Annotated in this window: 44 protein-coding genes and 1 pseudogene (2 of these 45 only partly in view); 23 read left to right on the forward strand and 22 right to left on the reverse strand. The window is 72.3% G+C overall.

Features of this window, described 5'->3' with window-relative positions:
* Nucleotides 1-489 (reverse strand): annotated as a pseudogene (locus tag ACIOMQ_RS23390) (GlxA family transcriptional regulator); its annotated part reaches 281 nt to the left of the window's first position; the annotation flags it as partial.
* A gap of 21 nt (nucleotides 490-510) precedes the next feature.
* Here ACIOMQ_RS23390 and ACIOMQ_RS23395 point away from each other — a divergent pair.
* Nucleotides 511-669 carry a hypothetical protein gene (locus tag ACIOMQ_RS23395; RefSeq protein ID WP_402190163.1) on the forward strand — a complete coding sequence of 53 codons (159 nt, stop codon included), beginning with the start codon at nucleotides 511-513 and terminating at the stop codon, nucleotides 667-669.
* 59 nt (nucleotides 670-728) lie between these two features.
* A complete protein-coding gene (locus ACIOMQ_RS23400; RefSeq protein ID WP_402190165.1) occupies nucleotides 729-2,216 on the forward strand; it encodes a membrane-associated oxidoreductase in 1,488 nt (495 codons plus the stop codon).
* A gap of 18 nt (nucleotides 2,217-2,234) precedes the next feature.
* On the opposite strand, the gene ACIOMQ_RS23405 is transcribed toward ACIOMQ_RS23400, so the two are convergent.
* The 3 genes from ACIOMQ_RS23405 to ACIOMQ_RS23415 form a co-directional block, all read right to left on the reverse strand.
* Complete coding sequence (locus ACIOMQ_RS23405) at nucleotides 2,235-3,044, reverse strand: SAM-dependent methyltransferase (RefSeq protein ID WP_362196359.1); 810 nt, start codon at nucleotides 3,042-3,044, stop codon at nucleotides 2,235-2,237.
* Between the two features lie 134 nt (nucleotides 3,045-3,178).
* The gene (locus ACIOMQ_RS23410; protein ID WP_362196362.1) at nucleotides 3,179-3,415 is read right to left on the reverse strand and encodes a DUF397 domain-containing protein; all 237 of its coding nucleotides are present in this window, start codon (nucleotides 3,413-3,415) and stop codon (nucleotides 3,179-3,181) included.
* A complete protein-coding gene (locus ACIOMQ_RS23415) occupies nucleotides 3,415-4,275 on the reverse strand; it encodes a helix-turn-helix transcriptional regulator (RefSeq protein WP_362196365.1) in 861 nt (286 codons plus the stop codon). The genes ACIOMQ_RS23410 and ACIOMQ_RS23415 overlap by 1 nt, the downstream gene beginning before the upstream one ends.
* A 207-nt stretch (nucleotides 4,276-4,482) precedes the next feature.
* Here ACIOMQ_RS23415 and ACIOMQ_RS23420 point away from each other — a divergent pair, with 207 nt between their 5' ends.
* From ACIOMQ_RS23420 to ACIOMQ_RS23450, 7 genes are all read left to right on the forward strand, one after another.
* Nucleotides 4,483-4,935, forward strand: a complete 453-nt coding sequence (locus ACIOMQ_RS23420; RefSeq protein WP_362196368.1) for an ATP-binding protein — start codon at nucleotides 4,483-4,485, stop codon at nucleotides 4,933-4,935.
* Nucleotides 4,935-5,372: a hypothetical protein gene (locus ACIOMQ_RS23425; RefSeq protein WP_362196371.1), complete on the forward strand. Its 438-nt coding sequence runs from the start codon at nucleotides 4,935-4,937 to the stop codon at nucleotides 5,370-5,372. Before ACIOMQ_RS23420 ends, ACIOMQ_RS23425 begins: the two co-directional genes overlap by 1 nt.
* A gap of 559 nt (nucleotides 5,373-5,931) precedes the next feature.
* On the forward strand, nucleotides 5,932-9,564 hold the full coding sequence (locus ACIOMQ_RS23430; protein WP_362196374.1) for a DUF4132 domain-containing protein: 3,633 nt from the start codon (nucleotides 5,932-5,934) through the stop codon (nucleotides 9,562-9,564).
* Nucleotides 9,561-10,697, forward strand: a complete 1,137-nt coding sequence (locus tag ACIOMQ_RS23435) for an AAA family ATPase (protein ID WP_401756297.1) — start codon at nucleotides 9,561-9,563, stop codon at nucleotides 10,695-10,697. Before ACIOMQ_RS23430 ends, ACIOMQ_RS23435 begins: the two co-directional genes overlap by 4 nt.
* Nucleotides 10,697-13,045 (forward strand): DUF5682 family protein, encoded by a 2,349-nt coding sequence (locus ACIOMQ_RS23440; RefSeq protein ID WP_402190168.1) that lies wholly within the window; start codon nucleotides 10,697-10,699, stop codon nucleotides 13,043-13,045. Before ACIOMQ_RS23435 ends, ACIOMQ_RS23440 begins: the two co-directional genes overlap by 1 nt.
* Entirely contained in the window at nucleotides 13,042-14,247 is a 1,206-nt protein-coding gene (locus ACIOMQ_RS23445) for a VWA domain-containing protein (RefSeq protein ID WP_362196383.1), read from the forward strand. Before ACIOMQ_RS23440 ends, ACIOMQ_RS23445 begins: the two co-directional genes overlap by 4 nt.
* A complete protein-coding gene (locus ACIOMQ_RS23450) occupies nucleotides 14,244-16,295 on the forward strand; it encodes a hypothetical protein (protein WP_402190171.1) in 2,052 nt (683 codons plus the stop codon). The genes ACIOMQ_RS23445 and ACIOMQ_RS23450 overlap by 4 nt, the downstream gene beginning before the upstream one ends.
* Here the strand turns inward: ACIOMQ_RS23450 and ACIOMQ_RS23455 are convergent.
* From ACIOMQ_RS23455 to ACIOMQ_RS23495, 9 genes are all read right to left on the reverse strand, one after another.
* Nucleotides 16,292-17,638, reverse strand: coding sequence for a 6-phospho-beta-glucosidase (locus ACIOMQ_RS23455; protein ID WP_402190173.1), 1,347 nt, complete (start codon nucleotides 17,636-17,638; stop codon nucleotides 16,292-16,294). The genes ACIOMQ_RS23450 and ACIOMQ_RS23455 overlap by 4 nt on opposite strands.
* Nucleotides 17,639-17,805: 167 nt before the next feature.
* Nucleotides 17,806-19,404 carry a cytochrome P450 gene (locus tag ACIOMQ_RS23460; protein ID WP_402190176.1) on the reverse strand — a complete coding sequence of 533 codons (1,599 nt, stop codon included), beginning with the start codon at nucleotides 19,402-19,404 and terminating at the stop codon, nucleotides 17,806-17,808.
* A 65-nt stretch (nucleotides 19,405-19,469) separates the two neighbouring features.
* The gene (locus tag ACIOMQ_RS23465; protein ID WP_362196395.1) at nucleotides 19,470-20,084 is read right to left on the reverse strand and encodes an ATP/GTP-binding protein; all 615 of its coding nucleotides are present in this window, start codon (nucleotides 20,082-20,084) and stop codon (nucleotides 19,470-19,472) included.
* Nucleotides 20,065-20,436 carry a DUF742 domain-containing protein gene (locus ACIOMQ_RS23470; RefSeq protein WP_362196398.1) on the reverse strand — a complete coding sequence of 124 codons (372 nt, stop codon included), beginning with the start codon at nucleotides 20,434-20,436 and terminating at the stop codon, nucleotides 20,065-20,067. Before ACIOMQ_RS23470 ends, ACIOMQ_RS23465 begins: the two co-directional genes overlap by 20 nt.
* Complete coding sequence (locus ACIOMQ_RS23475; protein WP_362196401.1) at nucleotides 20,433-20,840, reverse strand: roadblock/LC7 domain-containing protein; 408 nt, start codon at nucleotides 20,838-20,840, stop codon at nucleotides 20,433-20,435. Before ACIOMQ_RS23475 ends, ACIOMQ_RS23470 begins: the two co-directional genes overlap by 4 nt.
* Complete coding sequence (locus ACIOMQ_RS23480; protein WP_362196404.1) at nucleotides 20,837-22,462, reverse strand: ATP-binding protein; 1,626 nt, start codon at nucleotides 22,460-22,462, stop codon at nucleotides 20,837-20,839. Before ACIOMQ_RS23480 ends, ACIOMQ_RS23475 begins: the two co-directional genes overlap by 4 nt.
* A gap of 561 nt (nucleotides 22,463-23,023) precedes the next feature.
* The gene (gene thrS / locus ACIOMQ_RS23485; protein ID WP_402190178.1) at nucleotides 23,024-24,238 is read right to left on the reverse strand and encodes a threonine--tRNA ligase; all 1,215 of its coding nucleotides are present in this window, start codon (nucleotides 24,236-24,238) and stop codon (nucleotides 23,024-23,026) included.
* 207 nt (nucleotides 24,239-24,445) lie between these two features.
* On the reverse strand, nucleotides 24,446-24,952 hold the full coding sequence (locus ACIOMQ_RS23490; protein WP_362196410.1) for a MarR family transcriptional regulator: 507 nt from the start codon (nucleotides 24,950-24,952) through the stop codon (nucleotides 24,446-24,448).
* On the reverse strand, nucleotides 24,949-26,697 hold the full coding sequence (locus ACIOMQ_RS23495) for an FUSC family protein (protein WP_402190181.1): 1,749 nt from the start codon (nucleotides 26,695-26,697) through the stop codon (nucleotides 24,949-24,951). Before ACIOMQ_RS23495 ends, ACIOMQ_RS23490 begins: the two co-directional genes overlap by 4 nt.
* Before the next feature lie 170 nt (nucleotides 26,698-26,867).
* On the opposite strand from ACIOMQ_RS23495, the gene ACIOMQ_RS23500 reads away from it, so the two are divergent.
* Together ACIOMQ_RS23500 and pcaB are read left to right on the forward strand one after the other, a co-directional pair.
* Nucleotides 26,868-27,635 (forward strand): VOC family protein, encoded by a 768-nt coding sequence (locus ACIOMQ_RS23500; protein WP_401265662.1) that lies wholly within the window; start codon nucleotides 26,868-26,870, stop codon nucleotides 27,633-27,635.
* Between the two features lie 212 nt (nucleotides 27,636-27,847).
* A complete protein-coding gene (pcaB, locus tag ACIOMQ_RS23505; protein WP_362196419.1) occupies nucleotides 27,848-29,230 on the forward strand; it encodes a 3-carboxy-cis,cis-muconate cycloisomerase in 1,383 nt (460 codons plus the stop codon).
* A 58-nt stretch (nucleotides 29,231-29,288) separates the two neighbouring features.
* On the opposite strand, the gene ACIOMQ_RS23510 is transcribed toward pcaB, so the two are convergent.
* Entirely contained in the window at nucleotides 29,289-29,897 is a 609-nt protein-coding gene (locus tag ACIOMQ_RS23510; protein WP_362196423.1) for a GNAT family N-acetyltransferase, read from the reverse strand.
* A 187-nt stretch (nucleotides 29,898-30,084) separates the two neighbouring features.
* Between ACIOMQ_RS23510 and ACIOMQ_RS23515 the strand changes: the two genes are divergently transcribed.
* The 4 genes from ACIOMQ_RS23515 to ACIOMQ_RS23530 all read left to right on the forward strand — a co-directional run bounded on the left by ACIOMQ_RS23515 (nucleotide 30,085) and on the right by ACIOMQ_RS23530 (nucleotide 33,371).
* Complete coding sequence (locus tag ACIOMQ_RS23515) at nucleotides 30,085-30,513, forward strand: hypothetical protein (protein WP_362196426.1); 429 nt, start codon at nucleotides 30,085-30,087, stop codon at nucleotides 30,511-30,513.
* Nucleotides 30,514-30,599: 86 nt separating this feature from the next.
* Nucleotides 30,600-31,250: a DUF3105 domain-containing protein gene (locus ACIOMQ_RS23520; protein ID WP_362196429.1), complete on the forward strand. Its 651-nt coding sequence runs from the start codon at nucleotides 30,600-30,602 to the stop codon at nucleotides 31,248-31,250.
* Nucleotides 31,247-31,900, forward strand: coding sequence for a DUF305 domain-containing protein (locus tag ACIOMQ_RS23525; RefSeq protein ID WP_401756272.1), 654 nt, complete (start codon nucleotides 31,247-31,249; stop codon nucleotides 31,898-31,900). Before ACIOMQ_RS23520 ends, ACIOMQ_RS23525 begins: the two co-directional genes overlap by 4 nt.
* 217 nt (nucleotides 31,901-32,117) lie before the next feature.
* The gene (locus ACIOMQ_RS23530) at nucleotides 32,118-33,371 is read left to right on the forward strand and encodes an ROK family protein (protein WP_402128139.1); all 1,254 of its coding nucleotides are present in this window, start codon (nucleotides 32,118-32,120) and stop codon (nucleotides 33,369-33,371) included.
* An 84-nt stretch (nucleotides 33,372-33,455) separates the two neighbouring features.
* Here ACIOMQ_RS23530 and xylA read toward each other — a convergent pair whose 3' ends face one another.
* A complete protein-coding gene (xylA, locus tag ACIOMQ_RS23535) occupies nucleotides 33,456-34,625 on the reverse strand; it encodes a xylose isomerase (RefSeq protein WP_362196438.1) in 1,170 nt (389 codons plus the stop codon).
* Between the two features lie 302 nt (nucleotides 34,626-34,927).
* On the opposite strand from xylA, the gene xylB reads away from it, so the two are divergent.
* The 5 genes from xylB to ACIOMQ_RS23560 all read left to right on the forward strand — a co-directional run bounded on the left by xylB (nucleotide 34,928) and on the right by ACIOMQ_RS23560 (nucleotide 41,174).
* Nucleotides 34,928-36,409, forward strand: coding sequence for a xylulokinase (gene xylB, locus ACIOMQ_RS23540; RefSeq protein WP_402190184.1), 1,482 nt, complete (start codon nucleotides 34,928-34,930; stop codon nucleotides 36,407-36,409).
* Between the two features lie 144 nt (nucleotides 36,410-36,553).
* The gene (locus ACIOMQ_RS23545; protein ID WP_362196444.1) at nucleotides 36,554-37,831 is read left to right on the forward strand and encodes a VWA domain-containing protein; all 1,278 of its coding nucleotides are present in this window, start codon (nucleotides 36,554-36,556) and stop codon (nucleotides 37,829-37,831) included.
* Nucleotides 37,831-38,679, forward strand: coding sequence for a hypothetical protein (locus tag ACIOMQ_RS23550; protein WP_402190187.1), 849 nt, complete (start codon nucleotides 37,831-37,833; stop codon nucleotides 38,677-38,679). The genes ACIOMQ_RS23545 and ACIOMQ_RS23550 overlap by 1 nt, the downstream gene beginning before the upstream one ends.
* Nucleotides 38,680-38,952: 273 nt before the next feature.
* Nucleotides 38,953-40,329 (forward strand): cytochrome P450, encoded by a 1,377-nt coding sequence (locus tag ACIOMQ_RS23555; protein WP_362196450.1) that lies wholly within the window; start codon nucleotides 38,953-38,955, stop codon nucleotides 40,327-40,329.
* Between the two features lie 305 nt (nucleotides 40,330-40,634).
* Entirely contained in the window at nucleotides 40,635-41,174 is a 540-nt protein-coding gene (locus ACIOMQ_RS23560; RefSeq protein ID WP_401942590.1) for a DUF4232 domain-containing protein, read from the forward strand.
* Nucleotides 41,175-41,371: 197 nt separating this feature from the next.
* Here ACIOMQ_RS23560 and ACIOMQ_RS23565 read toward each other — a convergent pair whose 3' ends face one another.
* From ACIOMQ_RS23565 to ACIOMQ_RS23575, 3 genes are all read right to left on the reverse strand, one after another.
* Nucleotides 41,372-43,429 (reverse strand): phosphocholine-specific phospholipase C, encoded by a 2,058-nt coding sequence (locus ACIOMQ_RS23565; protein ID WP_402190190.1) that lies wholly within the window; start codon nucleotides 43,427-43,429, stop codon nucleotides 41,372-41,374.
* Nucleotides 43,430-43,687: 258 nt separating this feature from the next.
* Entirely contained in the window at nucleotides 43,688-44,950 is a 1,263-nt protein-coding gene (locus ACIOMQ_RS23570) for a cytochrome P450 (protein ID WP_362196459.1), read from the reverse strand.
* Nucleotides 44,947-46,209: a cytochrome P450 gene (locus ACIOMQ_RS23575; protein ID WP_362196462.1), complete on the reverse strand. Its 1,263-nt coding sequence runs from the start codon at nucleotides 46,207-46,209 to the stop codon at nucleotides 44,947-44,949. The genes ACIOMQ_RS23570 and ACIOMQ_RS23575 overlap by 4 nt, the downstream gene beginning before the upstream one ends.
* 326 nt (nucleotides 46,210-46,535) lie before the next feature.
* On the opposite strand from ACIOMQ_RS23575, the gene ACIOMQ_RS23580 reads away from it, so the two are divergent.
* From ACIOMQ_RS23580 to ACIOMQ_RS23590, 3 genes are all read left to right on the forward strand, one after another.
* Complete coding sequence (locus tag ACIOMQ_RS23580) at nucleotides 46,536-49,262, forward strand: TIM-barrel domain-containing protein (RefSeq protein ID WP_402190193.1); 2,727 nt, start codon at nucleotides 46,536-46,538, stop codon at nucleotides 49,260-49,262.
* Between the two features lie 219 nt (nucleotides 49,263-49,481).
* Nucleotides 49,482-49,961 carry a hypothetical protein gene (locus ACIOMQ_RS23585; protein WP_362196468.1) on the forward strand — a complete coding sequence of 160 codons (480 nt, stop codon included), beginning with the start codon at nucleotides 49,482-49,484 and terminating at the stop codon, nucleotides 49,959-49,961.
* 83 nt (nucleotides 49,962-50,044) lie between these two features.
* Nucleotides 50,045-51,925 carry a hypothetical protein gene (locus ACIOMQ_RS23590; protein ID WP_402190195.1) on the forward strand — a complete coding sequence of 627 codons (1,881 nt, stop codon included), beginning with the start codon at nucleotides 50,045-50,047 and terminating at the stop codon, nucleotides 51,923-51,925.
* Here ACIOMQ_RS23590 and ACIOMQ_RS23595 read toward each other — a convergent pair.
* From ACIOMQ_RS23595 to ACIOMQ_RS23610, 4 genes are all read right to left on the reverse strand, one after another.
* The gene (locus tag ACIOMQ_RS23595) at nucleotides 51,915-54,053 is read right to left on the reverse strand and encodes a tetratricopeptide repeat protein (RefSeq protein WP_402190198.1); all 2,139 of its coding nucleotides are present in this window, start codon (nucleotides 54,051-54,053) and stop codon (nucleotides 51,915-51,917) included. The two genes, ACIOMQ_RS23590 and ACIOMQ_RS23595, sit on opposite strands and share 11 nt — an antisense overlap.
* A gap of 222 nt (nucleotides 54,054-54,275) precedes the next feature.
* Nucleotides 54,276-55,094, reverse strand: a complete 819-nt coding sequence (locus ACIOMQ_RS23600) for a maleylpyruvate isomerase family mycothiol-dependent enzyme (RefSeq protein WP_401756254.1) — start codon at nucleotides 55,092-55,094, stop codon at nucleotides 54,276-54,278.
* Nucleotides 55,095-55,522: 428 nt separating this feature from the next.
* Nucleotides 55,523-57,142 carry a hypothetical protein gene (locus tag ACIOMQ_RS23605; protein WP_362197120.1) on the reverse strand — a complete coding sequence of 540 codons (1,620 nt, stop codon included), beginning with the start codon at nucleotides 57,140-57,142 and terminating at the stop codon, nucleotides 55,523-55,525.
* Between the two features lie 184 nt (nucleotides 57,143-57,326).
* A protein-coding gene (locus ACIOMQ_RS23610) for a regulator (protein ID WP_402190200.1) crosses the window boundary here: on the reverse strand, nucleotides 57,327-57,671 show its 3' portion. It continues 1,809 nt past the right edge of the window; 345 of the gene's 2,154 nt are visible here — the last part of the coding sequence; its start codon lies off the right edge, out of view — the gene reads right to left on this strand; it ends in the stop codon at nucleotides 57,327-57,329.

The following is a 57,671-nucleotide window of genomic DNA, read 5'->3' on the forward strand; positions in this document are numbered from 1 at the left end:
CGGCCCAGGCGAGGAGCGGGCCGAGCGAGGTGCCGGCGGCGTCGGACGGGGGGTGCTCGACGAACTGGCTCCGGCCGCCGTCGCGATGGGCCGCGAAGACGAGGCGGCGGCTCACCGCGGCGGCGATCCCCGCGCCGTGGTCAAAGCGGATGATGTGGAGCCCGGTGTCCAGGGCGGCGGCACTGCCGGCGGCGGTGATCACCGTCCGTCCTCCACGAACAGCACGTCGGGATCGAGCTGGACCCGCGGATGGCGGGCGGCGAAGGCATCGGCCCGGCGCCAGTGGGTGGTGGCCCGTCGTCCGTCCAGCACGCCGGCCGCGGCCGGCGTGAACGTCCCCGTACAGAAGCTGACCAGCCTCGCTCCCCGGGCGTCCGCGCGCCTGATCGCGTCGAGGACGGCCGGATCGGGTTCGCTCTCCGGGTCGGGGCGGTTCGGCACGACGACGGTGTCGGCCCGGTCGACGGCGCCGAGCCCGGCGACCCCGGACCGTCACCCCCGCCAGGGGGGGTGTTCGTCGTACCGCGCGGGACCTGGCACAAGCCGTCCGCCGCCGACGGGGCATCGGTCCTGTTCTTCGAGCCGTCCGGTACGCCGTCGGTGGGCGACAGGCACAACGAGAGCCCCGGGCATGTGGACGCGGCGACCGGTCACGAGCTGGGCAGCTGAACGCGCCTGGAGCCCAACGGGGTTGACACCGCGGCGGACCGCGGGTCAGAGTCCCGCCGATGGAGATCACCGAGCTGACCCCCGCCGAACGCCGTGTATGGGATGCCTTCCCGCGCGGTGTTCCCGTCGACTTCCGTACCGGTGTGGCGGCCGAGGACGCCCCGGACACAGGAGCCGGCTGGGGGCCGGAGCGCACGGTGCGCGGCGAGGTGCTGCGGGCCCTGCTGATCGGTGGCCGGCGGGAGGACGGTGAGGTGGCGGCGCTGCGTGTGACGGGGGCGCGGATCTCGGGCTCCCTGAACGTGCGGTACGCGACGGCCGAGTACGCGGTGCTGCTGGCCGGCTGTCACTTCGAGCAGGCACCGAATCTGTACGGGGCGCAGCTGCGCCAGCTCAACCTCAGCGATTCGGTGCTGCCGGGGCTGACCGCCGCCACCCTCCGGATCGACGGGGTGCTGAGGCTCACCGGCTGCCGGGTCTCCGGCCCGGTCCGGCTCGGCGGTTCGAGGATCACCCAGGCGTTGTTCTTCGACCGTGCCCGGATCGGGGTGAACGCCGACGGGTCGACGGCGGACAGCGGCGAGGCGGTTCTCCAGCTCAATCATGTGATCGCCGGGGACGACCTCTGGATGCCGGGGCTCGTCGTGCACGGTGAGTCCCGGCTCGACGGCGCCGCCGTCAACGGGCAGATCCTGTTGAACGACGCCGAGCTGCGCAATCCCGGGGCGACCGCCCTCCAGGCGGAGACGCTGACGGTCGGCTCCGATGTGCACGCGATGCGCATCCGGGTCGAGGGGCGGACCAACGTGCGGGGCAGCCGGATACCGGGGCAGCTCAACTTCGCGCACGCGCGGCTGTCGAACCCCGGCGGGGTGGCCGTGCGCGCCAGCAGCTGCACCGTCGGCGAGCTCTGGCTCCGGGAGGCCGCGCCGATCGAGGGAGAGGTGAATCTGCGCCGCGCGCAGATCGATCTCCTCCACGCCGACCCGGCGATCTGGCCGCGCGAGGTCCGGGTGGACGGGCTGACGTACACCGTGCTGCTCCCCCATCTGCCCGCCGAGCAGCGGCTGCCGCTGCTCGAACGCGAGGAGGAGGGCTACGTTCCGTACGCGTACGAGCAGTTGACGGCGGCGTACCGGCGGATCGGCGACGACGACGCGGCACGCACCGTGCTGCTGGCCAGGCAGCGCGCCCATCGCGCGACCCTGCCGGGGTACGCGCGGGCGTGGGGACATCTGCAGGACGTCACCGTGGGGTACGGCTTCCGGCCGGTGCGGGCGGGCGCCTGGCTCCTGTCGCTGCTGCTGATCGGGGCGCTGGCGTTCGGACTGCACCGTCCGGCGCCGCTGAAGGCCGGTGAGGCCCCGCCGTTCAACGCTTTCTTCTACACCCTGGATCTGCTGCTGCCGATCATCGACTTCGGGCAGGAGAGGGCGTTCAATCCGCAGGGCTGGTACCAGTGGCTGTCGTATCTGCTGATCGCGGCCGGGTGGCTGCTCGCCACCACGATCGCCGCGGGCATCACCCGGTCGGTCAGCCGCCAGTGACCGGCCGGTGCCGGATGGTCAGGCCTTGCGGGCCACGCCCGCGTAGCCCGGGATCGGCCCGTCGCCGGGGACGTCGACGGCCTCGCCGAGCTCCGGGTGCCAGTCCGCGGAGAGCGAGACGCCCGGCTCGACGAGTTCGAGCCCGTGGAAGAACGTGGTGAATTCTGCCTGGGACCGGAGGCGCAGCGTCATCCCGCGCGCCTTGTACATGGCGGACGCCTTCGCCGCGCCCTCCGGGTCGAAGTCGCCGGTGGTCTGCGAGAGCACCAGGTAGCTGCCGGAGGGGAGCCGCTCGACCAGGCGGTCGACGAGTTCGGCCGCGCCGTCCTCGTCGTCCAGGAAGTGCAGCAGGGCCAGCAGCGAGAGTGCGATCGGCTTGCCGAAGTCGAGGACCCGGCCGGCCTGCTCGAGGATGACCTCCGGTTTGCGGGCATCGGCCTGGATGTACTCGGTGGCGCCCTGCGGGGTGGAACGCAGCAGGGCCGCAGCGTGCGCGAGGACGATCGGGTCGTTGTCGCAGTAGACGATGCGCGCGTCCGGGGCGGTCCGCTGCGCGATCTGGTGGAGGTTCGGCTCGGTGGGTATGCCGGTGCCGATGTCGAGGAACTGGCGGATGCCGTTCTCGGCCAGCCACCGGGTGGCCCGGTGCATGAACGCCCGGTTGACCCGGGCCATGTCGCGCCCTCTGGAGTCCAGGGCCAGCAGCTGCTGGGCCATCTGTTCGTCGACCGGGTAGTTGTCCTTGCCACCGAGGAACCAGTCGTACATCCGGGCGGGATGCGGCTTGCTGGTGTCGATCTCGACGGCTCGGGGGGCTTGCCCGGTCATAGCGCGCTCCATGGGTCCATAGGTCGGCGAACAACAAGAGTGTGGGGCGGGACGGGCTCCGGCGCTGCGGATTCGGGTGAGAAAGCCGTCGTTCTGGTGAGCGGGCCGCTGATTCCGGTGAGCGGGCCGCTGATTCAGGTGAGGAGGAAGTCCGCCTGGCCGGACTTGGCGCCCTGGATGAAGGCGGCGATCTCACGGTGGGTGTAGATCAGGGCGGGCCCGTCGGGATCGGCGGACTGACGCACGGCGATTCTTCCGTCGGACAGCTTCATTGCTTCGACGCAGTTGCCTCCGTTCCCACCGCTCCACGGCTTGTGCCAGCCCTCGGTGCCGAGTTCGGCGGCCGGCATGCCGTTGTATATGGGATCCATCACAGCTCCTTGCGGAAGTCCCGGAGGATTTCCTTCGTGCGTTGTGCAGTTGCGGCCTGAGCCGCCATGCGGTCCATGACTTCGAGGTAGGAGGCCACCTCGGGGCGCGCGTCGAAGTAGACGGCTCCGGTCAGGTACTCGCTGTAGACCATGTCGGGGAGTTCGGGGACGCCGAAGCGGAAGAGAACGAAGGGACCGTAGGTGCCCGGGTGGTGACCGGTCGAGAATTCCGCGATCTGCAGCGTCACGTGGGGCATCTCGGTCGCTTCGAGCAGCCGGTCGATCTGTCCGCGCATGGCGTCGACGCTGCCGACGGGGCGGCGCAGCACCGTCTCGTCCATCACCACCCACAGTTTCGGGGCGTCGGGCCTGGTCAGCAGGGACTGGCGCTGCATCCGCAGCGCCACGTGGCGTTCGATGTCCTCGGGTCTGGTCTGGCCGACGGCTCCGGTGCGCATCACCGAGCGCGCGTAGTCCTCGGTCTGCAGCAGTCCGGGGACGAAGTGCGGCTCGTACATGCGCAGGAGGCTCGCGGCGCCCTCCAGGCTGACGTACATGCTGAACCAGTCGGGCAGCACATCGTGGAAGCGCTGCCACCAGCCGGGCTTGTTGGCCTCCTCGGCGAGTTCCACGAAGGCGTCGGTCTCGTCGTCGGCGATCCCGTACGCCTTCAGCAACAGCTGGACATAGGGGATCTTGAGAGCGACCTCGGCGGTCTCCATCCTGCGTATCGTCGCAGGTGCGACCCGCAGCACCTTGGCAGCCTGGTCACGGCTCAGGCCGACACGCTCCCGCAGATCCTGCAGGCGTTTGCCGAGAACGACCTGACCCACGGTCGGGGCGGACCGCGGTTCGCTCACTTCAGACCTCCCGATGCGCTGTTTGGCAGCAGTGTGCCATGCGCGGGCCGCCCAAGACACAGTCACTCTGAAATTTTCAGAGTGCCTCTTGCCAAGTGTTCTCGACAGGGGGAGAGTTGGTGAGTGAACCAGTTCACTTAGTCGCAACCGCCCTCATTCATGTGAGGTCGCGGAGTGTGACGCAGCCCCCACTGTGAGGAATCGGTTGTGGCACCTGGCAGTGCGCTCATCCCCCGGCTCATGGACCTCAGACCCGGGACGGAAGCGCTCCGGTACTGCTTCGCGCTGCCCGCGCACCCCGAGTCGGTGGCCGGCGCACGGCGGCTGACACGGGCCCGGCTCGACGAGTGGGGGCTGGACGAGGACGCGCACGAGGCGGCGATCCTGATCGTCTCGGAGCTGTTCACCAACGCGGTGGTGCACACCGTGAGCGCTCGCGTCGTGTGCGAGCTGCGATGCCTGGACGGACGGCTGCGGATAGCCGTGCAGGACCAAGGACACCAGCCCGGCGGGCCGCGGCTGTGCCGCACCGCCGATGACGAGCACGGACGCGGCCTGCTGCTCGTCGACGCGATGAGCAGTTCCTGGGGTTCCCGCGGCGCGGGCAACGGCTCGGGACGCATCGTCTGGGCAGAACTGCCGCACGGCACGGAGCGGTGATGCTGAGGAACGCGATGTCCCATCTGCTCGGAACACGGCACTCCCCCGAGCGGCGCGCCACCGGCACGGGCACGGTGCAGTTGCCGTTGCCGCCCGCGCTGTCGGCGACCCTGGGCTGCGACGCGGTGGGGGTTCCGGCGCGGTACGGTTTCCGGCTGATGTCTCATCTGCCACGCACCGGTTGCGTCTTCGCGGACGCCGACCGCTGGTGGTGGATCGTGCCCGCGGGTTCCGATCTCGATCTGGACTGGCCCCCACAGGTCTCCTACGCGAAGGGGGCGTTCGTTCCGGCGGTACGGCCCCGGCTGATCCACCAGCCCGACAACCGCACACCGTACACACCGCCGATCCCACTCTTCCTGATGGTCTGCCAGGTCACCGGTGTGACGCCGTCGTGGGCCCCGTCCGGCGGCGCACGCGCGGTCTCCGCCACCTGACGCGGCCCGGAGAGGGGCGGAGGTCTCCCCCGGGAGGCTCCGCCCCCTGGGGCCAGTCACTCACGGCACGTCAGCCGGTCGACCGCGGCGGCCTTCGCGCCGCCCGCCGCGACGAGAGGGACGCCGCGCGAGCCGGTGACGGTGCGCGGCGGCTTCACCGACCGCTCCCGCCAAGGTGTCAAAGCGGCCGGTGGCCCCCACCGGCAGCACCCCGACGAGCGGGCCTGCCGGGCTGTCCAGGCACAGTTGGAACACCCCGTGCGCCGTGTCCGCCCGCCGCGAGACGGGCCGTCAGCCGGGCCGCCCCGGGGTCGCGGCGGCGGATTCCGCCCTTGAAACCGAGCGCGCCCGCGGCGGTGGGCGAGGTGGAGCGGCAGGTCTCCCAAGTGCCCTTTGCCCGGACCGTGCACGGAGAAGAGCCTTCCTCCAGCGGTTGACCTGCGTCTTTCCCCGCCGCTCATCCCGGTCACGCTCCGTTGTCAGTGGTCCGTTCTACTGTGGCACCACTGATCGAGGAGCCCGCGGCGGAGCGGGCTGCGGGTGTGGAGGGGGCGGGGCTGTGCGTCGCTGGGAATACGTCGAGGGCAGTGCGTCGAAGTTCTGGGAGACCGAGACCGAGGGCACCGTGGTGACAGTGCGCTACGGGCGGTGCGGGAGCGACGGACGGACGCAGACGAAGGAGTACCCGTCGGCGGAGGCCGCGGCGGCGCAGGTCCTCAAGACGATCGCGGAGAAGGAGAAGAAGGGGTACCGCGAAGTGGGCGCGTCGGCGGTGTCCGCCACGGCGGCTCCGGGCAGTGCCGTGTCCACCGCGACGAAGCAGGCCGGTGCGACCCCGGGAGCACTGTCCGACGAGGCCGCTCCCACCCCGCCCGACGAGGACACCTTCACGCTGCCCCCCAACTGGAGGCGGGTTCTCCACCCCCGGCGCGGTGGAGTGCGCCGGAGCCCGGTCAGGGTGCAGCGGGAGGCGCTCGACGCGATCGAGGCCGCGCTCGTGGAAGATGCCGCATGGATCCAGGAGTTCGTGGACGCACCGCGTTCGGACGCCGGGTTGGCCGATCGGCTGCGCGCTCATCTCGCCGGAAACCCCTCACCGGTCGGTGCGGCCGCTCTGACCGCGATCCTCGGGCTTTCCGCCTGGGCGGACTTCTGGTCCGAGCGCTACGGTCTGCCGTTCGCCGCGCGGACCGCGACCGAACTGTTCTCGGTCGACGCCGACTGGCAGCAGAGCGGCCGCAAGCGCAGCGCGCCCAGGCTGGAGGCGCTCGCGGGCCCGCGCCACGCGTACTGGGCGACGCATCACCGATCGCCGATCGACCGGGTCCGTGCGCTGATCGCCGCGGCCGACGAGGAGACCTACCGGGCGACGGTCGAGGAGCTGGCCGGGTGCCGCACCGACACCCTCCGCAAGATCATCGTCTCCTATCTCGTACCGAGTGAGACCGACTGGGTCGACGAGCTCTGCACGGATCCCCGGGTGGGCGCGGAGGAGGACCGCACCCTGCGTGCCATGGTGTTCAGCTCGTTGAACTCGGCCGACCAGCTGGCGCTGCTCCCCTACCGCCCCAACCTCACCGACGGCGTCGCGTTCATCGCGACGCTCGCCGAGGGCATCGGCCCGGCCATCGCCCCGGCGCTGGCCGACGTACTCGACGGCAACCACTCCTACGCGGACGGCGTGAGGCTCGCCGCCGACTCCCTGGCCGAGCTGCCCACCGACGAGGCGTTCCGCGCCCTGCTGGCCGGGGCGGACTCCAAGAACGTCCGCCCCGCCCTGCTCGACGCCATGCGCCGCTATCCGGTGCGGGCACTGCGGCTGCTGTCCGCCGGGGCGGGCGACGGTTCGGCCGCGGCGTCCCGGTCGTCGCAGCTGCTCCGCGGCCATGTCGGCGCCCATCGCGACCTGGTGTCGCTCGTGCTCGGAGACCTCGACGCCGAAGTGGTGAGGATCGTCGAACCGCTGCTCAACCCGACGGACCTGATCGCCGACGCACCTCTGGACGACCTGCCGGCCGTGCTCACGGCACCGCCGTGGTCCCGGCCCCGGACCAAGGCCGCGGCGACGGTCGTGACGGGACTGACCGCGGTGTCCGAACCCTCGGTGGAGTGGCTGCCCGAGGAGCGTGCCGCATGGGCGGCCTCCTCCTCCTGGTACACGACCGAGCACAGCGGCAGCGAGTGGAAGGACTGGCAGCAGGACCCTGCCACCGTGCGCCACAGCTTGAGCCTGGGCGACCTGCGGCCGGCCTGGTTGTTCGTCCACGGTGACGAGGAGCTGGTCGCCCCGCTGCTCGACTCGTGGGACCCGACCGACCTGTGGGACGGCGAGGACACCCTCAGGCCGATCGCCGCCCGCTTCGGGCTCACCGCGCTGCCTCTGCTGTTGCGCGCCGCGCCCCGGCAGCCGAGCGCGCTCGCCCCGCTGCTGCTGCCGTTCGTCGACGTGCGGGTCGCCCGGCACATGGCGAGCTGGCTGGTCCGGCTCAAGTCGACCGCGGCGACCACCCGTTCCTGGTTCACCCGGCACGGAGTCGCGGCCGCCCCGCTCCTGGTGCCGGATGCCGTGGGCAGGGCGGGCGCCGCGCGGCGCGCCGCCGAGCAGGCGCTGACCCTGATCGCCGCGGTGCACGGCGACGACGCGGTACGCGAGGCCGCCCGGGTGTACGGCGCCCAAGCGGCGGCCGCGGTGGACGAGCTGCTGGCCGTGGACCCGCTGGAGCGGGCGCTGCCTGCCAGGATGCCGGTGCTGCCCGGCTGGGCGGAGCCCTCGCTGCTTCCGCAGATCGCGGTCCGGTCCGGTGGCGCGCTGCCGGGGCAGTCGGTCCGCCATGTCCTGACGATGCTGGCGCTGTCGAAGCCCGGCGAGCCCTACCCGGGGATCTCCTCGCTCACCGGGACGGCCGATGCGGCCTCGCTCGCCGAGTTCGCCTGGGCCCTGTTCGAGCAGTGGCGGCTGGCGAACATGCCCGCGAAGGAGTCATGGGCGCTGCACGCGCTGGGGCTGCTGGGTGACGACGGGACAGTCCGCCGGATCACCCCGGTCATCCGTTCCTGGCCCGGCGAGGCCGCGCACCACCGGGCCGTGGAGGGCCTCGATGTGCTGGCTGCCATCGGCAGCGACGTGGCGCTCCTGCATCTGCACGGCATCTCGCAGCGGGTGAAGTTCAAGGCGCTCAAGGTACGGGCCCAGGAGAAGATCGCCGAGGTCGCCGCGGGGCTGGGACTGACCGGGGCGCAGCTCTCCGACCGCCTGGTGCCGGATTTCGGTCTGGGCACGGACGGTTCGACGGTCATCGACTACGGCACCCGTTCGTTCGTCGTCGGTTTCGACGAGCAGCTGCGGCCGTATGTGCTGGACGGCGACGGCAAGCGGCGCAAGGACCTCCCGAAACCGGGTGCCCGGGACGACGCGGAGCTCGCCCCCTCGGAACGCAAGCGGTTCATGGCGCTCAAGAAGGACGTCCGAACGGTCGCCTCCGACCAGGTGCGCCGGCTGGAGGCCGCGATGGTGACCGGTCGTTCCTGGACGGCCCAGGAGTTCCGGGAGCTCTTCGTCGGTCATCCGCTGCTGTGGCATCTGGTGCGCCGGCTGGTGTGGCTGAGCGAGACGGACGGTGCGGCTCCCACGGCCTTCCGGGTCGCGGAGGACCGCACGTTCGCCGATGCGGAGGACGATGCCTTCACCCTGGCGGACGAAGCGACCGTTTCGCTCCCGCACCCGCTGCGTCTCGGGGACGAACTGACGGCCTGGTCCGAGGTGTTCGCCGACTACGAGATCCTTCAGCCGTTCCCGCAGCTCGGGCGCACCGTGCTCGCGCTCCCCGAGGAGGAGTTGGCAGGGTACCGGCTCAGCCGGTTCGAGGGCCTCAAGGTGCCCACCGGAAAGGTCCTGGGGCTGGAGCGGCGCGGCTGGGAGCGCGGGGCACCGCAGGACGCCGGCGTGGAGCGCTGGATCTCCAAGCGGCTGGCCGACGACTGCTATCTGGTGATCGCGCTGCACGAGGGCATCGCGGTCGGGGTCGTCGACATGTTCCCCGACCAGATCCTCGAAACGGTCTGGCTCGACAGCCTGCCCAATGACCACTGGGACCGCCGCAGCCACCAGTTGCGCTTCGCCGGCCTGGACGCGGTGACCGTGTCCGAGCTCCTCTGCGACCTGACCGAACTCACCGAGGGCGTCGCGTCATGACCGTGAGGGACGAAGCGCGTATCGAGATGCCGGACGGCGAAGCGGCTCCGGTCCAGCGGCCCCCGGCCGAGGTGCGGTACGCCGAGGAGCTGGCCGCGCTGCGGGCCGGCGACCGTGATCCGCGGCCGCCGGGCTGGGAGTTGAGCCTGCGTGCGGCGCGCCGATTCGTCATCGGCGACGCGGACGCGGGCATCAGTCGGAAGTTCGTCGGCAATCCCTCCCTGGTGGACCGGGCGCTGGTGACACTGGCGACGAGCCGTGGACTGATGCTCGTCGGGGAGCCGGGCACCGCCAAGTCGCTGCTCTCCGAACTGATCGCGGCCGCGGTCAGCGGCGACTCGACGCTCACGGTGCAGGGCGGTGCGGCCACCACCGAGGACCAGATCAAGTACGGCTGGAATTACGCGCTGCTGGTGGCCGAGGGGCCCTCCACCCGCTCACTCGTCCCGGCTCCGATGCTGCGCGGCATGGCCGAGGGCAGGCTCGTGCGGTTCGAGGAGATCACCCGCTGTCCGCTGGAGGTGCAGGACTCGCTGCTGTCGCTGCTCTCCGAGCGGGTGGTCGCGATCCCCGAGCTGACCGGACCGGACGGCATGGTCTTCGCCCGGCAGGGCTTCAACGTCATCGCGACGGCCAACACCCGGGACCGGGGCGTCAACGAGATGAGTGCGGCGCTCAAGCGGCGGTTCAACTTCGAGACCGTGTTCCCGATCCCCGACCTGGACACCGAACTGGCGCTCGTCGAGGCGGAGGTGACCGCGTTGTTGCGGCGTTCGGGAGTGGAGCCGCCGCCGGACCGGGATGTGCTGGAGGTCCTGGTCGGTACGTTCCGGGAGCTGCGTGCGGGGGCCGGCGAGAAGGACGGGCCGGGCGGGGGCCCCGGCCGCCCCTCGGCCGTGATGAGTACCGCGGAGGCGGTCTCGGTCGCCCATGCCGTGGGCGTGCGCGGCTGGTTCCTGCGCGGCGAGCCGGGCACTGCCGCCGATGTGGTGGCGTGTCTGGCGGGCACGGCGGCGAAGGACAGCCCGGAGGACCTGGCCAGGCTGCGGCGCTATCTGGAGCAGCGGGTACCGCGCCGTCGCGGCCCGCAGTGGAAGGCCCTGCACGACGCGCGTCATCTGCTGGCCGACTGATGTCCGCGGTGTTCCTGGGGGTGCGGCACCACTCCCCCGCCTGCGCGCGGCTCGTCGAGCGGACCGTCGAGGAGCTGCGGCCCGCCCACGTGCTGATCGAGGGTCCTGCCGAGATGAACGCCCGGCTGGACGAGCTGCTGCTCGGGCACGAGCTGCCCGTCGCGGTCTTCAGCCACTACCGCGACGAGGAGCGGGCAGCGACGTCCTGGGCGCCGCTGTGCGACTACTCGCCGGAGTGGGTCGCGTTGCGTGCGGGGCGGGCAGCCGGTGCGGAGGTCCGGTTCATCGACCTGCCGGCCTGGCATCCGGCCTTCGCCGAGCGCACCAACCGCTATGCCGACGCGGAGGTGCGCTACGCGGACGCCACGGAGCGGCTGTGCCGGCACTTCGCGGTGGATTCCTCCGACGCCCTCTGGGACCGCCTGTTCGAGGTCGAGCCGGACGACGGCCTCGCCGAGCGGCTCGACGCGTACTTCGCGCTGGTGCGCGGCGACGCGCGGGCCGACGCGGGCGACCGGGCGCGCGAGGCGTACATGGCTCAGTGGGTGCGGGCGGCGGTCGCCATGGCCGGGGACCGGCCGGTGCTGGTGGTGACCGGCGGCTTCCACCAGCCCGCGCTCCGCGCGCTCGCCGATTCCCGTGAGGGGGCCGGCGCGGGCGAGGGCGGCCGGAGGGAACGGGATGCGGACGGGTGGCCGCGGGTGCCCGCCCCGCCGGCCGGGGCCGTGGCCGGGAGTTTCCTCGTGCCGTACTCCTTCCGCCAGTTGGACGCCTTCGCGGGGTACCAGTCGGGGATGCCGTCGCCCGGCTACTACCAGCAGGTGTGGGAGTCGGGCCCCGCACGCGCGGCGGACGGACTGCTGCGCGCGGTCGTCGAGCGGCTGCGGGAGCGCAGGTTCCCGGTGTCCACCGCCGACCTGATCGCGGCACGCGGCCTGGCCCAGGGGCTCACGGCGCTGCGCGGCCATCCGTACCCGGCGAGGATCGACGTGCTGGACGGCCTGGCGGGTGCCCTGATCACGGACGACCTGGACCGCCCCCTCCCGTGGACGAGCCGGGGCCCGCTGACGGCAGGCTCCCATCCCGCCGTCGTCGAGATGGTCGCGGCCTGCGGCGGGGACCGTACCGGTCGTCTCCATCCCGGTACTCCGGTACCTCCCCTGGTCCACGATGTGGCGGCGCAACTGGCCGGGCTGGCGCTCGACGGCGGCCCCGAAGCCTCGTACCGCCTCGATCTCACGGACGCCGCCGATCTGGAGCGCAGCCGCGTGTTCCACCGGCTGCGCGTGCTGGGAATCCCCGGTCACGGGCGGACCGCCGGCCCCGAGCACGGCATCGATCCGGTGTTCACCGAACGCTGGGATCCGCAGTCCGCCTCGGGCCGCGAGTCCGCCCTGGTGGAGGCGGGGGCGTACGGTGCGACGCTGGCGGCGGCGGCCGCGGTCGCGCTCACCGAGCGGACGCGGAACGGAGCGGCGGAGGCCGACGCCCTGGCCCGGACGCTGTTCGACGCCGTGCTGTGCGGGACGGACGGGCTCTCGGAGCATTTGCTCGGTGAACTGGCCGCCCGGGTCGGTGAGTTGAAGATCGCCGGTTCGCTCGGGGAGATCCTTTCCACGGCCCTGGGGCTGTGGCGGCACGACCGGGTGTTCGGGGTGGCGCACGGCCCGCTGCTCGCCGCCGTGATCGACGGGGCGACAGGGCGGTTGCTGTGGCTGCTGGAGGGAGCGCGCGGCGCGCCGGGGGTGGACTTCGCCCGCCTGCGGGCCGTGGTCGCGGTCCGGGACGCGGTGCTGCACGCGCCGCAGTTGGTCTCGGTCCCCCGGGCGGCGGCGGCCGCGATCGCGTGGCGGATCAGCGGTGACCGGGAGGCGCCGATGGATCTGCGCGGGGCCGCGTTCGGGCTGCACCGGGCGCTGGCGCAGGTGCCGGAAGCGCCCGGGGATCCGGCCGGGGCGGTACGGGCGGTGGCGACGGCCGGTACGGATGCGCTCGGCGACTGGCTGGCGGGACTGTTCGCGCTTGCCCGCGACGAGGTGACGGGCGCCGTGGGGAACGGGGGCGGTGGCGCGGAGTCAGTGATCGATGTACTGGACAGCCTGGTGTGCGCGCTGCCCGACGACGCGTTCCTGTCGGGACTGCCCGCGCTGCGTCAGGCCTTCGCCTTCTTCCCGCCACGCGAACGCGACCGGATCGCCGGTCGCCTGTTGGAACGGCGCGGAGTGCGCGGCTCGTCGCGTTCCCTGCTGCGGACCACGGCGGACCCGCTGCTGATCGCCCGGGCCCGCGACCTGGAGGAGTCCGTGTCGCGACTGCTGGCCCGCTACGAACTGGGAGCCACCCCATGACCACCCCCGAACACGTACCCGAGCGGGCGACCGCTCCCGGACGGAGCGCCGGTACGGCTCCCCCGGCGGCTCCCGACGAGGGGCTGGAACGGTGGCGGCTGGTCCTCGGCTCCGCCGCCGAACGGCACACCGGGTCGCTGGGACCGGGCAACGCCGGCCGGGACGCCGCACTCGACTGGCTCTACGGCCGCGACCCCGACCTCACCGGACGCGGAGTGCGCCGCTCCGGTACCGCCCCCCGCACGGGTGGTGACGGCCCGTCCGTGGTGACCGCGGTCGACTGGCTCGACGACATCCACCGGCTCTTCCCGAAGGAGACCGTCGAGCGCCTGGAGCGGGATGCCGTCGAGCGGTACGGCATCCAGGAGATCGTCACCGATCCCGCGGTGCTGGAGCGGGTCGAGCCGAGCCCGACGCTGCTGCGGGCGGTGCTGCGCACCAAGCATCTGATGAACCCGCAGGTGCTGCGACTGGCACGGCGCATCGTCGAATCGGTGGTGAAACAGCTCCTGGCCAGACTCCAGCCGGAGATCCGCCGGGCGTTCCACGGCACCCGCTCGCGCAGGCCCAGCCGGGTACCGCTCGCCAGGGACTTCGACTTCCGGCAGACCGTACGGGCCAACCTCGCCCACTACCAGCCGGCCGAGCGGCGCCTGCTCGTCGAGCGCGCCCACTTCCACTCCCGTACCCGCCGCCATGTGACGCAGTGGCAATTGATCCTGCTGGTCGACCAGTCGGGCTCGATGGCCGGGTCGGTGATCCACTCCGCGGTGACCGCCGCGTGCCTGTGGGGCCTGCCCGGTCTCAAGACGCACCTGGTCGCCTTCGACACCCAGGTGGTGGACCTGACCTCCGATGTGACCGACCCGGTGGAGCTGCTGATGCGGGTCCAGCTGGGCGGCGGCACCGACATCGCACGGGCCGTGGAGTACGGCGCGGGTCTCGTGGAGAATCCGCGGCGCACGATCGTCGCGCTGATCACCGATTTCTACGAGGGCGGCGACCCCTACCGGCTGCTGCGCACGGTGCGGACCCTGGTGGAGCAGGGCACCACCGTGCTGGGACTGGCCGCGCTCGACGAGGACGCCAACCCCGAGTACGACCGTGAACTGGCCGGGCGGCTCGCCGCCACCGGGGCGCACATCGGGGCGATGACACCGGGTCGCCTCGCCGAGTTCGTTGCCGAAAGGCTGGGCCGATGAGCGAAGTATCGAACGGCCCCGTCGCGGCCCGCCCCGATCTGCTCGCCCTCACCCCGGACACGCTCGCGGCGCTGGCCAACCGCGGCCTGGTCAAACGGGCCGCGAAGGAGCTGGACGGGGGCACGGTCCCCACGCTCACGACCGACCCCGACACCACGGTGCGCGCCCGCTTCGACGACGGCACCAGCACGGCGCTGCCACCCGGTACCGGCCTGGACGCCGGCAACTGCAGCTGTGCCGCGCCGGGCGTGTGCCGCCACCTCGTCGCCCTGGTGCTGGCCTATCAGCGCGAGGGCGGGACGGAGGCGGTCGGCGCCCCCGCCCCCGCCGCCGAGTGGTCTCCCGGCGGCACCGACGACACGGCTCTCGCCGAAGCCGTCGGCGCCCGTCCGCTCGCCGCGGCCCGCCGCACCTTCGAGCGGGGTTACGCCGCGCTGGTGCACCGCCCGTCCCCGGACCATCCCGAGCCCCGGGTCGAACTGCCCACCTGCACGGTGCGTTTCCCGGTCCCGGACGAGATCGCGTACGCGCTGACGGACGCGGCCGCCGCACTGCGCGGCGAGGTGGTGGCGCTCGCCGTATGGGCGTTCCGGGCCGCCGACGAGGCGGGTGCCGGCGAAAGATCCGTCTCCGTACAGGTCGGTGGGCGCGCCACCGCCCCGCCCTCGGCCGGGCCCGCGCTCGACGCGGCCGCCGAGCTGGCGGACGAACTGCTGGCCGAGGGTGTGGCCCATGCCGGGCCGGTCCTCGGCGGAGCCCTGGCGCGGGCCGGTGCCGGGCTGGCGGCCGCGTCGCTGCACTGGCCCGCCGGTGCGCTCGCCGAGCTGACGGACCAGCTCACGGCGTACGCCGACCGCAGCGCCCACTACCGCCCGGAGCTGGTCGCCGCCCTGCTCGCCGAAGTGCACGCCCGGCGACGGGCCGCCGCGCTCCCCGGTGTGCTGGGTACCCGCGAGGCCGGGGACACCCCGTTGCGCCGGGTCCGGCTGACCTCGCTCGGCTGCCGGGTCCACGGCACGGCGCAGTCCCTGGTCTCCGAGGTGTATCTCGCCCATCCCGGCGCGGGTACCGTCCTCGTCCTCCGCAGGACCTGGACGGCTGCCGAGGGCAAGGAGCTCACCGGCCACCGACTGGCCACCCGCCGGGTCCTCGGTACGCCGCTGGCCTCGCTGGCCGCCGGAAGCCTGGTCAGCGAGAGCGTGCGCCGCACGGCGAGCCGCGCGCTGACGATCGCCCGCGGCCGGCTCGGCACGACGACCATCACGCCCGTCGGCGCCGCCTGGACGGAGCTTCCGGACCCTCTGCTCGTACGGGACCTGTCCGCGCTGACGGCGGGCTGGGAGGGAAGGCCGCCCCGGCTGATCCGCCCGCGGGTCGAGGCGGAGGCCGTCCATGTCGTCGCGCTGTCGGAGGTGGAGAGCGTGGGTTACGACCCTGCCGAGCAGCGCCTCGAAGCCGTCGTACGCGACGCCTCGGGGGCCCCCGCGCTGGTGACGTCCGCCTACCGGCCGGAGTGCCCCGGCGCACTGGACGCCCTGGCCGACGCGCTGGAGGGCGGCGCCACCCATGTCAGTGGTTCGGTGCGCCGTTCCGGCGGCGGGATCGAGATCGATCCGATCGCGGTGCTCACCCCGGCCGGGACGGTCGTGCCCGATCTCGCCCCCGGTGACGGTTCCACGGCCCTGGCAGCCGCGGTCGGAAGGCCGGCCGATCCGCTGACGGCGGTGCTGGACGAGGCGGTGTCCGCCCTGTCGGCGGTGCCGCACGGCGGGCTGCGGCATCTGACGGTCCCCGCCCGTTCCCGCATGGACGAGGCGGCGACGGCACTGTCACGTACCGGCCTGACCCGCGCCGCGACGCTGCTGCGTACCTTCCTCGGCACACTGGACGACGGGGCCGCGCCGGACGGCGAGGCCCTCGCCGCCCGTTCCGGCGCGTGGCTGGACGCCCTGCTCCACCTCCTGGTCGGCAACGAACTCCGTTCCGTCCAACCCGATTTCGTGGCGTCCTCGGCGCCCTTCCAGGGCCGGTTCGCGGCGCCCTTCTAAGGCCGGTTCAGATAGGCGAGTCCGGGATGGACCTTCAGGTACCCGTCGAGGAGGCGTCCGGCCACCGCCACGGAGTCGACCAGCGGGTGCAGCGCGAAGGCCTTCACGGCGGCGGCGCGTGAGCCGCTCTCCGCCGCGTCCAGCACCGCGCGTTCGACCGCCTTGACCGCGGTGACCAGACCGACGGCGTGGTACGGCAGCGGGTCGACGGCGACGGGATCGGCACCGTTCGCGTCGACGAGGCACGGCACCTCGATGACGGCGTCCGCGTCGAGGACGGAAAGCGTCGTCCGGTTGCGGACGTTGAGGATCAGCGAGGTCCGCTCGTTGCGGGCGACGGCCCGCATGAGGGCGAGTGCCACGTTCTCGTAGCCGCCGGACTCCAGATCGCTCTCGTCCCGCTCGCCTACCCCGGCGACCTCCCGGTTCTCCGCCATGTAGGTGGCTTCGCGTTCGGCGCGGGTGCGGTCCCAGGCCTGCAGCGCGGGGACGGCCGGGTCCTTCATCCGGGCGTAGAAACCCTCCTGCTGCTCGCGGAGAAAGGCGCCGCGGGTCTGCTCGGCGTCCTGGTAGGCGCGTACGGCTTCCCGGTTGAAGTAGTAGTAGTGCAGATACTCGTTGGGGACGGCGCCCAGCGACTTCAGCCAGTCGGCGCCGAAGAGCCGCCCCTCCTCGAAGGAGCCGAGGAGGGCCGGGTCCGCCAGCAGCCGTGGGAGCTCGTCGCGGCCGTCGACACGCAGTCCGCGCACCCAGCCCAGATGGTTGAGGCCGACGTAGTCGATCCGGGCCCGGTCGGGGTCGGCGCCGAGCACCCGGGCGATCCGGCGGCCGAGGCCCACCGGGGAGTCGCAGATGCCGATGACCCGGTCGCCCAGGTAGCGGGACATGGCCTCGGTGACCAGGCCCGCCGGGTTGGTGAAGTTGATGACCCAGGCGTTCGGGGCGAGTCTCGCGATGCGCCGCGCGAGGCCGACGGCGACGGGCACGGTGCGCAGCCCGTACGCGATGCCGCCCGCGCCGACCGTCTCCTGGCCGAGTACGCCTTCGTCGAGGGCGACCCGTTCGTCGGCCGCCCGGCCTTCGAGGCCGCCCACCCGGATCGCCGAGAACACGAAGTCGGCGCCGCGCAGTGCTTCGTCGAGATCGGTGGTGGCGTTGACGGGAGGGGCGTCCGGAACGTTCGCGGCCTGGTCACCGAGCACCCTGGCCACGGCGGTGAGCCGGTCGGCGTCGGTGTCGTAGAGCGTGACCGCGGTGACGCGGCCCTCGGCGTGATCGGCGAGCAGCGCCCCGTACACGAGTGGAACCCGGAATCCGCCGCCGCCCAGAATTGTCAGCTTCACGCTTCCGCATGGTACGGGGACCGGCCCGGCCCCGGTCCGAGCGACTCCGGGCGGCGGCTCCCGCCCGGCGCCCGCGACGCCCGGCCCGGTGGCCGTGGACCTGCGGGGCCCATGGCCACCGGGCCGTTGGCCGGACCCGGCCCCGCCCGGGGCGGGCGGGGCCGGGGTCAGTCCCCGCTCCACCAGCGCGAGACGGCACGCCACAGCCGCGCCGGTGCGGTCTCGCCGCGCTGCTGCGGGATCCGCCCGGTGGCGGACTGCTCGGCGGGGGTGTCTCCGGGCTCGTCGGCGGCCGAGCGCACAGGTGTCGCACCCGTGGATACCGCATCCGCGCCCGTGCCCGGGGCGGCGGGTGCGGCGGCCGGGGCGGGACCGGGGGCGCGGCCGGGGGTGGGAGCGGTGTGCCGGACCGTCGACTGGACCTCCCAGTCCTGGCGCTGCGGGTTCGGCCTGCCCATGGAGGGTGGTTCCCTGTCGTCCTGCGGCGGACGCGCCGCGAAGTCCGCCGGAAGCTCCACCAGGTGCCGGCCCATGAAGTTCCCGATCCAGCTCAGCTCGCTCTCGTCGACGGCGAGTTCGAGGTCGGGGAGGCGCATCAGCAGGGCGTCGACGCCGACGTCGGCGACGGCGCGTCCGATGTCCTGCCCGGGGCATTCATGGGGGCCGCCGCTGAACGCGAGGTGGGCCCGGTTGCCCTCCATGTCGGCGTTGAGGTCGGGCCGTACCACCGGATCGGTGTTGGCCGGTGCGATGCCGACGATCAGCGCGTCGCCCGCCTTGATCTGCTTGCCGCCCAGTTCGGTGTCGCCGACGGCCCAGCGTCCGAAGACCGCGGTGAACGGCGGTTCGTCCCACAGCGTCTGCTCGACCGCTTCGGGCACCGTCATGTGTCCGCCGCTGAGCCTGGCCCGGAAGCGGGGGTCGGTGAGCACCACCCGCAGTACGTTGGCGATCAGGTTGGCGGTCGCCTCGTAGGAGGCGATGAGGACCAGCCGCAGATGCTCGCTGACCTCCTGGTCGTTCATCCCCGCCGGATGCTCGACGAGCCAGGTGGCGAAGTCGTCCGCGGGCTCGCGCCGGCGGCGTTGGACGAGCCGGGTCAGGGCGTCGAGGACGTAGGCGTTGCTCGCGACGGCGGTGGCCGTGCCCCGGGTCATGTCGCGAGCGGCCTGGACCATCCGGTCGTTGTACTCCTCGGGCATGCCGAGGATCGCGCACATCACCATCATCGGCAGCCGTTCGGCGAACTGGCTGACCAGGTCGACGCGGCCTTCCTGGCAGAAGTCGTTGACGAGCCGGTTGCTGTAGCGGTTGACGTGGCGGCGCACCCCGCGGGTGTCGATGCGGCCCATGCTGTCGGTGACGGCGCCGCGCTGGCGCTCATGGGTGGCGCCGTCGGCGAAGACGCAGATCGGCTGCCAGGTGAAGATCGGGGCGAGTGGGTGGTCCGGTGCGACACTGCCGTCCTGCAGCGCCCGCCACCGCCGCGAGTCGCGGGAGAACTGCGAGGGGGTCCGGGTCATGTGCAGGTTCTCGCTGTGCCCGAGGACCAGCCAGGCGGGCACGTCTCCGTGCAGCAGCACGGGCGCCACGCTGCCGTGTTCGGCGCGCAGTTTGTCGTACAGCCCGTGGGGGTCCCGCTCTGCCTCCGGGCCGTAGAGCCGGCGTAGTCCGCCGGGGCCGATGCCGAGGCCGTGGGCCGGGCACTCGGGGGGCGGTACCGGCCCCTGGGCCGCTCCGGGCTCGTAGTGGAATGGGGTTGTCACGATCGCTCCAGGGATCAGGTTTCCAAGGACCAGACGGATGGGACGCGCGGGGGTGTGTACTGCGGTCAGGCGAGCGGGAGGGCCAGACTGTGCAGATAGCGCATCAGCGTCATCAGTACGTCGCGGCTGGAGGCGCGCAGCCGGGCGTCGCAGTCGATCATCGGAACCTCTTCGGGAAGGTCCAGGGCGCTGCGCAGCGCCTCGACCGGGTGTTTCGGTGCGTCGGGAAAGGTGTTGACGGCGACGACGAACGGAACGCCGCGCTCCTCCAGCCGCCCGATGACGTCGAAGCTGACTTCGAGGCGGCGGGTGTCGATGAGGACCACCGCGCCGAGGGCGCCTTCGAACAGGCCGTTCCACAGGAACCAGAACCGTTCCTGGCCCGGGGTGCCGAACAGATAGAGGATCAGCTCCTCGCTGATGGAGATCCGGCCGAAGTCCATGGCGACGGTGGTGGCGGTCTTGTTCTCCACTCCGAAGTTGTCGTCCACGCCGACACCGGCCTGGGTCATGGTCTCTTCGGTGGTCAGCGGCCGGATCTCGCTGACCGATCCGACCATGGTCGTCTTGCCGACCCCGAACCCGCCGACGATCACGACCTTCACCGCGGCTGTGGCCGTGGTGGGAAGGACGTCCTCGCGCCGCGGGCCGGTGATCGTGTCAGAGCTTCTGAAGTCCATGCATCACCGCTTCGAGAAGGGACCTGTCCGGGAGAGTGGCGCGGACGATGGGCGCGCGCGATTCGACGAGTTCGCTCGCGAGGAGTTCCGTGAGGAGCGATGTCACCACGCTGAAGGGCAGACGGAGGTACGCCGAGATCTCGGCGACGGATAACGGCGCCTGGCAGAGCCGCAGGATCACGGCCTGCTCGGGCTGGACGGTCGGCGTCGGCTGGGCCTTCGCGACGACCATCGTGACCAGGTCGAGCGGCGCCCGCTCGCTGCCGTCGGGATCGCCGGTGATCACGTACAGCCGTTCCGGATCGCTCAGTGCCGGATCGGCCTTTCGGCGTTCTCGTCGGGGAGAATTCATCCGGACTGCCCGTCATGGCGCGGAGGGCTCGTCAGATGGGCGCCGATCCTGACGACCATGTCGCGCATCCGCGATCCGACGAGCCCCGCGTCCACGGTCTCACCGGCGAGGACCGCGAGGTACGCGCCCGTTCCGGCGGCCATCAAGTAGAAGAAGCCGCCGGTGACTTCGATGACGACCAGGCGCATGAGGCCGTCGCTGTACGGGATTTCGGAGGCGACGGCGGCGGCCAGGCTCTGCAGTCCGGCGCAGGCCGCTGCGAGGCGGTCGGCGACATCGGGGTCGCCGCCGTGCCGGGCGATGCGCAGACCGTCGGCGGAGAGCACCACGATCTGGTGGATGTCCGGTACGTCGTCGGCCAGTTCCTTGAGCATCCAGTCCATATTTCCCCGCTGCTGGATCACTTCAGGTCTCCCTTGTCCCAGGCATCGTCAGAGTCTTCGTCGGTCTTCGGGTCCTGCGGCACGCCGTTGACGGCGTTGGTGAAGGCCTCAAGCCAGAGCCCGGGGGGCTGTTCCTTGCCGCTGTCGTTCCCCTGACCCTGACCGTGGCCGTTGACGTAGCCGTTGACGTGGCCGTTGCGCTGTCCTGCGGTGGGGTCGACGGACTGTGCGGGGAGATTGTGCGAGCCCAGGGGGGCACGGCCGCGGCTCCGTCGTTGCGGAAGCCCTCCGGCGGTCCACTCGGTCACCACGGGGACGTCGTCCTCCAGGGCAGCTGCGGGGACGACCGGCCGGGTGACGGGGGCGACCGGTCCGGTGGCGGGGCGCTGGGCCACGGGGCGGGGCTTGCGGCGGGGCGGTACGACGTGCTTCATCGCCTCTTGGTCGATGTCGCTGGTGGGCCTCGACGTGGCTCCGATGCCGTGGGCGATACCGGGAGCGGGGCCGGTGGTGATCATGGCGCGGGGCACGATGAGTACGGCCCGGACGCCGCCGTAGGCGGACTGCCGCAGCGAGACCTGGAGGTCGTACATCCGCGAGAGCCGTCCGACGACGGCCATGCCGAGCCGCGGGGACTCGCCGAGGTCGTTCATGTTGGAGCCGGCCTGGGCCCTGGCGAGCATGTTCTCGGCCCGTGACCGGGCCTCCTCGCTGAGCGAGACTCCGCCGTCCTCGATCTCGATGGCGATGCCGGTCTGCACCTCGACGGCGGTGACGTGCACCCGGGTCTGCGGCGGCGAGTAGCGCGTGGCGTTGTCGAGGAGTTCGGCGCAGGCGTGGATGAGCGGCTCGACGGCCGTGCCGATGATGGCGACCTTCGCGATCGAGTGCAGATCGACCCGCGGGTATTCCAGGATCCGCGACATGGCGCCGCGCAGCACGCTGAACAGCGGTACGGGCTTGGGCCATTGACGACTGGGGCGGGCGCCGCCGAGTACCGCGATGGAGTCGGCGAGACGGCCGATCAGCGCGGTGCCGTGGTCGATGCGGAGCAGGTCGTCGAAGACGTCGGGATTGCGCCCGTGGTGCTCCTCCATCTCCCGCAGTTCACTCGCCTGGCGGTGGACGATCGCCTGGACGCGCCGGGCGACGTTGACGAAGGCCCGCTGCGCGGAGTCACGCATCGCCTCTTCGTTGTCGATGATGTTCAGCACCGTGTAGACGAGGGTGCGTTGGGCGTCGGGCAGGTCGCGGTACAGCTCGTCCGAGTCGACGACGTCCCGGAGCACCTCTTCGGGCGAATTACCCACGCGCAGCCGGTGGATGGCGGCCGGCAGGAGCTCCTTGCTGATCCGCACGGTCTCGTCGTCGTGGATGGCGATGCGCCGTTCCAGGTCGGCGAAGCGCCGTTCGTACACCGCGCGCTGGGTGCGCATGTCGCGTGCCCGGCGGGCGAGTTGAACGGTGAGTGCGGTGACCAGGACGGTGGCGAGCGCGCCGCACCAGACGACTGGTATGCGCGCGGCCCCGGAAACCAGTGCCACCGCGGCGGCGGTCGCGCCGCCCATCAGAAGCAGGGGCAGCAACATGGCGCGAACGACGGGGGCTTCCCGTTCGTTCGGCGGTGATTCAACACGAACCATCTAAAACCTCTGGCGGTTGATTCGGGAGGTAAACGCGCTTGAAGGACACTTGGGAACAAGCGCTCGAATTCATATCAACTCGACTTCGCTGCGCGTGAGCTTAGTCAGATCGAATCAGGGCTTCGGCACATTCACCCAACCCCCTGCGCGAGCGCTCCCGCGGTAATACACTCACGAGTTTTTGCACGCACCGCCTCCGCACGTGCGCGGGGAGTGACGATCGAGAGGGGTCCGCGATCCGAGGCGCCCGCCGTCCCGCCCGGCGGGACGCCCCGCCGGGCGCCCGGAGAACCGCTTCGGACGAAGTGAGGACCGTCTCGCACCGAGGGGCGAGCGCACATGCGATCGAAGTGGATCGAAAGGAGCGCACTGGTGACTGGCGGGCCGGCCCCGGGCCCTAAGGGCTGCCTCGTGGTCCCTGGTGGATCGGCGTGCGGCGTCGGATGCGGTGCATCGCAAGGCGGAGGGGCGCCCGGATACTGGAGGTATTCGAGCGTTCCGACAACGCGGCGAGGCGCCGTAGCTGCCCTCGCACGCCCGCCAGGGACTACGGGACAGCCCTCAGTCCCAGAGGTCGGTGCTGTGGGCCTCGATGAGGGCGGTGATGCGGGCGAGGACATCGTCGGCGGGCTGCGGATCGTGCCGGCGCCCGTCGCGCAGACGCAGGGCGACATGGTCGTCGACGGCTTCCCTGGCACCGATGACGGCCTGGTAGGGCACCAGGCGGGCCTCCCGGATGCGGGCGCCCAGGGTGCCGCGTTCCGGTCCGGCGATCTCGGCGCGCAGCCCGAGGCCGGTGCACCGCCGGGCGAGTGCCCCGGCGTTCGGCAGTTCGGCTTCGGAGACCGGGAGGATCGCCAGCTGAGTGGGGGCGAGCCAGGCGGGGAAGGCCCCGCCGTGCTGCTCGACGAGGTGGGCGACGGCGCGCTCCACGCTGCCGATGACGCTGCGGTGGATCATGACCGGCCGGTGTTTCGCGCCGTCCGCGCCGATGTAGTGCAGATCGAACCGGGCCGGCTGGTGGAAGTCGACCTGGACGGTGGAAAGGGTGGACTCCCGGCCCGCGCTGTCGGCGACCTGGACATCGATCTTGGGGCCGTAGAACGCGGCCTCGCCCTCGGCCGCCTCGTAGGGCAGGCCGGAGCGGTCGAGGACGTCGGTCAGCAGGGCGGTGGACCGCTGCCACAGCTCGGGGGCGGCCACGTACTTCCCGCCGGGCCCCGGAAGGGAGAGCCGGTAGCGGGCCGGGCTGATGCCCAGCGCCCGGTACGCCCCGCGGATCAGCTCCAGCGCGGCCTGCGCCTCCTCGGCGGCCTGGTCCAGGGTGCAGAAGATGTGCGCGTCGTTCAGCTGGATGGCCCGCACGCGGGTCAGTCCGCCGAGCACTCCGGAGAGTTCGGAGCGGTACATGGCACCCAACTCGGCCATACGCAGCGGAAGTTCGCGATAGCTGTGGGAGCGGGAGCGGTAGATGAGCGCGTGGTGGGGGCACAGACTGGGCCGGAGCACGACCTGTTCCGCGCCGAGCTCCATCGGCGGGAACATGTCGTCGCTGTAGTGCGACCAGTGCCCGGAGATCTCGTACAGTTCCCGCTTGCCGAGCACCGGTGAGTACACGTGCCGGTAACCCGCCCGCCGTTCCGCGGTGCGGATGTACTCCTCCAGGGTGTGGCGCACGGCTGCGCCGTCGGGCAGCCAGTAGGGCAGCCCGGCGCCGATCAGCGGGTTGGTGTCGAACAGGTCCAGCTCGCGGCCGAGCTTGCGGTGGTCGTGCATGGCGGTCTCCTCGCGGTCGTCGGGCGGGTGACCGCAGGACGAAGCCCCGGGGCACTCGCCCCGGGGCTTCGGACTGAACAGCTGTCAGCGCGCCGGGACACTCTCCGGCGTCGTCGTCATGGCAGCGCGCTTCATGCGGGGGACGTTAGCAGCGGCGTACCGATGCCCGCACGGGATTTGCCGCCGGGGCCGCTGCCCGGCCCCCGTTCAACGCCGCGCCCCGCCGATGCGCCCCTCCAGCTGCACCAGCAACTCGCTGAGCTGGGCGCTGAGTCGGGTACGGGTCTGTTCGTCGAGACCGGACAGCACCGCGCGTTCGTAGGCCAGCTGGCGCGGCAGCAGCCGGTCGACCAGCTCGCGCCCCTCGTCGGTGAGACGGACGTGGGCGACGCGGCGGTCGCGGTCGTCGCTGCGGCGATCGACGAGGCCCCGTTCCTGAAGGACCCGCAGGCGCTTGGTGACGGCGGCGCCGGAGGAGAACGTCTCCCTGGCCAGCTCACCGGGGGTGAGTTCGCGGTCGGTACGGCGCACGGCACCGAGCAGGTCGAACTCGGCACGGGTCAGGCCGGCGGCGCGCAGTGGGGCGTCCTCCGCCTGCTGAAGCAGGGCCGCGCAGCGGTTGATGCGGCCGATGAGCTCCATCGGTCCGGTGTCCAGCTCCGGGTTGACGGCCTGCCACTGCCGTACCACCGAGGCGACGATGTCGTCGGTCACACCGCTCCGTTCTCCTGGGCCGGGGCGATCAGCCCCTGCCGCGTTGCTGTCGCCGCGAGCGTACGGTGTCCGGCCTGCTCGGCCGCGAGGACCTGCTCCTGGGGCAGGGCTCGCTGCCACCATTCACCCGCCGCGGTGTCATCGGCTTCGCGCAGCTCGACGAGCGAACCGGTCAGCCTGCGGCGGGCGGCGTCGAGGTCGGCGGGCGTGGGCCGCGGGGCGGCGAGCGCGTGCACGGCGTGGGCGCGCGCCTGCTCGGTGGCGGCCAGGGCCCGCTCCAGGCGTCCGGCGGCCCGGCGATTGGTCACCAGCACGGCGGCGAGCATGCCCATCGCGGCACCGATCACGGTGTCCAGAACCCGGTCTCCGATGAGTTCACCGGCCGGGTGGGTGCCGCCGAATTCCAGGACCAGCAGGGCCATCGGGGTGACGGCGATGGAACCGAGCCAGTAGTTGCGGGTGATCAGGGCCTCGGCTGCGAAGCCGAAGAACAGGCAGAAGCCGATCAGGGCCAGGGGTCCCGTGCGGCTGACCGGAAGGACGGCGGCGAAGACGAGGACGCCGAGCAGATTGCCGAGGGTCCGCTGGAGGGCCCGGTTCCAGGACAGCGTCACATTGGCCTGGTAGAGGGAGGCCGCGGTGACGATCGCCCAGTAGGGGCGGCCGACGCCGACCGCCTGGGAGACATATCCGGCCAGGGCGCACCCGATGAGCGCGCGGGCGCCGATGGGCAGCAGCGGAGAGCCCGGGGCCAGGCTGCGCAACAGGGCACGGCGGGCGTCGCGGCGGCTTCCGGTGCGCCGGGCGGCCCGTTCGGCGTCGATGCCGAACAGCTCCGCCGAGGTACCGGGAGCGGGCGGCGGGGTGGGGACCGGGCCGCGGGCGCGGGTCTGCCGGGCCCAGGCGCGGAGCCGGCCGGGATCGGCGCCGGAGGCCGGGCCGGGGACGGAGGCCGGGGCGACGCCGGAGGCCGGGGCGGCCGGGGAATCGCCGAGGGCGCCTCCGACGAGGGCGGCTTCGGCGTGGACGACGAGGCGTTCGAGCGCCCGGCGCACGGGGGTGGGGCGGCCGGCGGCGAGCAGGGTCTGCCAGGCCGCGTGCACGGCGGCGGCCGCGGCGTGCCGGGTGCGGTGGCCGGGGTCGGCGGCGTATGCCGCGGCCGCGTCGAGTGCGCGGGCGGTCGCCCGGCGCTCCGGGCCCTCCCTCCGGACCGCCGCGGGGCCGACGGCGACCAGCCAGGAGACCACGCCCGCGGCCAGGGTCAGCGTGAGGTGGCCCGGCACCTGACCGAGGTGCTGCGGGGCGAAGAGTGCGGCCGAGGTGACGAACGTGAAGATCACCGGTCCGGGCGGACCGATGCGGGTGGCGTCACAGAGGGTCTTCTGTCCGGCCGCGAGCAGCGCGCCCACCGCAATCAGCACGGCGGTCGATCCGGTCAGCGAGGCCGCGACCAGGGATATCGCCAGACCGATGGCCATCGAGACGACGACTCCGGCGACGGCGCGGGCGCGGCGGGCGTACGGCAGGTTGTGGCCGTACAGCGCGCAGAGCGAACCGGCCATCGTGTACATCACGAGGTCGAGCCGGTCGAGGGCGAGCAGCGCCAGATCCGGTACCGCGGTGGCGACGACCACGCTCAGCGCCGGTTTGAACCACATGTCCGAGGGCCGGGCGAGGCGCAGGGGCGCCACCAGCGGGAGACTGCGTACGGCGGGCCGGCGGGGCCGGATGGATGTATCGCTCACTCAAATATTTTAGCAGGTATTACACCCGTGAAACGTTTTCCTCTCGCGGCGCCTCCGCCGCGCGGCACCGATGGCTGACCTCTCCGCGACGCAATAGCGTTCGGTTGCACGACGACAGACGCCCACGCACCCGCCGGTCCGCGCATCCGTGCGTCCAGGGAGGAAACCGAATGAAGCTCACCCGACCAGTGCCCAGCGGTCCGTGCTGGATCGAGCTGAGCACCCCCGACATCCCTGCCGCCAGATCGTTCTACGCGGCACTCTTCGGCTGGCGCTCCGAGACCGATCCGCGCGAGGCGGCGGGCGGCTACACCATGGCCCACCTCGAAGACGCCCGCGTGGCCGCGCTCAGCCCGGTCTACCAGCCGGGACAGCCGCCGGCCTGGACGGTTTCGTTCGCCACCGAGGACGTCGACGCCATGGTCGAAAAGGTCGACTCGGCAGGCGGTTCGCTGCTGATCGGCCCGATGGACGTGTTCGACCAGGGCAGGTTCGCGGTGGTCGCGGATCCGTCCGGTGCGGTGTTCTCGCTGTGGCAGGCGCGTGCCTTCGCCGGCGCCGAGCTGCTGAACGCCCCGGGTGCGCTCGGCTGGGTCGAACTCGTCACCCGTGAGGCCGACCCGGCGCTCGCTTTCTATCCGGCGGTCTTCGGGTGGACGGTGAACGCCGCATCCGGGAGCTATCCCCAGTGGGGCGTGGCGGGCGAGGACTTCGGCGGCATGCTGGTCATGGACGACAGTTTCCCGCCGGAGGCGCCGCCGAACTGGCTGCCGTACTTCGCCGTGACGGACGTCGACGTGACAGCGGCAACCGCGCAGGGGGCGGGCGGTGAGCTGCTGATGCCACCGACGGACGTTCCCGACGGGCCGCGGATCGCGGTGGTACGGGATCCGCAGGGAGCGGTGTTCGGCATCCACCGGGCGGGCGACGAGGGCTGAGGCCCGTCCGGCGGGTCGTCACCGGGCAGGCCCCGGGGCCCGCGCCGGACTCCGCCCCCGCGGGCCCGGACGCCGGAACCGGACGTCCGGCGGCCCCGGGCCGCACTGATCGCGGCACCCACGGTCCCGCCCGTCCATCGGCCCCGCCCATCCATCGGTCCGGCACCCGCCCGCGGGCGGGGACGGCGAACGGTCTTCCTGGAGTTCAGCTGATGCACGAGAGCGACGCCGGACTGCTCGCCCCCGGGTGGGCCGGCTCCCCCACCGAGGCGACCACCCGCGACAGCGACTTCCTGCAGGCGATGCTCGACGCCGAGGCCGCGCTCACCCGCGCCCAGTACGGCTGCGGTCTCGCGCCCGCCGAGGCCGCGCGGGCGGTGACCGCGGCGGCCGACGCGAGCCGGTTCGATGTACGGAGTCTGGCACTGCGCGCACGTGCGGACGGCAATCCGGTCATTCCGCTGGCCGTCGACCTGGCCGCCGCGGTGGAGCCCGGTGTCCGGCCGTATGTGCACCGGGGCGCCACCAGCCAGGACATCCTCGACACGGCCGCCATGCTGGTCGCCGCCCGGACCCTGGCCCCGGTGCTCGACGATCTGGTGCGGGCCGCGGAAGCGGTGGCACGGCTCGCCGTCGCCCACCGCAACACCCCGATGGCCGGCCGCACGCTCACCCAGCACGCCGTGCCGACCACCTTCGGGCTGAAGGCGGCGGGGTGGCGTGCGCTGATCCTCGACGCACGGGACCGCCTGTCGGCCGTACGCGAGTCGCTTCCCGCACAACTGGGCGGCGCGGCGGGCACGCTGGCCGTCTTCGACGCCTTCACCCCCGTCGAGGCGGCCGGCACATCCGGCACCGCCGCCGACGACGACACCGGCTCGGGGCTGCCCCTGCTCCAGGCATTCGCGAACGAACTCGGCCTGGCCGAACCGCTGTTGCCGTGGCACACCCTGCGCACCCCGATCGCCGACCTGGCGGGCGCGCTCGCCTTCACGGCCGGCGCGCTCGGCAAGCTGGCGGCCGACGTGCTCAACCTGTCCCGCACCGAGATCGGCGAGGTGACCGAGGGGCAGGGCGGTGGTTCGTCCACCATGCCGCAGAAGGCCAACCCGGTGCGTGCCACGCTGATCTCGGCGGCCGCCCGTCGCGCTCCCGGCCTGGCGGCGACGTTGTACGGCTGCCTCGTCGCCGAGGACGAGCGGCCGGCCGGGGCGTGGCACGCCGAGTGGGAGCCGCTGCGCGAACTGCTGCGGCTCGTCGGCGGGGCCGCGTACGAGGCAGCCGAACTCACCGACGGACTGCGGGTGGTCCCCTACGCCATGCGGGAGAACCTCCAGCTCACCGACGGGCTGATCGTCGCGGAGCGGCTGGCCGCCGTGTTCGCGGAGCGGATCGGCCGCAAGCGCGCCAAGGAGGTTCTGGTGAACGCCGCCGCGCGGGCCCGCGCGGAGACCACGGATCTGGCCGACGTCCTCACCGATGTGCTGGACGAGGAGCCCGAGCTCGCCGGTCTGGATCTGTCCGAGCTGGCCGATCCCGCCCGCTACACCGGCTGCGCGGGCCCGCTGACCGACCGCGCTCTGGGTCGCGGGTGAGCGCCGGAGGTACGCGTACGACCGCCCGGAGGTACCCGTACGGCCGCGCCCGTCGGGGTCAGCCGGGAGGGCCGTCGCCGCGGATCCGGGCGTGGACATGCATGTCGTGCCAGCCGTCGGCGTGCAGATGGCCCCGGCGCCTGGTCCCCTCCAGGGCGAAGCCCGCCTTGGCCGCCACCCGGCAGGACGCCTCGTTCCGCACGGAGTGGGCGAGTTCGAGGCGCTCGAACCCGACCTCCTCGAAGGCCCAGCCCGCCAGCACCGACAGGGCTCGGGGCGCGATGCCCCGTCCGCGGGCGGCCGGCAGCATCCAGTAGGCGCACTCGGCCTGGCCGATGGCCGGAATCAGTGAGCGGAGTGCGACCCGGCCGAGCACCGTCCCGGTTCCGTCAGCCGCGTCCTCGGGACGGACGACGGCCCAGTGGGCGCCGGTCTCGCAGTACCAGGCGTTCCGCCACTGGTCGATCCAGTCGCGCGCCTCGGCCTCGGTGTCGGCCCGGCGCAGATGCCAGCGCTGGATGTCCGGGTCGGCGAAGGCGGCGAGAACGGCCGGGGCATCCGCGCCCCGCCACGGCCGCAGGAGCAGGTCGTCGGCGACGGGGAGGGAGGGCTGAACGGAGTCCGCGAGGCGCCCCGGAGGAATGAGGGGCGGCACCAAGTACGGCATGGGCGCATCATCGCACGGCGGCAGAACCGCCCTCGGACCGTCGCCTGCCGCACGGGGCCCCGGCCTGCTGGAGTGCGTCGTCACCGGGGCAGACCGTCCCGCCGCTCCGGCAACGGAGGTTCCGTCCCGCGCGTCCATGGCGTCCCACCCCTCATTGAAACTTCACATACCCCGTACGATGGCGGGGATGAACACGCTGAGCGAACGGACGAGCCGACGGCGGCGGGGCGCCCACGCGTCGGCCGTTCCGGGCCTGCTGCTCGTCCTGTTCGCCATGGTCTCGTGCTGCTCGATCGCGCTGCCGGGTTCGGCGACGCACCACCCGGGCACCCACACCCCGTCGGCCACCCGGGCCATGACGCCCGCGCACCACGTGGTCGTACAGACCGTGGTGGCCGATGCCCCGGAGGACCGGGGCATCGGCAGCTCCTGCCACGGGACCTCCGAGCACGCGGCCCCGGTCGTGCTGCCCGGCCAGGGCGCGCCCGTGGGCCTTCCCGGCGCGACCACCACGGCCCCGGTCGCCCCGCTCACCGGCGCCGCCGCGATCCGCGGCCCGTCCAACGACGCCGTGCGGGAAGTCGACCATCTCCGTCTGCAGGTTCAACGGATCTAGAGGCAGGGCCCGTTCCTCGGGACACCGAGGACGTTCTCCGGCATGCCCTCGACTCCATCAGCCCTGTTGAACCGAAGGACTTCCCCATGGCTTCCGCCAAGAAGCAGGACACCCCTGCCGCCGCACGTCGCGCCAAGCTGGAGGAGGCCCGCCGCAAGGAGCGGGCCCGCGAGCGGCGCAACCGCATCGTCACCCTCACCGCCTCCGTCGCCGTGGTGGCCGCGCTCGTCGCGGGCGGCGGCTATCTGATGTCCGCCGCCGACGACAAGGAGAAGGCCGAGACCGAGGCCAAGTCCTCGCCCGTACGGGGCGAGCGGACCTGGGACAAGCTCACGCAGAACCATGTCGACAAGCAGGTCGACTACCCGATGAACCCTCCGGTCGGCGGCGATCACAACCCGGTGTGGATGAACTGCAACGCCGACGTCTACCCGAAGGCGATACCGAAGGAGAACGCCGTCCACTCCCTTGAGCACGGCGCGGTCTGGGTCACGTACACCGGCAAGGCGAAGCCGGCCGACGTCGAGAAGCTCGGCGAGCGGGTCAAGGCGACGCCGTACTCCCTGATGAGCCCGGTCGAGGACCAGGCCGCCCCGCTGATGCTCAGCGCATGGGGCAAGCAGGTGACCGTGACGAGCGCCACCGACGCGCGCGTGGCGCAGTTCTTCACCAAGTACGTGCAGGGCCCGCAGACGCCGGAACCGGGCGCTGCCTGCACCGGCGGGATCGCCCAGTGACGCCTGCGGTCCGCTCCTCCCGCCCGATGGTGGCGGCGGGCGGCGCGGTGCTGCTGCTGGCGCTGGGCCTGGTCGCGCTGATGGTCGTACGGCCGTCCTCCTCGGCCGGCTCGACGGGCTCGGCCGCTTCGGCGGCCGCGCCGTCGGACACGTCGGTCGACGCCGGGTTCGCCCGCGACATGTCGATCCACCACCAGCAGGCGGTCGAGATGTCGTTCATCGTGCGGGACCGCACGTCCGACGTGGCGGTCCGCCGGCTCGCGTACGACATCATCAACACCCAGGCCAATCAGCGCGGCATGATGCTCGGCTGGCTGGAGATGTGGGGCCGGCCGAAGTCGTCCGGTGCGCCTCCCATGGCGTGGATGGGGCACACCGTCGCACCCCGGGGCGACGGTTCGCTGATGCCCGGCATGGCGACCGACACCGAGCTGGACGCACTGCGCTCGGCGAAGGGCAGGGACGCCGAGGTGAGGTACCTGAAGCTGATGACGGCGCACCATCGCGCCGGTGCGGAGATGGCTCAGGCCGCGGCGGACGCGGCCGGCACCGAGGAGATCAGGAACCTGGCGGCGGGCATGGTCCGGGGCCAGCAGTCGGAGATCGCGCTCATGGCGGACATGCTTGAGGAGCGCGGCTCCACGGCCTGAGCACAAGCCGCTTCCGACGGCCCGTGCAGGCGCGTGCACGGACGGCCCCTCACCGGCGGCCCGTTCGCGGTGGACCCCTCCCCCGCGAACGGGCCGCCCCGCCGTCAGACGGGCGGACGCTGCCAGGGCCGGCCGGCTGCCGAGGCGCACCGGGCGGGACGGGCCCACTCGCTCGCCGGACCGGTCGCACAGGGGATCGCATAGGCTCGGATCCAATATGAAGAGCAACCTCGCACCGCTGGGGCCCAAGGCCGACAAGGACACCGTGCGTCGGAGCAACCTCAGCCTCGTGCTGCGGGCCGTCCGCGACGAGGGCGAGGGCGAGGGCGAAGCGACCAGGGCCGGGGTCGCCGCGCGGGTGGGGCTGACCCGGGCCGCGGTGTCCTCGCTCGTCGAACAGCTCCTCGGCATCGGGTTCCTCACCGAGTCGGGCAAGACGTTCAGCGGGCAGGCGGGCCGCCCCGGGACCGCGCTCAAGGTGGCACGCACGGGGCCCGCCGGGCTCGGCGTGGAGGTCAACATCGACTACGTGTCGGTGTGCGTCGTCGATCTGGCGGGCACCGGCCGGGTACGGCTCACCGAGCACCTGGACAACCGCGGCGCACCGCCCGCGGAGGTGCTGGCGCGCGCGGCCGGGATCGCGGCGCGCACCCTGGAGTCGGCGCGCGAGCAGGAGCTGTTCCCGGTCGGGGTGGCGCTCGCGCTGCCCGGCCTGGTCTCCGGCGGCACAGTGCGCCAGGCTCCCAACCTGGGCTGGAACCAGGTTCCGGCCGAGGATCTCTTCGCCGCTTCGCTCGCGGCCTCGCGACCCGGTCGCGAGGCGCTTCCGGTGAGTTCGGAGAACGAGGCCAATCTGGCGGCCCTGGCCGAGCTCTGGTTCGGCGGACTCGGCGCGGTCCGCAGTTTCCTCTATCTGACGGGCGAGATCGGCGTCGGTGGTGCCCTGGTCGTCGACGGTGAACTCCTGCGCGGGGCGCACGGGTTCGCCGGGGAGATCGGGCATGTGGTGGTGGACGCGGAGGGTCCGGCGTGCCGGTGCGGCTCGCGCGGCTGTCTGGAGCAGTACGCGGGACAGGCGGCGCTGCTGCGGGCCGCCGGGATCGAGGAGACGGGCGGCGGAGCCGGGGTGGCCCAGCTGGAACGGCGCGCCCGGGCGGGGGACGAGCGGGCGGTGGCCGCCGTCGCGGAGGCCGGCCGGATGCTGGGGCGGGTGTTGTCCGGGACGGTGAATCTGCTCGACCCGGACGCGGTGGTGCTCGGCGGGATCTACCGGAACCTGATGCCGTGGCTGTCACCGCCCGTCGACGAGGAGCTGACCGGCCGGGTGGTGTCGGGGCTCTGGTCCCCGGGGAGCGGCCGGCTGCGCGCGTCGTCCGTCGCGGGTGACGCGGCGCGGGGCGCCGCGGCGCTGGTGACGGCGGCGGTACTGGCCGACCCGGTGGCGTACGCGGGGCGGCGGGCAGCCGGCTGATCCACGCGACGGGCGGGGGCCGGACACCCGGTCCGATCCGGCGTCCGGCCCCCGCCCCGGCTCTCGCGCCACCGCGGCCCGGGGTCAGCGGACCCCGAGCAGGTGATCCATCGCGAGCTGGTCCAGGGTCTCGAACGCCATCCCTCGTTCCGCCGCCGCGTTCACGTCGAACTCCTCGAACGCCGACCGGTCGGCCAGCAGCCCGGCCACGCCGTCCTCGGCGGTCGGGCGGGCCAGCTCGTCGAGCCGGGACGCGCGCAGTGCCTCCTGCACGGCGGGGTCGGCGCGGAAGGCGGCGGCGCGCTCCTTGAGGATCAGGTAGTTGCGCATGCAGCCCGCGGCCGAGGCCCAGACACCGTCGTAGTCCTCGGTCCGCGGCGGCTTGAAGTCGAAGTGCCGCGGGCCCGCGTAGCCGGCCGTCTCCAACAGGTCGACGAGCCAGAACGCCTGGCGCAGGTCGCCCGCGCCGAAGCGCAGGTCCTGGTCGTACTTGATGCCGGACTGGCCGTTCAGGTCGATGTGGAAGAGCTTGCCCGCCCAGAGCGCCTGCGCGATGCCGTGCGGGAAGTTGAGTCCGGCCATCTGCTCGTGCCCGGTCTCCGGGTTGACGCCGACCAGCTCCGGGCGGTCGAGGCGCTCGATGAAGGCGAGGGCGTGCCCGATGGTCGGCAGCAGGATGTCACCGCGCGGCTCGTTCGGCTTGGGCTCGATGGCGAACCTCAGCTCGTACCCCTGCTCGGTGACGTAGTCGCCGAGCAGGTCGAAGGCTTCCTTCATACGGTCGAGGGCGACCCGGATGTCCTTGGCGGCGCCGGACTCGGAGCCCTCGCGACCGCCCCAGGCCACATAGGTGGTGGCGCCGAGTTCGACGGCGAGGTCGATGTTGCGCAGGGTCTTGCGCAGGGCGTAGCGGCGTACGTCCCGGTCGTTGGCGGTGAACGCGCCGTCCTTGAAGACCGGGTGGGTGAAGAGGTTCGTCGTCGCCATGGGGACCACGAGTCCGGCCGCGTCCAGCGCCTGCCGGAACCGCTTCACGATCCCCTCACGCTCGGTGTCCGTCGAGCCGAACGGGATGAGGTCGTCGTCGTGGAATGTCACACCGTACGCGCCGAGCTCCGCGAGCCGCCGCACGGAGTCGACCGGGTCGATCGCCGCGCGGGTCGCATCGCCGAAGGGGTCGCGCCCCTGCCAGCCCACCGTCCACAGTCCGAAGGTGAACCTGTCCTCGGGGGTGGGCGCGAAGCGTTCCGTCATCGTCTGGCCGCCTTCGGTGCTGTCGGGTTCCCTGGCCGGCCGAGGTGGCCGAACCCTATTTGTTTACTGTCATGACTAATCATGCACGGGCCGCCACGGGGAGGTAACCCCCCATCGGCGAAAATACGGGAGCGGCCACTGTTCCCGATGGGCACGGTCGCGTAATTTGTTTACCGTACGATCAAATCGATGGGGCGGCGTCCGTCCCGGGAACCGCCCCTCGAAGCGGCAGACGCACCGCAGCCCGCCCCTCGGCCCCCTCCCCGCGACCGTCGCCCCGCAGCACAGGAATGAGGTCACCCATGCCGCCGCGCCACGTCGTCATCGGAGTGGACAGCTCCACCCAGTCCACCAAAGCCGCCTTCGTGGACGCCGGGACCGGCCGGCTGCTCGCCGTCGGCCGTGCACCGCACGTCGTCACCGGTGAGGCGGGTGCCCGCGAGAGCGACCCCGAGGTGTGGTGGCGGGCACTGTGCGACGCCGTCGGGGCAGGGCTGAAGGAGTCCGGCGCCGCGGCTTCCGCCGTGACCGGCATCGCGGTCGCCGGGCAGCAGCACGGGCTGGTCGTCCTCGACCGGGCCGGGCGTCCGCTGCGCCCGGCGATGCTGTGGAACGACACCCGCTCCGCGCCGCAGGCCGCCGCCCTCACCGCGGCACTGGGCGGGGCCGAGCCCTGGACCGCGCGGACCGGATCGGTGCCCGTGGCGTCCGTCACCGCGTCGAAGTGGCAGTGGCTGCGGGAGAACGAACCGGAGAACGCCGCGGCGGCCGCGGCCGTCCGGCTCCCCCACGACTTCCTGACCGAACGTCTCGCGGGCGCCGCCGTGACCGACCCCGGTGACGCCTCGGGCACCGGCTGGTACTCCACGGCGACCGGCGCGTACGACCCCGAACTGCTCGAACTCCTCGGCCTGGGCGCCGCGTTGCTGCCCGAGGTGGCCGAGACCGGGGCGACCCGCATCGGCCCGCTCACCGACGGAGCGGCCGACGCCCTCGGCCTGCCCGCCGGTATCGCCGTGGCCGCGGGCACCGGGGACAACATGAGCGCCGCCGTCGGCCTCGGCCTGGGCGGCGCCGGGCTGCTGGACCACCCCGTCCTCAGCCTCGGCACCTCGGGAACGGTCTTCGCCGCGTCCCTGACCCGGCCCGCGTCGGCGGCGCTCTCCGGTTTCGCCGCGGCGGACGGTACGTACCTCCCACTGGCCTGCACCCTCAACTGCACACTCGCCGTGGACAAGGTCGCCGCACTGCTCGGGCTGGACCGCGACGACGCGGCCCCCGGCGGCGAGGCGGTGCTCCTGCCCTACCTCGACGGCGAACGCACCCCGGACCTGCCCCGCGCCTCCGGCCTGCTCACCGGGCTCCGGCACGACACCACTTCGCGGCAACTCCTCGGCGCCGCCTACGAAGGCGCGGTCGTCACCGTGCTGCGCGCCCTCGACGGGCTCCTGGCGGCCTGCGGCCTCGACCCGGCGGACCCCGAGGTGGCCGCCCGGCCGCTGCGCCTGGTCGGCGGCGGCGCCCGGGGGCGCACCTGGGTGGAGACGGTACGACGGCTCTCCGGTCGGCCGTTGATCGTGCCCGGCAGCGGGGAACTGGTCGCCCTGGGCGCGGCCGCGCTGGCCGCCGCCGCGGCGACCGGGGGCGACCCGGTCGCGACCGCCACCGGCTGGAACACCGGCGAGGATGTCCAACTGACCGCCGTCGAACGGGATTCGGCCACCTGGGAGCGGGTCGGCTCGGTGCTGGAGGAAGCCGCGATCCCCTTGCTGGGCGGCGCCTGACGCCCGTACACCCCCACGCCCCGCGAGGGTCGCTGATCCGCTGTCACTTTCCCTTGACCGCGCACCGGGCGACGGCCCCGGACCGCCCTCGGTCGCCTCTGGACCGGTTTGGGGAAGCGAAGCGATCTTCACTAGTATCCGGCGATGATCATAAGAAGAAGGCTGACGGCCGGGGTGGGCATCCTGCTCGCCACCCTGACCGCCGGGCTCGGTTCCGCGCTCCCCGCCGCGGCCGGTGAAACCCCCACCCAAGCCTCCCCCAAGGTCGAGCTGGTGCTCGACGTCAGCGGTTCCATGCGGACCCGTGACATCGACGGCCAGTCCCGGATGACCGCGGCGAAGCAGGCGTTCAACGAGGTCCTGGACGCGGTGCCCGAGCAGGTGGAGCTCGGCATCCGGACGCTCGGTGCCGACTACCCGGGCAATGACCGGAAGGTCGGCTGCAAGGACACCAAGCAGCTCTACCCGGTCGGCCCGCTGGACCGCACCGAGGCGAAGACCGCGGTCGCCACGCTGGCCCCCACCGGCTGGACCCCGATCGGCCCGGCCCTGCTGGGCGCCGCCGACGACCTGGAGGGCGGCGACTCCACCCGCCGGATCGTGCTGATCAGCGACGGCGAGGACACCTGCGGTCCGCTGGACCCGTGCGAGGTGGCGCGTGACATCGCGGCCCGCGGCATCCACCTCGTCATCGACACACTGGGCCTGGTGCCCAACGCGAAGATCCGCGAGCAGCTGACCTGCATCGCCGAAGCCACCGGCGGCACCTACACCGCCGTCCAGCACACCGATCAACTCTCCGGCCGTGTCAAGCAGTTGGTGGACCGGGCCGCCGAGCCCGTCATCACCCCGGTGGCGACCGAGGGGGCGGACCGCTGCTCCACGGCCCCCCAGCTCAAGGCGGGCCTGTACACCGACCGCGAGAGGTTCGGCGAGCACCGCTGGTACCGGGTGGACGTGGAGCCCGGCCAGGAGCTGCGCGCCTCGGTCAGCGTCTCCGCCGACCGGGCCGTGAACAACGACTACGGCGTGCTGCTGCGGGCGGTGACCGTGCACGGCCGGGAAATCGTCCGGGGTTCGGAGTCGGGCACCGGCCGCACCGACGCGATCTCCTCCGGCCTGCGCTACCCGAAGCCCGAGCAGGACGACACGGACGACGGCGACAAGCCCGCCGCCGAGACCGTGTGCCTCCAGGTCAGCAACTCCTTCTCGGCCCCCGCCTCGGTGAAGACCACGCCGGGCATGCCCGTCGAGCTGACCGTGGACCTGGTGGACGCCCCGGACGACGCGGCCGATGTCGCCGCGTTCGGCCTCGGCCACGGCTGGTGGCTGCTGGGCGTACTGGTGCTCACCGGACTGGTCGCGGGTCTGCTGACCGGCTGGATCTCACGCTGGCGCATCGCCGTCTGGAGGACCAACTGATGAAGCGTACGAGACGTGTACTGGCGGGTGCGCTGCTGACCGGCATCGCCCTGCTGACCTCGGCGGGCGCCGCCTCGGCCGACGACCCGTCGGCGAGCCCGAGCCCGAGCGCCTCCGACGGCGCGTCCGGCCCCACCGAGGCCGGCACCGCCTTCCGTACGGCGACGGCGATCCAGCAGGACCAGCGGGCCACCGCCGGCGCGTCCACGGGCGACTACCTGTACTGGGTGTTCCCCGCCGACGCGGGCCAACGAGCCACCGTCAAGGCGAAGATCACCCTGCCGGAGAGCGCCGTCCGGCACGGCGCGTCGACCTGGCAGGTCGACGTGTACGACGGACTGCGGCGCCGGCAGGCCTGCATGTACGGCCGCCAGACCGGGAAGGCTGCCGCCGACGCGTCGGCGGTCGAGCTGACCTGTGTGCTGCGGACCGTCCGCGCCTGGTCCGAGCCGTGGGCCAACGACCCGCTGCCGGGCAGCTACTACGTCCGCCTCACGGTCGTCGACCTGCCCTCGGCGGACCTGGGCCTTCCGGTACAGACCGAGGTCGAGGTCACGTCGGTCGGCAAGGGCGGCGCCGGGGATGTGGACGGCATGCTCGCCAAGCCACTGGTCCCCGGTGTCTCCTCCGCGGCGAAGGCCTCGGACACGTCGGCCGGCAGTGGCGACGACGCGTCGGCCCCGGCCGCGCCCGGCAGTGAGCCCGAGGACGGCTGGGCCTCCGGCTGGTGGACCGACCGCTGGCTGTGGACCATCGGCGGCGGCGTACTCGGAGCGCTCGCGGCCGTCTTCGGCTACTCCCTCACGCGTGGCACGGGCCGCCCTTCACGGGTCCCGCCGGGCGTCTGACCGGTACCTCACGGGACGGGCTCCGGCCGGGGGCCCGTCCCACCGCACGGCCGGAAAGCGTCCGGGGAACGCATCACCGGACCGCACCGCCGGACGGGCCGGGCGACCGAGCCCGCCCGGCGGTGTCGGACGCCCCTCCCCGACCGCTCGGACGCCCGCACACCCTCGTGGTGTCCGACCGGGCTACCCTCGACAACTCACGTACCGCGCAAGGCAGATGACGCCTTCCGCGCCGTGCGGCACTCAAGGGACCACAAGGGAGCGGAGACTTTCATGTCCACGGAGACCGGCCCGGCCGTCGATGCCGGGCCGCGAGGCCACACCATCGTGCCCGGCCCGAAGGGGTTACCGTTTCTCGGGAATCTGCCGCAGTTCGCCAAGAACCCCCTCGCCTTCTTCGAACGGCTGCGCGGGCACGGAGACATGGTCGGCTGGCGGTTCGGCCCCAACTCGTGTGTGTACGTAGCCGATCCGGAGTGCATAGGCGAGCTGCTCACCGAGACGGAACGCACCTTCGACCAGCCCGCGCTCGGCATCGCGTTCCGTACGGTGATGGGCAATGGCGTGGTGGTCGCCCGGGGCGCGGACTGGCGCCGGAAGCGCTCGCTGGTGCAGCCTTCCGTACGCCCCAAGCAGGTGCGGTCCTACGCGGCGACGATGGCGGGCAGCGCCGTGGAGCTGGCGGACACCTGGTCCGGCGGCGAACGCATCGACGTCAAGCGGGAGATGGCGGCACTGACGCAGAGGATCGCGGTCCGCACGATCTTCGGCGTCGACACCCCCGCCGATGCCGATGCCATGGGCCGGGCGATGGATGTGGCGCAGCTGGAGATCGGCAAGGAGTTCGCCGGGATCGGCGCGCTGCTGCCGGACCGGGTCCCGACACCGGGCCGGGCCCGGATCAGGAAGGCCGCCGCGGTCATCGACGCCGAGGTGAGCCGGGTCGTCGCCCGCCACCGCGAGGGCGGGGACGATCGCCCCGACCTGCTGAGCCGCCTGCTGACCGCGGTCGACGAGACGGGCGCGCACCTCACGGACCAGGAGATACGCGACGAGACGGTCACGCTCTACATCGGTGGACACGAGACGACCAGTTCCACCCTGGTGTGGGCCTGGTACCTGCTGTCCCGCAATCCGCGAGCGCGCGCCGCGCTGGCCGAGGAGCTGGACCGGGTGCTCGGCGACCGGGAGCCTGATTTCGAGGACTACGCCCGGCTGACGTACGCCCAGTCGGTGGTCAAGGAGACCCTGCGCCTCTACCCGACGATCTGGCTGGTCACCGGCGTCGCCAAGGAGGGCGCGCGGATCGGCGGTGTCCCGATACCGGTGGGCACCAGGGTGTGGACCAGCCAGTGGGCGACGCACCGTGACGAGCGGTGGTTCCCCGAGCCGGAGGAGTTCCGCCCCGAGCGCTGGGATCCGGAGGGGGGCGACGAGATCGAGGAGTACGCCTGGTTCCCGTTCGGCGGCGGCCCCCGGGTCTGTCTGGGCACCCGGTTCGCGATGGTCGAGGCGGTGCTGATCCTGGCCGTGCTGGCACGCCGTTTCGACCTGGACGTGGACCCGGGCACCGTCAACCCCGTCCCGGCGCTGACCCTCCAGCCGGACCGCGAGGTGATGGCGACGGTCCGGCCGCGCCAGGGGGCGTAGGGGCGGGGCGGGGACGCGCCAGGGGTGCAGGCGGCGGGGGGCGCGGACGAGCCCGGGGGTGCGGCCCGGCCGGGACGGCACGGTGCCCACGGGCCGCGACGCCCCGCCCCCGACGTCGCGGTGTGTCGGGGCGGCACGGTGCCGGCACCCGGATGTCACGGTGCCGGCATTCGGGCATATCAAACCAATACGTCCGATCTGTCGCGTGGATCGCCGCGCACCCGTCACACTGGCCATGTCGGCCTCCCCGGCCGCCGGGCCGTCCGGCCGTATCCGCAGGCTGTCGATCCAACGGGAGAAACATCATGCGCCTCCGTTCCGCCGTCCCCTCCGCCCTCACCGTCGCCGCCGCCCTGGCGCTGACCGTCACCGCCGCGGCGGCCACCACCGGCACGGCCGCCGCCCGCGCGGTGCCCCGCCCCGGCGTCTGTCCGGAGAAGGCCCTCGATGTGCGGGCCGCACCCGGCGGGCAGCGGAACGCCGTCCGAATCAGCGTCGTCAACCAGGGCGGCGCGGCCTGTGTCGTGGACCGTGTCCCGACGATCACCTTCCGGGGCCTGGACGGCTCCGCGGAGGCCGTGCCACCCGCGGGGAGCGGGCCCTACGTCCTCTCAGCGGGCGAGCGGGCGTATGCCGCCCTGCGCACGGCGGACCCGGCCACCGCCGAAGGACATGTCGTCGGCAGTCTGTCGGTGGCGGCCGACCCCTCCCACCCGGGTGTCACCTTCCGGGCAGCCACCGTGGGCATGCCCGAGGGGATCCATGTGTGGGTGCCGGTCACCACGCTGTGGCAGGAGTCGCGTGCGACGGCCGACCGGGTCTTGGCGGACGCGCTGGGCCGATGACGCGACGGCCCTCTCGGGCCGGACGGTCCGCCCGCCGGTACAGGACGTCGCAGCCGTGCGTACGGGCCGTGGTGACCCATGAGGGCCGTGTCCGACGGCGGCGGCGTCCCACGGGCGGCGGCGTCCGACGGGCGGTCGGGCGGGGGTACGGACACCCACCCCGCCCGGACCTTCGCCCACCGCCGCCCGGCCCCGGTTCAGCCGGTGTTCAGGGCCGGATCGCTCGTACCCGCCTCGCCCGTCTCGACGTGTCCGGCGAACCGCCGCAGGAACGCGGTGTCCGTGTCGCAGACCACGGAGATGTCGTACCAGCGGCCGCTCCCCCGCAGGTCCACCGAGTGGGTCACGGTCGCGCCCGCGCGCACCGTGAACGTCTGGACGGACCCCCCGTACGCCTCGCTCACCGTCATATGGGCATCGCCGGAACCGGCCTGAGTCATCGTCAGTTCGAGATGCCCGTCGGTCCCGTTGTGGCGGGCGGTCACCTCGGGCCCTGCCGTTCCGCCGGTCCCCTTGAACGTGCGCAGGAAGCCGTTCGGACCGTACACGCTGAGGTTGGTCAGGCCGTTCGAGTAGGCCGTGTTCCAGGTGTCGGAGAGCGACTTGCCGGCCTCGGTGGTGTAGGTCCAGGGGCCGTCGGTGCGGTTCGCGGACGTGACCAGGAACTGCGCCCCGGCCGCAGCGCCGCCGCTGAACGTGAGGCCGTACTTCCCCGTGGCCGGGTACGCGGCGCCGTCGACGAGCGGCGCGTACGGCAGCGGCCGGGTGGGGCGGGAGCCCCGTTCCTGTTTCGGCACGCTGCCGACGGCGGGCGGTACGGGCACGTAGTCGGGATGCCGGTCGCGGTCCGGCGGCTGGTATCCGGCCGTCGAAGGCAGCGCGACGGGAGCGGCGTCCGTGCGACGGAAGTCGAACGCGGAGGTGAGGTCACCGCAGACGGCTCGCCGCCAGGGCGAGATGTGAGGTTCCTTCACACCGAAGCGGCGCTCCATGAACCGGATGATCGAGGTGTGGTCGAAGACCTCGGAGCAGGAGTACCCTCCGGTGCTCCACGGCGAGACGACCAGCATCGGCACCCGCTGCCCCAGACCGTACGGGCCTGCGGCGTAACTCCCGCTGCCCGCGAAGAAGTCGGCCGAGGTCGTAACGGTGGAGAGCCCCTGGGCCGCGCCGGACGGCGGGTACGGCGGCACGATGTGGTCGAAGAATCCGTCGTTCTCGTCGTACGTGACGAACAGGGCGGTCCTCCCCCACACCTCCGGGTCGGACGTCAGCGCGTCCAGCACCTGGGAGATGTACCAGGCGCCGTAGTTCGCAGGCCAGTTGGGGTGTTCGCTGAAGGCTTCCGGGGCGGCGATCCAGGAGATCTCCGGAAGTGTCCCGGCCTGCACGTCGGCCCTGAGCCGGTCGAAGAGCCCGTCGCCCTTCTTGGCGTCGGTGCCGGTGCGCGCCTTGTCGTAGAGCGGATCTCCGGGCTTGGCGTTGCGGTAGTTGTTGAAGTACAGCAGCGAGTTGTCACCGTAGTTCCCCCGGTACGCGTCGCTGATCCATCCCCAGGACCCGGCGGCGTCCAGCCCGTCGCCGACGTCCTGGTAGATCTTCCAGGACACCCCGGCCTTCTCCAGGCGTTCGGGGTACGTGGTCCACCCGTACCCGGCCTCGTCGTTCCCGAGCACGGGGCCGCCACCGACGCCGTCGTTTCCGGTGTGCCCCGTCCACATGTAGTAGCGGTTCGGGTCCGTGGACCCGATGAAGGAGCAGTGGTAGGCGTCGCAGACGGTGAAGGCGTCGGCGAGGGCGTAGTGGAACGGTATGTCCTCGCGGGTGAGGTAGGCCATCGTCGTCGCCGACTTGGCGGGCACCCACTGGTCGTACGCGCCCTTGTTGAACGCCCGGTGTCCGCCCGCCCAGTCGTGGTTGAGGTCCTGGATGAACTGGAGCCCGAGGTTGTCGGCCGCGGGCCGGAACGGCAGCACTTCCCTGGTGCCGGACGACTGGTGCCACACCGGTTTGCCGCTGGGCAGCGTGACCGGTCGCGGGTCACCGAAGCCTCGTACGCCCTTGAGCGTGCCGAAGTAGTGGTCGAACGAGCGGTTCTCCTGCATCAGCACGACGATGTGCTCCACGTCCTCAAGGGTGCCGGTGGCACCCTTGGCCGGGAGGGAGGCAGCGCGGGCGATGCTGTTCGACAGCATGGTGAAGGCGGCTGCGCCTCCGGCGAGTTGCATGAAGCGGCGTCGGTCGAGTTCAGCCATGGGTGAGGACCTCTGTGGGGTGAGGGGACACGGGGCGGAAGCGACTGGAGTGTTCCAGAGTCCGCCGAGCCGCGGAAGGGCCGTGCGGTGTGGACACGGTGGCGATCCGCCGAACAGGAGGAGGCGGACCGGGGCCCGCGACGGACACCGCGGGCGCCGCCGCCGCACCCCGCCCCGCTGCCCTGCTCCCCGCACGCCGGACAGGGACTCGGGCCGCCCGGTCCCTTCCGGGCGGCCCTCGGCGTCCTCCCGGTCCGCTCAGCCGTGCAGCAGGACGGGGAAGGACTCCATGTCGTTCTGTGTCATCACCGGCAAGTTGCGGAAGTCCTCGTCCGCGAGGGCCGGCCGCAACCCGGGGAAGCGCCTGAACAGGGCGGGCAGGGCGATGCCGGCCTCCACCCGGGAGAGGGCGGCTCCGGGGCAGATGTGGGGGCCGTGACCGAAGGCCATGTGACGGATCGGGGCCGGCCGGGTGATGTCGAAGGCGTCGGCGTCCGGCCCGTGCTGCTCGATGTCACGGCCGATGGCGCGGTAGGAGATCACCACTCCTTCGCCCTTCGCGATCATCTCGTCCCCCACCTGGATGTCCTCGGTGGCGAAACGCATCAGCAGATGGGTGGTCGGGGTGTCCCAGCGCAGCGTCTCCTCGATCACCGCCTCCCACGGGATCTCGCCGTCGAGAACCCTGCTCAACTGGTCGGGGTGGCCGAGCAGGCCCCGTACGGCGTTCAGGATGAGCCCGATGGTGGTCTCGTGCCCGGCGGCCACCATCGCCTTGAGGTTGCCCACCACCTCTTCCTCGGTGAGCGGCTCCCCGCCCTCCTCGGCGAGGATGAGCGCACTGGTCAGGTCGTCGGCCGGGCGGGCGGTCCGCTCCCGTACGAGGGCGGCGTAGAAGACGTCCAACTCGGCCAGCAGCGACAGGCGTTCCTCCTGCGGTGTGAGCATGGAGAAGAATGCTTCGTACCGCTTCATCAGCATGGGGTGCTCGGCCTCGTCCACCCCCATCAGCATGCCGACGACCCGCATCGGCAACGGCTGTGCGAACACGGACTTGAGGTCGACGACACCGCCCTCGTTCCTCTCGCCCTGTTCGGCGAGGGCGTCGAGCAGTTCCTCGGTGAACCTCTCGATCTGCGGGCGTATCTCCTCCAGTCGGCGCGGAGTGAGCGCCTGGGAGGTCTTGGTACGCAGCCGTCGGTGCTCCGCCCCGTCCGCGGTGAACATGGAACGCCCGGCATCGATCATGCCGATGAGCGGCCAGGCATGCGTGACCTCCCCGCGCTGCCAGAGCCCCCAGGCGTCCAGATCCTTCACCAGGCGTGGATCGACGAGCAGTTGACGGGCCACGGCATGCCGGGTGACGGTCCAGGCCGTGACTCCGAGCAGTTCGATCCTGGCGAGCGGACCGGCGTCGCGCAGCCGCGCCGTCTCACCGTCGAGGTCCTGGACCAGCGGGTCGATCACGACGACCCCGCCACCCGGGGTGGCCTCATGTGAGGCAGCGTGCGGGCAGTTCAAGAGAAGTCTCCTGTCGGACGTACGGGCGTGAACCGGACGGGGAGTTCGGTCATCCCCCGCAGGAAGGCGGACTGCCGCCGGACGAGCGCTTGCGAGGGGACGGACAGCTCCAGGTCGGGCAGCCGGTCGAGCAGCACCTCGATGCCGGTACGGGCGATGACCTCGGCTGTCTCCTGGGCGGGGAAGGGGCAGCGGTATTCGCCGTGGCTGAACGCCAGATGCGCGCTGTTGCCGCCCTGGCTTGGCGGCCCCGCCGTGGTCGAGAGGTGCTGCCGGATGTGCGGATCGGTGTTGGCGGCGCCCAGGCCGAGCAGCACCATGTCCCCGGCCCGGATGCTTCTGCCGCCCAGCCGGGTGTCACGGGCCGCCCACCGGCCGGCGAGGATCTGCGTCGGACACTCCTCCCACAACACCTCGTTCATGGCCTCGGCGACACTGTGGCGTCCACCGGAGAGCGCGACGGCGAACTGATCGTCGGTGAGCATCAGCCGCAGCGAGTTGCCGATCCAGTCCGCCGTGGTCAGGTGTCCCGCGGCCGTGATGGCCATCAGGTCGAGCACATACTCCTCATCGGTGAACACGCCGGGGTACGCCAGCATTCGGGAGGTCACATCGTCGCCCGGCACGGCCCGTCGGTCCGCCAGCAGCCGTTGCATGTGCTCCCCGAACCGCAGATGGGCCTCCTGCGCGCCCGGTCCGCCGTCGGCGAGGTCCCTCAGCACCTCGGCGATCCGCGCCCCGTCCGCATCCGGGAAGCCGACGAGACGGGCGAGGACGAGCACGGGCAGCGGTACGGCGAAGTCGGCGATCAGATCGGCCGTGCCGCGTTCACAGAACCCGTCGATGAGGCGGTCGGCCAACCGTTCGCAGTGGCCTGAGAGTTCGAACGGCTCGATCCCTTCGAGGGCCTGCCCCACCATCGCGGCGTGGCGCCGGTGTTCGGCGCCCGCCGTGAAGTAGATGGAGGGCATCGGCCGGCCGATCATCGGCAACAGCGGCCAGTCCTCCGGAATGTTCCCCCATTGATTCCACAGGCCGATGTCCCTGGGAAACAGATCGCCGTCGCTGGTGACCTGGTGGAGTTCGCGGTACCCGATGACCAGCCAGGCCGGGAACCCGCCGGGGAGCTCCACCGGCACGACGGGCCCGTGTTCGCTCCGCATGGCGCGGTAGACGACGTGGGGTTCGGTGTGGAAGCCGGGACCGCTGAGCGGGACGGCGGACGGGCACTCGGGCGCACCGGGTGCGGGCGTCGTCATCGAACGGATTCTCCTGTGCCGGGGGTTTCGCGCGTCGCGGGTGATCGCACGGTCAACGCGGCTTCACTATAGGGACATTCAGTGAGTCTTTCGGCACTGTTCACGACCATTCTCGCCACTTGTTCGATCAGATGAGCCCGTTTTCAGGGCATGGTTGACCATAAGGACAGGGATGTTCCGCGCACCGCGGCCAGGAACGCCCACCGCCACCCCGGGGCCGGCGGAGTCCGCAGAGTCGGGTCATCGGCATGAAGCACCGAACTGGAACGTTGACATGCACCGGCCGTACGGTGAATTCTGATGCGCGAATCTCCAGAGTTCCAAGCATGTCTGCGCAGGCATCGCCCACTTCGCTGTTCGGTACGAACGGAGAACACTCCTTGCGGATCCTTCAGAACCGTCCCAGCCAGGCTGCGGTCGGCACGCTGTCGGTGATCGTCCTCGCGCTCACCGCCCTGACCGTCCCGGCCCCGCAGGCACAGGCCGCGGCAACGCCGTCGGGCACCCTCGACGGGACCACGAAACATGTGACATGGCAGAGCCCGGTCTACGCCAAGGGCACCGTCGACTCCCCCGCCAAGTGCGGCACGCCCGCCGACGACCCGGACAACGCCGTCTGCGCCCGCTTCGACCTGACCGTGAACCCGCCCGCGGGGCAGTGGGACGACAATCCCGAGGGCGGCGTGCCCGTCTCCATCCAATGGGAGACGCCCACGGACGACTTCGACATGTACATCTACGACTCGGCCGGCAAACAGGTGGCCTCCAGCGCGGGAACGGCCGACCCCGAGTCCACCGTCGTCCCGAAGGCCTCCGGCACCTACCACGTGGTCGTCGTCCCCTACGACGTGCACAACAACTCCTTCAGCGGAACGGCGTACCTCCCCGAGGCCACCGACGCCGGAGATCTCACCCGTTTCAGCGGTTCGCACGGCACGTACGAGATCCGGGCTGGAGCCCTCAAGGCCCGCGCCGATTTCTTCACCGACGGCACACTGCGGCTGCAGGCATCCCCGGACGGCGTCCTCGCCGACCCGAAGGACAGCCACATGATCCGCCGGCAGCCCACGCCCCAACGGCACACCACGTCCTTCGATGCGGGCAGTTACTACGGAATCCGCTCCGAGGGCGTGGTGATGCGCGTCTACAAGAAGCCGCTGCGCTTCGGCCTCTACAAGGCCGACAACCGCACGGCCATCTGGCAGGAGGACGATCCGCTGCGCTGGACCGGCGGCGGCATGCGGCAGAGCCTGAAACGCGGCTCCGGCGAACAGTTCTTCGGCGGCGGCGAGCAGAACGGCAGTTTCTCGCACCGCGGCCGGGTGATGAACGTCGGCAACAACACCAACTGGAACGAGGGCGGTTACAACAACTCCCAGCCGTTCTACATCTCCACCGCCGGGTACGGCGTCTTCCGCAACACGATGACCCCGGGCATCTACGACTTCAACTCACCGGTCCGCACCGGACAGCAGGAACGACGCCTGGACGCCTACTACTTCACCGGTGACACCAAGTCGGTCATCGGCAAGTACACCTCCCTGGTGGGCAAGCCGTTCATGCCGCCGGTGTACGGACTCGAACCCGGTTCCGCCGACTGCTACCTCCACAACGCGAACCGGGGCGAGCGCCACACCCTGGACGCGCTGAAGGTCTCCGACAGCTACGTGCAGAACGGGATGCCCCTGGGGTGGATGCTCGTCAACGACGGCTACGGCTGCGGTTACGAGAACCTTCCGCAGGCAGGTGCGGGGCTCAACAAGAACCACGCGCAGCTCGGCCTCTGGACCCAGAACGGTCTGCCGGACCAGGCCGAGGAGGCCAGGGCCGGCGTCCGCGTCCGCAAGCTGGACGTCGCCTGGGTCGGCGGCGGCTACGGCTTCGCGCTGGACGCCTGCGACCAGGCCAAGGCCGGCATCGAGGACAACAGCGACGCCCGCGGCTTCGTCTGGCTGCCCGTCTCCTGGGCCGGCGCACAGCGCTGCGGCGTGCTGTGGAGCGGTGACCAGAGCCTGTCCTGGGACTACATCCGCTGGCAGATCCCGACATACGCCGGCGCCACCCTGTCCGGCATCGCGTACAACACGGGAGACGTCGGCAGCATCTACCGGCACGACCCCGAGATGTACACCCGCGACCTGCAGTGGAAGGCATTCCTCCCGGCCATCATGACCATGGACGGCTGGGCGAGCGACATCACCACCAAGAAGCCGCACGACCAGCAGCCGTGGCTGGACGGAGAGCCGTACACCTCCATCAACCGCGCGTACCTGCAGCTCAAGGAGCGGCTGCTGCCGTACATGTACACCCTGTCGAAGGACGCCACGAAGACCGGCGTCGGTGCGGTCCGGCCGCTCGCGCTGGAGTACCCCGACGACCCGGCGGCACTGGGACCGAACGCCACGTACGAGTTCCTGGCCGGGCCGGACTTCCTCGTCGCACCGGTGTACAGCGACACGGACACCCGTGACGGCATCTACCTGCCCAAGGGCACCTGGACCGACTACTGGACGGGGAAGACCTACCAGGGTCCGACCACGGTCGACGGCTACAAGGCACCGCTCGACACCCTGCCCCTGTTCGTCAAGGGCGGATCGATCGTGCCGATGTGGCCCGAGGGCACCCTGTCCTGGGAGTCACGGGACAGGAGCCGACTCGACTACGACATCTACCCGCAGGGAACCACGGACTACACGCTCTACGAGGACGACGGCGTGACGAGGAAGTTCACCGAGGGCGCCTCGGCCACCCAGCACGTACGGGTCCAGGCACCCGCCCAGGGCAAGAAGGACGGCACCACCATCAGCATCGGCGCGAGCGTGGGCCGCTACGCGGGCAAGCCGTCCGCCCGCACGTACCATGTCACCGTGCACGGCAAGAACGCCCCGTCACGGATCGTCATGGGCCACAGCCGACTGCACCGGCTGAATTCGGCGACGGAGTTCGCCGCGGCCGGGTCCGGCTGGTTCACCGACCCCGCGACCGGAGTCACGGAGATCAAGACGCCGTCCGTGTCCACCGGCCGCGGCTTCACTCTGGAGCTGCGCGCGTAGCACGCGCGGGCACGCAGCAAGCGTGTCAGGGGCCGCCGTCCACGGCGGCCCCTTCCTCCGGTCCGCCGCCCCCTGCCGACTTCGTCCCCCAGGGATCTCTCGGGGTTGCCCCTCAGGGAAGGTCGGGGGTTTATCCAGTCGCTCGGACGACGCCTGCTCCGTAGGTTCTGCGGTGGAATCGACACACCGCTCCAACCGACAGCCCACGGAGGCCCGCCAGTGACCGCCCCATCGCGTCGGCAGACGCGCACCCCTCACCCGCTCGTCGCCGCCTTTGTGCGGTTCGTCGTGTGCGGCGGGGGTGTCGGGCTGGCGTCGAGCGGGGCACTCGTCCTGCTCAGCGACCGGATACCGATGGCGGTCGCCAACGCTCTGATCACCGTCGTTTCCACGGTGATCGCGACCGAGCTGCACGGGCGGGTCTCCTTCCGGAGCGAGCGGAAGGGGTGGGGGGTCCATCTCCAGTCCGGGGTGACGGTCGCCGTGAGCTATGCGTTCACGACGGGCGCGTTGCTCTGCCTGCACACCGTACGGCCCGAGCCCTCGGCCGTGGTCGAGCAGGCCGTCTACCTGTCGGCGTCCGCCCTGGCGGGGATCGGACGGTTCGCCCTGCTGCGGATCGTCGTCTTCGCCGACCGGAACCAGTCCCGATCGATCGATGAATCGCTGAGCAGGGACGCGGTGGCGATGGCTGCCTGAGGACGTCCTGGTCCGCCCCGGCGGCGCGGAGTCGCGCCGGTTGACTATCGTGGCCGGGCCGGACTGGAGGAAGGGGCGTGCGGATGGCGTACGGGCGGGCCGAGTGGGTCCGGGTGCCGGTGGGGGACGATGCCGCGCGGTGGGCAACCCGGGGCAAGTGCCTGCGCGTGCTCGTCGTCGTACACAACGTGACCGCCGCGACCCGCCTGCTCGATGTGCTGCCCCTGTTCGACGACGACTGGCGTGTCCAACTGCTGGTGACCTGTACGGGCTCCTCGGCGTTCGCTGCCGGCACGGCGGAGCTGCTTGCCGATACCGGAGTGCCGGTCGTGCCCTGGGAGCAGGCGGCCGAGACGGAGGTGGATCTGGTCATCTCTGCCAGCTTCGGCGGCCAACTGGACGTCTTCTCAGGGAAGTTGGCCATCCTGTCACATGGCGTTGGATACACTAAGAGGCTGGCGACACCGGACACCGGACACCGGACACCGGACACCGGACACCGGACACCGGACACCGGATCGGGGGCGGGGTCGGGGGCGGCGCCTGCGCCCGTTTTCGGGCTGGCCCCGGAGTGGCTCCTTTCGCAGGGCGCGCCCGTCGCGGACGCACTCGTCCTCTCTCACCCCGAGCAGTACGAACGGCTGCGCATCGCCTGTCCCGAGGCCGCGCCGACCGCTGTTCTCGCCGGGGATCCCTGCTTCGACCGGATGCTCGCGGCCCGGCCCCATCGCGATCGCTTCCGCCGGGCGTTGGGCGTGCGGCCGGGCCAGCGGCTCGTTCTGCTCAATTCGACCTGGAGCTCCGACTCGCTCGTCGGCGACGGCGAAGAGGGGCGGGGCGGGGGTGACGTCGTCGCTGCGCTGCTGGATCGGGTCGCCGCGGAGTTCCCCGTGGACGAGTACCGGTTCGCGGCCGTACTGCACCCCAACATCTGGCACGGCCACGGGCCCGGCCAGATTCGTGCCTGGCTCGATCGCGCGCGGCGCGGCGGACTGGCGCTGATCGATCCGCTGAAGGGATGGCGGCAGGCCCTGCTGGCCGCCGATGCCGTCATCGGGGACCACGGTTCCGTCACCTACTACGCGGCCGCCCTCGGCACTCCCGTGCTCCTGGGGGCCGCACCGCTCGACGCCCTCGATCCCGATGCGCCCATCTCCGCGTTCATGCGAGAGGCACCACGGCTCGACCACGAAACGTCACTGGCGGCGCAGATCGAGCAACTCATCGGCGGTCACCGGCCGTTGGCCGGGCCTGCCGAGTTCACCACCTCCGTTCCGGGCGAATCCGCAGTCCGGTTGCGGAGACTCTTCTACGCGATGATGGGTGCACCGGAGCCCGGTCGGCCGGCCTCCCTGAAGCCGCTCGCGCTGCCCGATTTCGAGCCCGGGACGGTCACCCTCCCCCTGCGCGTGCTGTCGCGGGTGACCGGGCCCGGAACGATCGCGGTCACCCGCTGGACAGGGGCGCCGCAGGAGGCGGGCGCGGACGGCGGCAAAGAAGCGCATGTCGCCGTGCACGAGGACACCCGTGACGTGGACCAGTTGGATCTCGCCGATGTCATCTTCCGGAACGGGGCACCCGGCGATCCGCGGTTCGGGTCCCCGTCGGCCTGGACCGCCGAGGTGCTCCGCCGCCATCAAGGCTGCTCGCTCGCGGCCTATGTGACCGGACCGTCCGTGTGTGTGGTCCGGGTGCGCGGCGCGGAGCCGCTGCGAGTGGCGGCGACGCCCACCGCCGATGCGGGTGACATCCGCGGTGCGGACCCCGCCGCGTACGCCTCCGCCCTGTACGCCTGGCTGGCCACGGGCAGCCATGACTCGGCCGCCGTCGCCGCGCGGCTCGCGCAGGCGGTGGCCGAAGGGCTCTCCGTACGGACGGGCGCCCGGCTGCACCGCGTGCGGGTCGAGCCTCTGGCACCCCCGGCTGAGGGGGCACCAGAAGCGGGACGGCCGCTTACGGGGTGACGCAGCGTTCCCGCATACGCCGCAGATGCGAGAGGTGGTACTCCGCGCGCTGGCCGTCGAGCGTGGTGATCGCCTCGTCGATCAGGGGCAGCGCCGCTTCGGTGTCCTCTCCGTCCAGCCAGGTCTCGGCCAGATCGGTGAGCGTCCGGGCCGTGTTGTAGGTGTCACCGCTCGCCCGGAAGCGGCGCAGTGCGGTGCCCAGCCTCTCCCGGGCCTCCTCGCTCCGCCCGAGCCCGCGCAGAGCTCGTCCGCGATGGCGCTCCAACAGGGCCTGGGCGCGCGGCAGATCGGCGGCTCCCTCATCGTGCGCACCCAGCGTGCCCAGGATGTCCCCCGCCTCCTCGAAGCACTCGTACGCCTCCTGGTACCGCCACTGACGCAGCCTCAGCAGGCCCAGGAACTCCACGGCCGAGGCATGGCCTCGCCCGTGGCCGGCCGACTCCTCGGCCCGCGCCGCTGCCAGCGTCTCGGCCTCCGCCTCCTCCCAGCGCCCCAACTCGGTGAACGTATGCGCAAGTTGGGCATGGAGCGCCCCGGCGTCGAGGCTTCCCGGACGATGGCCGTCGACGAGGCGTGCTCCGATGCGCAGCGCCGGCAGCAGCAGCTCGTGATGCCCCGCTTTGAGCTGGAGCGGCCACAGAGACCGGCACAGGCGCACGGCGGTGTCCGGGTCGCCGGACTCCTCGGCACAGCGAACGGCCTCGACCAGATTGCCCGACTCCGCGAGCAGTGCGTCCAGGGCGGCACCCCGGTCCTCGTATCTCTGCCCGGTCCGGTCGTCGGCGGGCTCCGGGACGCGCCAGCTCTCCGGAAGTGCCTGGTGGGCCGCCGATGCCGCCAGGTCGGTATAGGCGAGGAGCGTGCGGGCGAGAGCGGCGGAGCAGGCCGCGATTCCGTCCTCGCGGATCGCCGCCGCCTCGGCGTGTGCCCGGACTCCGGGGCGGTAGTGGTAGCGCCCGTCGTCGCTGCCGCTCCGGCTGCGCTCCAGGAGCATCCGGTCGGCGAGGTCCGCCAGGAGTTCGACCGCGGCAGCGGGGTCCTGGCCGGTGGTCCGTCCGGCCGCCGTGGCGTCGAAGGCGGGCCAGCCGCGCAGCGCCATCAGCCGGTACAGCCTGGCGGCTTCGGGGGTGAGGAGCCGGTAGTTGTCCTCTGCCGCCCCCTGGACCGGGTCGGTGTCGGTGTCGGTGTCGGTCCGACGCGGCGGAAGCGTGGGGGCGGAGAGCCGGTCCGCCGCGGCCCGGAGCGCGTACGGGGATCCGCCGCAGCGCGCGAGCAGCGACGGCAGCGTGGCGCGGGCCGCGGCGACGGTGGACTTGTCGGTGATGTCGGTGAGCAGCCGTACGGCGTCCCGGTCCGTGAGCGGACCGACGGGGACCCGTACGGCGTCGAGACCGGGGAACGGGGTCCGGGCGACCACGATCGTGAAGACCGCGGGCGCCGACGTGAGGAACGGCCTGACCTGCGCCGCCGAGTGCGCGTGATCGAGCACGACCAGGAGTCTGCGGTCCGACACGCAGTGCCGGAAGAACTCACCGAGCCGGTCGGTCGCCGTGGGCATCTCCTCGTCCCGTACGCCCAGTTGGCGAAGCAGCACGCGCAGGACGGTGCCGACGTCGCGTGCGCTCGCGGCGCCCCCGCCGCCGAGGTCCGCGTAGATCTGTCCATCGGGGAAGAGACGGGTCGGCCGGGAACCGAAGTGCACGGCGAGCGTGCTGGAACCCATGCCGTCCGGACCGTGCACCAGGGCGAGGCGGGGCCTTCCGTCCGCACGCCGGGATGCCTCGCGCTGGAGTTGCCTCATCGCTTCCCTGCGGTCCGTGAAGAACCTCACGGAGGCGGGGAGGTGCGACTGCGCGGCCCGCGCCGGATTCGGTCCGCCGTGCACCCTGGACGCGAACGCGTTCCAGGAGGCGGCGAGTTGGGGGTTCGTGCGGATCTGCTCGTGGACCATGCGGGCCACGTCGTCCCGTTCACCCGGCGCCACGGGCGCGGGGACCTCCCGCCCGACGATTCTCCGTACGAAGCCGCCGGTCGACTCCCAGGCCCATTTGCCGGCCTCGTTGGCCATTCCCGAACCAACCGCGCCGAGTACCGCCGAAATTGCCGCCACCGAGGTGGGATCCAGCATGTCGCGCACTCCTCGTTCCCGGTGTTCCGCGCGGTGCGCCCTCCCCGGCACCGCCGCTGCCACCGTGCGGATCAACGTTAGCGGCAGAGAGGTCGGCATCCCCCGGACACGGCGATGGTGATCGTCCCGGTCCGGTACCGGCGGTCCGTTCGGCCGTCCGGCGAGGCGGGTGTCCTGGCGTTCCGGGCGGACGCAGCCGCGCGTGCCGGGCCCGCCCGCCCCTCACGGCGCCGTGAACAGCCTCGGGAAGCGGGGGGCGAGCCAGGGTTTGCGGCCCCAGGCGAGGACGCGGCCGCGGGCCATGGCGCCCCACGGGTCGCAACGGCCGAGTGCCATCAGGAAGAAGGTGACCGGCTCGGTGAGGATGGTGCAGTCCGGGCGGGTGGGCGGCTGCGGGGTGACCGATACGGCGCCGTCGGTGAAGGCGGTGCCGAAGCGGGCGCCGCCCCACAGGCGGATCGTGTAGCGGGCGGTCAGCCCGGCGGTGGCGGCGGCGTCGGTCACCCGGGGCATCGCCGTGGTCAGGAACGGCAGCGACAGCTCGACGCGGGTGCGGTCGATCATGTGCGGGCGGCCCAGCGCACGGGCCAGGTCGTAGCCGTGGCCGAGCATGTGTGTCAGCAGGTACGAGCCCAGCACCGCCCGGCTCATCGGGCCCAGGGGGGTGACCACGGTGGTGTTCTCGTCCGTCGTGCGCCGGCCCACCGCCGCGAGGTATGCCTCCGCGTGCGTCACGATCATCGCGGCCAGCGGATCGGCGGCCCGCTCCTCGAAGGCGGCGAGCGCACGTTCGTTGGCCGCCGCCAGACTCTGCGGTGTTCCGTCCCCATAGGCGCGTTCCCGCCCGGCCGCGATGTCGGCCATCAGCTCGTTGGCCTGCGCCAGATGAGCTGCCGCCTGCCCGACGGTCCACTCCGAGCCGGGCACCGGGACGCTCGTGTCGGCAACCCCGCGCAGCAGCGCGGCGATCTCCTCGGCGGTGGCCCGTATCGCGGCGCCGAGCCCTTCGGGCAACGTGCCCCGTACCTCGTGTCCGGTCACTGATTCCACACTTCTCCCCGACGCGGCCGTGCCCACGCGCCTGGTGCGCGCGTCCCGGCCGCGGCCTCGTCATGGATCACCCGCGGTGCCCGCGGTACACAAGACCAGGCGGCGACGGCTGGGGCAAGGGCCGGGGCACCGGAACGGGAGCGGCGGCCTCCGTGCGCCCCGTCGCGCGATCCCGGCCGCTGGGAGCGCTGCCGGCGGCGGGTTGCGCGGTGCGTTCGCGGACGGGTGGGACCCGCAGGCACGAAGGCACCGCGTTCGGCGCGGTGGTCACGGGTGGCACGACGAGTACCGGGCCGCCGGGTCCGTCCTCACCGCTCGGGCGCGTCCCGGCGTCCGCCGCCGAGCGCGGCAAGGGCGCGCACGCTCCTGAGCTCTGCGCCGCCGCCCGGGCCGGCATCCGTCGTTGCCACCGCCCTGAGCTACCCGTGCTCGGGGCCGTCCCCGCTCGGCGGCGGGTCACCGGTTCCGCGGGGCGAGAACGTCACACGGATCTGCCGGTCCCCGGTCCGTACCGACAGTCCGTCCGTGAGGTCCTCGTCCCCGTCCCGCGCCGTGTCGGTGAGCCAGAGGTTGACGGCCGCGCCCAGAACCACGGCGTCGAGCGGGGGCCGTCGTGTCCCCCACGCCCGCTCGGTGCGCGCCTCCAGTTCGCGGCCGCCGCGCAGGCGGACCAGGCAGCGGGTCGGATCGACCGCCGCGACCAGGACGTTGGCATGCTCGGATCGCCTGCTTTCGCGGTCGGCCCACTCCGTGGCCGGGAGCTCGGCCTCGATCCCGGTCCGGGCGACGACCTCTGCGGCCTGTCTCCACAGCAGGTGGTTCACCTCGTCCGTGACGGCGTAGAAGCCCCTGGCCTCCGTGTGGTCCCCGACGACCAGCGGCCGGCGCCGGACGTCGACGGTTCCCGTCCCGTCGTGGGCGCCGGTGACGTCGTAGGCCGTGGGTGCGGGGTGGTGTGCCGGTTCGGGGGCCGGGACGGGGGCGGGGTGCGGCGCGTGCCGCGGCGTGCGTACGCCCCGCGCCGCCAGGAACGCGTACATCAGTTCCTGTGTCGTCGCACCCGACGTGTCGACGGAAGCGAGCTGCCGGTCGACGACCGGTCTCAGGTCTTCGGGGTGGTAGCGCCGTGCCGCGTCCATGAGCTGGGCGTACACGTCCCCGTCGGGGTCGAGCCGGGGAGCCCGGTGGGCGAACGCGGCGGCGGGTGACGCGGGATCCAGCTCGTCGAGCCCGGTCGCGGCCAGCAGGGTGACCCGGTCGGCGGCGGCCGAGTAGAAGGAGGTGGAGCCGTGGTCGCCCACCACCCAGTCGCTGGCCACCACCGCCGCGCGCCAGCCCTCCTGCGGCGGGATGATCATGAGTCCGGCGTCCATCGCCTCGGCCAGCCGGTCGAACACACCGTCAGGGGTGTGGCGTGCCCAGACGTTGGGGTGGAAGACGGCCGCGACCGCGAACTCGTCGACGGGCAGCGAGGTGACGAGTCGCAGGGGCAGGCCGGGATGGCGGCCGAGGAGCGAGTGGCTGCTCCAGGTCGAGTGGATGACCACCAGCCGGCGTCCGTCGACGGCGCCGAGCCGCGCCCGGTAGTGATCGCGGCGGGACATGCTGGCCCGGATCCGCTGGAAGCACCAGTCGCCGACGGTCACGGCGTACGGAACCGCTTCCGGGCAGGTCGCGGCGAGCCGGTCGATCTGCTCCTGGTGCGAGACCCCGATGGCCGCCGGAACCACCTTGCCCCGCCACATGAGTTCGCGGCGGGACAGCCCGGCGGGCACCCGGGAGTCCCCGGTGGACTCCGCCACCAGACGGTTGTATCCGGCGCCGTGCGGCAGGACCATCAGCGGGGCGTCCAGCCGTCTCATCGTCGGGTGCACCGAGCACGAGACGGCGAGATCGAACGAACGCCGGGTCGCCTCCTCCCAGGTGAGGACCCGTACGCCCAGGGCGCGGAGGTACTCCCCGAGCCCGTCGCCGAAGGCCGAGCCCGGGTTGACGGTGTAGTACTTCTCGATGCCGTCCTCGGCACGCAGCAGGCGCATGACGTCGAGCACCCGCGTCGCGGAGGTGAGGGTGCGTGCCACACCCAGGACGGCGGCCTTCGGCGGCTCCCAGGTGTTCCAGCGGGACCGGGCGGCGGCTCGGCGGCGCAGCTTCGACGGCACCAAGGTCAACAGTGGCTCCGGAACAGTGAAGGGGATGGGCGGTGGCGGTCGTCGGTGCGGGTCACCCGGCCGGTGGTGGTGCCATGCCCAGCCGTCGGCGGAGTTCGCGCAGATGGTGGTCGCAGGCTTCCCGCAGCGGCGTGTCGTCCGTCCGCTCCGCCAGCTCCGCGAGGAGCGAGAGCGCCTGGTCGAGCTTGGCGTACAGCTTGGACCGCGCGGCCTGGTCCGCCGCCGCGACCACGGTCTCGACGGCTCGCCCCCAGCTCTCCAGGCCGATCAGGGCCCGGGCCGCGACCAGGCCGATACGCGGCAGCATGGCATCGTCGCCGCTGTCGCGGGCGGTCGCCGCCGCGCCGTCCAGCACGTCGAGGGCCTCCTGCCAGCGGCCTCCCGCGACCAGGGCCTG

It is taken from the genome of Streptomyces sp. NPDC087845 (assembly GCF_044742755.1).
GTDB lineage: Bacteria > Actinomycetota > Actinomycetes > Streptomycetales > Streptomycetaceae > Streptomyces.

What these genes read in the sequence shown, in the direction of transcription:
- ACIOMQ_RS23425 (WP_362196371.1), top strand. Translation starts at nt 4,935, where the DNA reads ATGCTGAGGAACGCGATGTCCCATCTGCTCGGAACACGGCACTCCCCC.
- ACIOMQ_RS23465 (WP_362196395.1), bottom strand. Translation starts at nt 20,084, where the DNA reads ATGGACTTCAGAAGCTCTGACACGATCACCGGCCCGCGGCGCGAGGAC.
- ACIOMQ_RS23520 (WP_362196429.1), top strand. Translation starts at nt 30,600, where the DNA reads ATGGCTTCCGCCAAGAAGCAGGACACCCCTGCCGCCGCACGTCGCGCC.
- ACIOMQ_RS23500 (WP_401265662.1), top strand. Translation starts at nt 26,868, where the DNA reads ATGAAGCTCACCCGACCAGTGCCCAGCGGTCCGTGCTGGATCGAGCTG.
- xylA (WP_362196438.1), bottom strand. Translation starts at nt 34,625, where the DNA reads ATGACGGAACGCTTCGCGCCCACCCCCGAGGACAGGTTCACCTTCGGA.
- ACIOMQ_RS23590 (WP_402190195.1), top strand. Translation starts at nt 50,045, where the DNA reads ATGGCGTACGGGCGGGCCGAGTGGGTCCGGGTGCCGGTGGGGGACGAT.
- ACIOMQ_RS23580 (WP_402190193.1), top strand. Translation starts at nt 46,536, where the DNA reads ATGTCTGCGCAGGCATCGCCCACTTCGCTGTTCGGTACGAACGGAGAA.
- thrS (WP_402190178.1), bottom strand. Translation starts at nt 24,238, where the DNA reads ATGCACGACCACCGCAAGCTCGGCCGCGAGCTGGACCTGTTCGACACC.
- pcaB (WP_362196419.1), top strand. Translation starts at nt 27,848, where the DNA reads ATGCACGAGAGCGACGCCGGACTGCTCGCCCCCGGGTGGGCCGGCTCC.
- ACIOMQ_RS23550 (WP_402190187.1), top strand. Translation starts at nt 37,831, where the DNA reads ATGAAGCGTACGAGACGTGTACTGGCGGGTGCGCTGCTGACCGGCATC.
- ACIOMQ_RS23530 (WP_402128139.1), top strand. Translation starts at nt 32,118, where the DNA reads ATGAAGAGCAACCTCGCACCGCTGGGGCCCAAGGCCGACAAGGACACC.
- ACIOMQ_RS23435 (WP_401756297.1), top strand. Translation starts at nt 9,561, where the DNA reads ATGACCGTGAGGGACGAAGCGCGTATCGAGATGCCGGACGGCGAAGCG.
- ACIOMQ_RS23480 (WP_362196404.1), bottom strand. Translation starts at nt 22,462, where the DNA reads ATGGTTCGTGTTGAATCACCGCCGAACGAACGGGAAGCCCCCGTCGTT.
- ACIOMQ_RS23440 (WP_402190168.1), top strand. Translation starts at nt 10,697, where the DNA reads ATGTCCGCGGTGTTCCTGGGGGTGCGGCACCACTCCCCCGCCTGCGCG.
- ACIOMQ_RS23565 (WP_402190190.1), bottom strand. Translation starts at nt 43,429, where the DNA reads ATGGCTGAACTCGACCGACGCCGCTTCATGCAACTCGCCGGAGGCGCA.
- xylB (WP_402190184.1), top strand. Translation starts at nt 34,928, where the DNA reads ATGCCGCCGCGCCACGTCGTCATCGGAGTGGACAGCTCCACCCAGTCC.
- ACIOMQ_RS23605 (WP_362197120.1), bottom strand. Translation starts at nt 57,142, where the DNA reads ATGCGCCTGCTGCGTGCCGAGGACGGCATCGAGAAGTACTACACCGTC.
- ACIOMQ_RS23410 (WP_362196362.1), bottom strand. Translation starts at nt 3,415, where the DNA reads ATGGATCCCATATACAACGGCATGCCGGCCGCCGAACTCGGCACCGAG.
- ACIOMQ_RS23400 (WP_402190165.1), top strand. Translation starts at nt 729, where the DNA reads ATGGAGATCACCGAGCTGACCCCCGCCGAACGCCGTGTATGGGATGCC.
- ACIOMQ_RS23545 (WP_362196444.1), top strand. Translation starts at nt 36,554, where the DNA reads ATGATCATAAGAAGAAGGCTGACGGCCGGGGTGGGCATCCTGCTCGCC.
- ACIOMQ_RS23445 (WP_362196383.1), top strand. Translation starts at nt 13,042, where the DNA reads ATGACCACCCCCGAACACGTACCCGAGCGGGCGACCGCTCCCGGACGG.
- ACIOMQ_RS23405 (WP_362196359.1), bottom strand. Translation starts at nt 3,044, where the DNA reads ATGACCGGGCAAGCCCCCCGAGCCGTCGAGATCGACACCAGCAAGCCG.
- ACIOMQ_RS23510 (WP_362196423.1), bottom strand. Translation starts at nt 29,897, where the DNA reads ATGCCGTACTTGGTGCCGCCCCTCATTCCTCCGGGGCGCCTCGCGGAC.
- ACIOMQ_RS23555 (WP_362196450.1), top strand. Translation starts at nt 38,953, where the DNA reads ATGTCCACGGAGACCGGCCCGGCCGTCGATGCCGGGCCGCGAGGCCAC.
- ACIOMQ_RS23515 (WP_362196426.1), top strand. Translation starts at nt 30,085, where the DNA reads ATGAACACGCTGAGCGAACGGACGAGCCGACGGCGGCGGGGCGCCCAC.
- ACIOMQ_RS23575 (WP_362196462.1), bottom strand. Translation starts at nt 46,209, where the DNA reads ATGACGACGCCCGCACCCGGTGCGCCCGAGTGCCCGTCCGCCGTCCCG.
- ACIOMQ_RS23470 (WP_362196398.1), bottom strand. Translation starts at nt 20,436, where the DNA reads ATGAATTCTCCCCGACGAGAACGCCGAAAGGCCGATCCGGCACTGAGC.
- ACIOMQ_RS23450 (WP_402190171.1), top strand. Translation starts at nt 14,244, where the DNA reads ATGAGCGAAGTATCGAACGGCCCCGTCGCGGCCCGCCCCGATCTGCTC.
- ACIOMQ_RS23560 (WP_401942590.1), top strand. Translation starts at nt 40,635, where the DNA reads ATGCGCCTCCGTTCCGCCGTCCCCTCCGCCCTCACCGTCGCCGCCGCC.
- ACIOMQ_RS23595 (WP_402190198.1), bottom strand. Translation starts at nt 54,053, where the DNA reads ATGCTGGATCCCACCTCGGTGGCGGCAATTTCGGCGGTACTCGGCGCG.